Consider the following 50555-nt stretch of genomic DNA (forward strand, 5'->3'; position numbering starts at 1 on the left):
AGAGATTTATCAGCGCGTTGACAGATTAACGAATAGAAAGGTAAGCGAACACGTTCGTTTATTTAAAGCATTGCGAAGTAAAGAAACGATTAATTTTTATCGTAATCAAGGCGACGACCAAGGGATGTGAAGGAGCATACAGAGGTATGTGACAGAGCAGCACGAGGGAAGTTAACGCCGAGTACGTCAAAAAGGAACGTTTCTAGCACAAAGAATTTGCCTGGCGGCACTAGCGCGGTGGTCCCACCTGACCCCATGCCGAACTCAGAAGTGAAACGCCGTAGCGCCGATGGTAGTGTGGGGTCTCCCCATGCGAGAGTAGGGAACTGCCAGGCATCCAATAAGTCGAAAAGGCCATCCTAACGGATGGCCTTTTTGCGTTGGGCAGCATTTATCCAATGATAAAATATTGATTAAACACTCATCTAGAAAAATCATCCCTTTACTTAGTTTAGCAACCTCTTATTCTGATTAATCATGACATAATACATTGAATAATTGAGGGTTCCTGTAATGAATAGACAAAAGGTGACGTCGTCGATTTCTTCACTTAGTGACATTCAAAGAATCAAGGCTATTTTGGGCGCCTCTTCAGGAAATTTAGTCGAATGGTTCGACTTTTATGTTTATTCTTTTTTCTCCATCTATTTTGCCCATATTTTCTTCCCGCAGGGTGATGCCACAACGCAGTTACTGCAAACAGCAGGGGTGTTTGCCGCGGGCTTTTTAATGCGGCCTATCGGTGGATGGTTATTTGGATATATTGGTGATCGTTTTGGTCGTAAAAAGGCGATGCTAATATCGGTGTATATCATGTGTTTTGGATCGTTAGTGATTGCCTTTTTACCCGGATATAACCAAATTGGCTTATTCGCACCGATACTTTTATTGGTCGTAAGAATGTTGCAAGGTCTCTCAGTTGGCGGAGAATATGGTGCCAGCGCAACCTATATGAGTGAAATTGCCACTGAAGGGAAGAAGGGCTTCTATTCATCTTTTCATTATTTAACCTTAATCGGTGGGCAGCTCATGGCCGTTCTGACTGTAGTGATTTTACAACAGATCCTAGATCATGAGAGTTTACGAGTTTGGGGATGGCGTATTCCTTTTCTAATTGGTGCCGGTTTGGCCATTGTTGCACTATGGTTGAGAAAATCACTCCATGAGACCAGCGATGAAAACCAGCGTACGAATAAAAATTCTGGCAGCTTATCCTACCTTCTACGTCATTATTGGCGACCTTTCATTAAAGTCATCGGTATTAGTGCTGGAGGATCATTGACCTTTTATACTTATACGACTTATATGCAAAAATATCTCATCAATAGCGTTGGGTTAGATGCCAAAACGAGTAGTATGCTAATGACGGGGGCATTATTACTTTTTATGTTTTTACAGCCGATTGCAGGGGCATTATCAGATAAAATTGGCCGTAAAATGTCGATGTTCTTTTTTTCTTCAGGAATAATACTGTTCACCGTTCCCATTATGGTTTACCTAACTGTAGTTAATAGTCTCACCGCAATCTTCCTGTTAATCTCTTTAGCGCTAATGGTCTGTAGTTTTTATACTTCAATTAGTGGATTATTAAAAGCCGAGCTCTTCCCCCCACAACTTCGCGCACTCGGTGTGGGCCTTCCTTACGCTATAGGTAACGCCATATTCGGTGGGTCAGCTGAGTTTGTTGCGTTAGGTTTGAAGCAAAAAGGGATGGAATCGAGCTTCTTTTGGTACGTCACGGCAATGGGGATTATCGTGTTATTAATTAGTATGAGCTTACCGAATAAAAAAGCAGTTGAGAAACTGTAATGAGTTAGGGTTCTGCCAGCAGATGCTGGCAGAATGAGCTACAGTATGCGGCTGATGAGTTTATCGATTCTAATCCGACGTAAACGACGGATCAGTTTACGGATCCGATTAGGGTAATCAGCGATACTTTCTAAGTCATGAAATTGGCGCAAGATAGTGGTGTGCTCTCGGATCAGCGAGAGTTCTTTGCGCTTTTGTTCGGCCAGTTGATGATGAGGATCATGCACTAATATTGCATTCTCAAGGTCTAAGCGCCAAGCTCTAGGGTTTAAGTTATTCCCGGTGAGCAGCATCCACTCTTCATCTACCCAGATACCTTTTAAATGGTAGCTATTAGTACCGTCTTTCCATAAACGAACCGTGAGCTTTTCATTATCGAGATAATATTGCAATCGACTCGCAAAGCGGCGTAAGTTGATTTCGTAAAGGTAGGGCAGTGCGCCGATCACTTTAAAAGGTTCTTCCGGCGGAATGTAGAAATCATTCGCCGTTTTATCTCCGACAATAATCTCAACCTCTTTGCCTTGACGTAGAAGACGAATGATATGTCTAACCAAAATGGCTGGTAAGTTAAAGTAGGGCGTACAAATTACCAATTTCTTTTCGGTCGCGGGCATCAAGTGAAAAATAGTTTGATTAAGAAAACTACGTTTACCTAGACCTGCTAACGGCGTGACGGCCAGTTGTTGTTCGTCAGCTAAATCTTTCAACTCGTAATTGAAGGTTCTCAATTCTTGGCGGAAAATCTTGGTTTCGTTTTTGATCTCAAGACTGGTTGGGCGATCTTTAAGATCTAATCGGTGCACGGCATCGGATTGCTTAAGATTGATGCTAATCCAATCAAACATAATATTTGCAAGCGCTGGGTTTTTCATGATTTGGTAGCGGTCATATCGATAACGTTCTTGCTGTTGAAGGTAAACATTATTGATACTTGCCCCACTATAAATTACCGTCTCATCAAAAATAAAACCTTTCAGATGCAATACACCTAGAGCTTCCCGGGTATTAACCGGAATACCATAGACAGGAATTGCTAGCTCCCCTGCTTGTTCAGCCAGTTTGCAGTACCAATCGGCATTCGTTTCACCCCGCGCAGCGCCGATGCGTCCGCGCTGTGCTCTATGCCAATCGACACAAATACTGATATCAAGCTGCGGATTATTTTGTTTCGCTTGATAGAGAGCAGCCATAATCGATTGCCCAGCCTCATCGTTCTCTAGATAGAGAGCGACCAAGCAGATTCTGTATTGAGCTTGGGCTATTTTTTCCAAAAGCGTGTGGTGAAACTCTGCTGCAGAGTACAAAAATGAAAAATCAGAGATTGATTGCGGCAATTTTGGCAGTTCTGCAAGGTATCGCTGGTGAGAATTCATTTTATTTTTTGGCAACATCGCATTACGCTTCTTCTATTAGGAATCGAAAAACAGGATAAGACTCGGGAACCTTAACTCGACACTATAGCATCAAAAGGGCTAAGAATGGCTATTTTCTATTGGCGATTCTAACGCCAGGCGTAAGCTGACAATACCATCCTCAACACTATTTTTGCAGCGGAAGCCAAGTTGTTTAGCCAGAGCGATCATCCCTGTATTGTTAGGCATAGTAATACCGTTTAGCTGTTTCAAACCATGATCTCGCGTGTAACTGATCATCTTTTCCAGCAGCATTTTGCCAAGCCCTAATCGCTTTAAGTCGGAACGTACTAAAATTGAAAACTCGGCATCAATATTATCACTGTCTGAAATCGCGCGTGTCACACCAATAATCGTATCGATACCGTTTTCTTGGATCACTGCGACAAACGCCATTTCTCGATCGTAATCAATCTGCGTCATATTAGCTAAATCGTCATGGGTGAATTCGTTAATCTCACTGAAATAGCGGTAATAAAGGTCCTCTTTCGTTACTTGACCAATAAAAGCTAATAGCTGTGGTTCATCTTCAGGAAGAATAGGGCGAAATAAGGCTTGTTGCCCATCTTTTAAACTCACCCATTGCTCATATTTCTGTGGGTAGGGGCGAATAGCCAGCCGGTCTTCGCTATCCCCGACAAATGGTTGTAGAGAAAGTTGGCCATCGATTAAAAGTAGTGGCGTCTGTTTACCCACAAAGAGGTCTAGCTGACAGGTGCTAATTTCTGGACAATCAATAATGAGATCAGAGAGCTGAACGAGAAGTTGACTGAGTTGATAGATAGCTTCTGAACGTATTTTCCAGCGCCGAAACATTTTTTGCTGCTGAATACCTTGGGCTATGAGGTGATTAGCCAGCGCCATATTCAGCGGTAACAATGACGTAACGGCATGCCTATCTTCATGCCACATTTCGCTGGGTTCACCCACTAAAATGATCGGACCGAAGAGAGGATCAAGTTGCACCACGATGCGAATCCGTTGTCGATCTTGTTCCTGAACGCCCTCGATTGCGCGTTCTGGTTGCAGAAAACCATAGCCCGCTAAGACACGGTTTAAGTCTGTACCCCGTATCCAAGATGAACCACTGACGACTTGCTGTTGCAAATATTTGCGAACATCAGTACGACCTAAGGGTTGTACTGCTAGTCTTGCCGGAGTTTCTCTCAGCTGTTTCTGGTTGCGATGATAGGCGACGCGGTGCATAAACGCTGTGACAGTTCCTTCAGGAGTCCGCCAAGTGGGGATCCTCGCCTGAGAGAAAATGGCTCGAGCGCCTAGCGAAGAGTATTCCCCGCACCAGTTAGTTAATAAGGTTTTATATTTGGCTCGCGGATGCTGTGTATAAAGCTTCGCTAATTGTTCAGCACACGCACTCGCAGGGGAAACGGCACTCGGCGCATGGATGACCATAATCGCCTCGGCTTCCGGACTATCGAGCAGTATAGCGGTAACGTCTAGATAAAGTTGGGTAGTCGCATCATCCTTCAGATCGAGAGGATTCGTGACAGGAATATTATCGGGTAATCGTTCGCGTAAACGTAGAGCTGTCGAAGGGCTAAGCTGAAGCAAGGTACCTTGGCGTTCTTCCAGTACATCCAATGCTAAAGCCGCCGGGGCAACGCCATTACTCACAATAAATAGTGACTCACCCTTGAAGTGACGCATATGACTTAAGGATTCAACGGCCGAAAATAACTCGTGAGAGTCGTAAACCCTTAGCATTCCTGCTCGCTGAATCGCAGCATCCCAGGTTCCATCGAAGGTCTCTTCGCTGCCGACTAACAGACGTGCAGCACGGCTTCGGCCACTTTTAAACATAACGATGGGTTTATTGCGCGATGCACTACGCGCCGCAGAGACGAAACGACGAGCGTCGTTCAAATGTTCAAGAGCGATTAAGATAGCGTGAGTTTTGGTATCCCGGGCTAGGAAATCGAGTAAGTCATCACTATCGATATCCACACCGTCTCCCAAGGCAATGAACCATGAGAAACCGATTTTCCGCTGTTGTGCCCAATCAAGAATCGTATTGGCAACGGCAGTAGATTGCGCGATAAAAGCAACGTTCCCCCGGGCCACCGGTACAGGAGAAAAGCTGGCATTCAGTTCCTGATGGGGAGCGATTAACCCTAAGCTATTTGGCCCAAGTAATCGCATATTCCAACGAGATACCCGAGCAAGTAAAGCTGTAAAGTGTTCTTTGGATGCCGAGAGGATAATACAGCTTCGGCAGCCTTTTTCCCCTAAGTCGTCGAGAAGTTGTGCGAGATGTCGAGCATGAGTACAGAGGATAGCGAGGTCGGGCACTACCGGAAGCGCAGAAATGGATGGATAGGCCATTACCCCACAGACAGCGGAATAGTTGGGATTGACCGGCAGGATAGCCCCAGAGAAGCCACCGGCTAATAGGTTTTTCATCATGAGATGGCCTGCACGGCCAACTTTTTGTGATGCGCCTATTACCGCGATGGATTTGGGCTTCAATAATGCTTCTAATCCGAGTTGACTCATGGCTCCTCCGTTCGCGGTGGCTGTAAAAATCGTTATTCTTGCCGTGTATGGATAGGGTGATGCGGTTTACCGGCTAAATAGCGTTCCCTAAATAGGGAAAAATGTTGAGATAACTGCTGAGCGGCGGCGGCGTCACCTGCTTGAGCAAGCAGCACCGCGGCAATTTCAGCGGTACAGTGATGTGCTTCGCTGTGCGCTTCCCGTAAGGTATATTGACTTGGCGTCGAAACATTGACCGAGATCACCGGAAAGCTCTCTAACCATGGGCTTTTACGAAACATTTTTCGCGCTTCACTCCAGGTTCCGTCCAGCATGATAAAGAGTGGAGGCTTACCTTCAAGTGGTGGACGATGCAAAATGGTTCTATCGGTTTGCGCATAGCTGGCAGGAAATACCACCATCGGTTGATAATTGCGTGCGATATTTTCAAGAAAATCTTTATCATCAAAGGTGGTCCTCGACCATTGGTAAGCCAAGGTATCCGGTAAGATATCGGCGATCAATCTCCCTGTATTACTTGGCTTCATCGGTTCCGTATCGTACATCATTAGACAGAAGCGGCTACGGGCAGGTTGAGGTTGTATCGTTGAACACAGGCAATTACGCTGAGGTAAGAGACAACGTTGGCAACGGTTTACCCGATTACCGCGCGCAAGAAATGGACGTGTTGCGGCCGCTAAACGTTGTGCTCGGAGTTGTAATACGGCATTACATTGAGTCATAAAAAATCGATACTGGATAAAAAATACAGTTTAATGGAGTTAAGCGGGGGATGCTACGCGATAGCAGTATTTCTGGTAGAGTGATCGTTAATTCACCGACAAAGAAGATAGCTAAGCGAGCAGACATCAGGTAATCTGCGCGCTCAGTAACAGGAGAATGTGATGAACGACGAAAATAAAAGTAAAAGCAGTAAAGTGAAAGTAATGTATGTTCGCGGTGAAGAGGCGACTTCTTCGCGCAGCAGCGGTAATCCGCGGACGGGTAAAGGTGGTCGCTCGTCAGACCGCAAGGCACCGACAGATCGTCGTTCATCATCTCCTCGCCGTGATGACTCTTCTGCACGTCGTAATGAATCTTCATCTCATCGTAATGATTCACCTTGGCGTACCGTCTCTAAACGTCCTACAGAACAGAAAGAGTCTGCGCAAGCACCTAGCGCGGAAGACGGTCTGACGGCAAAAAGTTATATTGATCCGGAACAGCTTCGTCGTCAGCGCCAAGAAGAGACGCGCGTATATGGCGAAAATGCTTGTCAGGCATTATTCCAAAGCCGTCCAGAAGCCATTGTTCGGGCCTGGTTCGTGCAGAGTGTCACCCCTCGTTTTCGCGAGACCTTACGCTGGTTAGCGGCAAACCGTAAAGCCTATCACGTCGTCGATGACACCGAGTTGGCTAAAGCAGCGGGTACAGAGCATCACGGTGGGGTTTGCTTCATCATTAAGAAACAAACGGGATTAGATGTTGCAGCATGGTTATCGCAAGCTGCAGAACAAGATTGTGTGGTGGCATTAGAGAACGTGGGTAACCCCCATAATCTAGGGGCGATCATGCGTAGTTGCGCCCACTTCGGGGCTAAAGCGATTTTAGTTAATGATGCTAACTTACTCGAATCCGGGGCGGCGGTGAGAACAGCAGAAGGCGGGGCTGAGCACGTGCGTGCAGTGACTGCACCGTCATTCCTGCAAGGCCTCGATGCCTTCCGTCGTGCAGGATATAGCATTGTCACGACCTCAAGTCATGAAGGGCAACCTTTAGCCTCTACCACCTTCCCGGCAAAAACCGTCTTCGTTTTAGGGCAAGAAGGGGAAGGGTTACATGAGGATACGTTACGCCAAGGAGATATTAGTCTTTCTATCGGCGGAACCGGAAATATCGAAAGTTTAAATGTGTCAGTCGCTGCGGGTATTTTATTAGGCGAATGGTGGCGTCAACAAAAAGCCTAATAAAAAAGCGCCACGATGAAGTGACCCCCGATAGTTGGACAACCCATTATCGGGGGTTTTTTATTAGTGAGCCCCTCCGCCCCCACCTCCAGAATGAAAAGGGGGTTTGGCGAACCAAATCACCACTAATAGCATAATGAATATCCCGCCAGCCGCCCAAAAAATTTCATTGGCGGAAATAATCAATCCTTGGTCAGTAATTTGCTGAGCAATATAGCTTGAGGCTTGCTGGTGGCTCATCCCCAAGGATTCCAGCTGTTGATAGCTTTGCTGAGCATTAGGATTATAAGCAGTGACGGATTCAGTTAGCTGGCTATGATGCATCGCTTCTCTATTGGTCCACAGCGTGGTGGTAATAGACGTGCCTATCGATCCGCCTAGTGTTCGAATAAAATTTGATAGTCCAGAGGCTGCCGCAATGCGATCTGACGAAAGGCCTGACAAGGTAATGGTTGTTAAAGGCATAAAGAAACAGGCCACCGCAAAACCTTGGATGAACTGTGGCCAAGCGGCATCAGCAAAAGTCATCCCTGGTTCAAAGGTATAGGCGCGCCAATAGAAACATATTGCGTACATGATAAAGCTAAACGTCACCAAATAACGCATATCAATCCGTGGCGCAAAGCGGCCAATGCTCGGGGACAATATCACGGGGAGTATCCCGACCGGAGCAGAAGCCAATCCTGCCCAAGTAGCGGTATAACCGAAGACCTCTTGGAGCAGTTGAGGGAGTAGCACGATGGTCCCGAAATAGAGCATATAAGCTAGGCTAATCGAACCACAACCAATCGAGAAATTCCGCGATTTAAATAACGATAGATCGATAATCGGATGTTCGTCAGTAAGCTCCCAGATAATCAAAATGAGTAAGGCGATGACAGCCACTACCGTTAGGGTGATGATCTCTGTGGAACTAAACCAATCTAACTCTTTCCCTCTATCCAACATGACTTGTAAACAGCCAATCCCTAAGGTCAACATCACTAAGCCGACAATATCGATCGGTTGTTTACGGGTAGGTGTCTCACGCTTACCGAGCGTTTTCAGGGCGAGCAAGACAACGACGATACCTATCGGGACGTTGATGAAAAATATCCAGCCCCAATGATAATTATCGCTGATCCAGCCCCCGAGAATGGGACCACAAATTGGCGCCACAATCACGGTCATCGCCCACAACGACATGGCCATACTTCGCTTTGCTGGCGGGAAGTTGTTGAGTAATAAGCTTTGGGATAAAGGGATTAAGGGACCTGCCACCACGCCTTGTATAACGCGAAAGATGATCAGCATGGTTAAGGTGCTAGACATACCGCAAGCCCAAGAGGCGATAGCAAAAGCTGCCGTCGATGCAACGAATAGCTTCACCTCACCAAAACGGCGCGCCAACCACCCAGTCAGGGGGATCGAAATCGCATTCGCGACGCCAAAAGAGGTGATAACCCAAGTGCCTTGAGTGTTCGAGGCACCCAAGTCACCCGCTATCGTCGGTATCGCCACGTTCGCGATGGTTGAGTCAAGAACTTGCATAAACGTCGCGAGCGATAACGCAATAGTCATCAACACGAGTTGTGCATGTTCTAAAGGCTTTCTCTCGTTAGGAGCCATGGCGGTTACTCTGCATTAGCGTTGATGATTCGCTGAATAATGTGATCCGCTTGCTGCAACTGTAAGGTTAATGCGTCACTCTCATAAGCAGGCGACTTACGCATCACCGTGGCCAGTGCTTGACCCGAAGTATTGCGGACATCTATTGTTACTTGAGTTGAGAGTCCGATACGTAACGGATGTTGCTGAAGATCTTGCGGGTCTAAGGAGACGCGTACCGGTAAGCGTTGTACCACTTTAATCCAGTTACCGCTGGCATTTTGTGCGGGGAGTAAAGAGAAGGCACTGCCCGTTCCCATATCTAAACCGACCACTTTGCCATGATAGGTCACTGCATCACCATAGATATCTGCTGTCACGGTGACAGGCTGGCCAATGCGTACGTCAGCAAGTTGTGTCTCTTTAAAGTTAGCATCCACCCATAATTCTTGGCTGGGGACCACTACCATCAGCGCGCTACTTGGTGTGATTTGTGCGCCAACTTGAACACTGCGGCGTGAGACATAACCATCGATAGGACTGCGAATATCGGTACGCTGCAGCGCTAGCCAAGCATCTTTGAGTGCAGTAGCACTCTGTTGGATAACCGGTTGCTGGTCCAGAGGCGTATTCAAAATCATGGCCTGGTTCGCATTGAGCTGCTGAATGGCAACATCGAGAGAGGCTTTGGCACTGGCCGCGGTATCGCGGGCATGTTGTAACTCTTCTCTGCCAATCAGTTGTCGTTGTGCGAGGGGTTTACGACGAGCCAAATCGGCTTCTGCTTGGGCTAATGCAGTCCGCTTCAACTCGATATTGGCTTGATATTGGCGATTATTAATCATTAATTGTCGCACTTGTCGCACGCTACTGGCTAGGGCGGTTTCGGCTTTATCTAGCGCTTGATTCGCATCGGTTTTATCCAACGAAACCAAGATATCGCCTTTATGCACTAAGTCAGTGTTATCAAACCATACCTTACTCACGCTGCCTGAAATCTGAGGGGATATTTGCACCTGATTTCCGGCAACGTAGGCATCATCTGTATCCTGCTGGTGGCTTAAAACTAAGAACCAATATAGAGCGTAAGCAATCGCGATAATAACGCAGGCGACCAGAAGGAGTATCAGAAGGGGTTTACGTTTTTTCCTTGCTGGCGGAGACGTTGGTGAAGGTGATTTCTCAACGGAAGTCATAACTTAAATCCTGCTATAAAGACTACACATAAAAAAACACTTCAGCTTAGTGAAGTGTATCAATCGAAAGTAATAATAAGTTTTTATTCTTGATCGGAACTCGGCGGAGAGTTTTGCGAAAAAGTATCGAGATGATCGAGTAATTTGCGGTAGATAGATTCCAATTGGTTTTGCTCTTCTGAAGAGAGAATGCCCCATATCGCTTGGAAACTGTCGTACTGTGGAGGCAGTATCTCGCAAAGAAATTCATAGCCAGCATCCGTTAAGTGAAGATGCAGGCAGCGACGGTCGTTATCGCTTTCACGGCGTTCTACCCAACCGCGTTTCTGGAGTTCATCCGCAACGCGCGTTGCATTGGTACGAGAAGATCCCAATGCTGAGCTGAGTTCAGAGGGTTGAATACTCTGGTTGTCACAAGCATCTAAGGTTAATAACGCATTAAAGATGGTGTCATTAAGTCCACGATCCTTGAGCATTTTATTACGATTTTCAAGAAGCTTGGTTTGAATATGCATGTGCAATCGTGTCAACAGCACCACACGCACAGGATAATTGTCGTGGCGAAGCGACAGATTAGATAACATCTTTTCAATTGGTTCGAAAGAACTGTCCAAGTCACACCTCATTTTTACAGCTATGTACTCACTACTCGTTACCGCAACGTGCAGACGAAGGGGAATTACCTAACCGTTAAAGTTGTCATAGATTGAAACTGATTACCAGCGATAAAATAACTAAGATGACTACTACAATGCTAATTATCTAGTCGTGTTACAGCGCGCGATAGTATGAACCAGTTAGTGCGGAGGGTTTGGGCAAAAGATGCATAATAGTAAGGGCCACGACGGGCCCTTGGTAAGAAGGTGTATTAGTGTAAAGCGCTGGTTACCCAGTGATCAAACAAGGCCTGGTGGCTTTTAATCCATCCATCCACATGACGATTAATGTCTGCCTCAGAGCTTTGACCGGCACGCATTGCAGCATTCTCTGCATTGATATCCGCTAACGGGAGCTTCATTTCTGCAAAGAGTTTAGCCGCCGCAGGATTTTTTTCAGCCCACTGTTTATTAGCGATAATATTGATATTGTTGACTTGGAAACCATAATTTTTCCCATTAGGTAATGTGGTATCCGTTTTTTGCGGATCGGCAGAGAAAGGCACCTCTAACCAAACAACCTCCTTACCCGGCTTCAGCACATCGCTGACCCAGAAAGGGGTCCAGGTGTAGTAAAGGATCGGTTTACCTTGTTTGAAACGCGTGATGGTATCAGCCATCATCGCCGCATAGTTCCCTTGGTTATTAGAGACCGTTTGCTCAAGCTGATAGGCTTTCATTTGGTAGGCAATCACGGTATCACATCCCCAGCCGGGCGTGCATCCGGTCAGGTCGGCACGACCATCGCCATTGCTATCAAAGAGTTTAGCGAGTTTAGGGTCTTTTAACTGCTCAATATTAGTGATGTGATATTGCTCGGCAGTCTTCTTATCGATCAAGTAGCCTTGTGCTGCGCCAGTGACATAATGCCCTTCCCGATAAAAGGCCGAATGACCGCCTGCGGCATCGAACATATTCTCTTGTAAAGGCTGCCAGTTGACGGCCATAAACGTCGCATCCCCTTTAGCAATCGAGGTATAACCCACGTTGTAATCCACTTCTTCAGGATCAGAAACGTGGTAGCCTAATTTTTCCAATGCCCGACTAACCAATAAGGTTTGGAAAGTTTCCTCGGTAATCGTGCTTTGAATAGGTTTAACCGTCTTACCTTGTCCAGGAAGATCGCTAGCTTGAGTGCCAATACTGGTTAAGAGGGTAAGGGCAGCAGAAGTAATGAGTAATTTACGCATAATCAGTTCTCAACGGTGAGTGGTTCGACGAAAAGGAGTGGTGAGTAGACCGATGGGGCCGGTTTGATACCAACGCTGGTGGCGCTGATGGCGTTTATCGACGCCGAAGGATTGTGTTAACCGATCGAGGATAATGGCGAGAATAACGATACCGACCCCGCCGATAGAGGCCTGTCCCATATCGAGACGACCAATACCCCGTAGAACCATTTGTCCTAATCCTCCGACCGCGATCATTGAGGCGATGACGACCATGGAAAGTGCCAGCATAAGCGTTTGGTTTATACCCGCCATAATGGATGGCATCGCGATAGGAAGCTGAACCTTACATAACATTTGTCGCGGACTTGCGCCAAAAGATTGGCTCGCCTCGATCAGATCCTCTGGCACTTGCTTAATTCCGAGGATCGTCAGGCGGATAATCGGCGGCACAGCAAAAATAATGGTGACCACCACACCGGGTACATTCCCGATCCCGAATAGCATCACAATGGGGACTAAATAGACAAACGCAGGCGTTGTCTGCATCGCATCCAATAGAGGGCGTACCACTTTTGCGGCACGATCACTCCGTGCTAAAGCGATACCGAGAGGAAGTCCAATTAGGACACAGAAAAATAGCGAGGTGAGGACTAATGCTAGGGTAATCATTGCATCATTCCAGACGCCAATGCAGCCAATAAAAATCAGCGCGACGAACGTGCCTATCCCCATTCGTGCGTTCGTCAGCTGCCATGCGATGCAAGCAAAGAGGATAATCGCCGCGGGAGCGGGAATATGAGTGAGTAACTGTTGAAAACTACTTAAAATATAGTCGACAGGTACCCGTATCCCTTGAAACAGTGGGCGGCAATGCTCAACGAGGCCATTGATACCTACCGTCACCCAGTGGTCGAGCGGAATCAATGTTGAGTGAAACGGATCACTCAACGAGAAAGTGTGATGCTCGACTGGTGCACTATTTAACCAATCGCTCTGATCGGGGGAAGACGAAGAGGGGGTGCTGTTATTTGCCCCGCCCCAAGGGTCGGAACTGGTCGTCGTATCGGAACGAGTGCTCCAAGGGTCGTTAGTCGTAGTGGTCATAGGTTACCGGCCTCCCGATTTAAAGCTTTTAATAGCGTACTTTTTGAAATGATCCCTAAGAATTGCTGTGTCTCATCGACCACAGGCAGGGCGCAGGGCGCATCAGCTACCGGTGTAAACAGATCGCTTAGGGAGGTCGAGGCCTCTACAGGTAAGAGATGAGAAAGATAGGCCTGCTCTAATGGCAGATTCTCCTTGGCCGCACGCTGTAGGCTTTCAGCGGTCACTATGCCGGCATAGTGCTGCTTATTGAGGACATAACCATAATCGCGGTCCTGATCGGTCAGCAATTTCAAAGCCGATTTCGGCCCTAAGCCCGTGACACGGTGAATGATCGAGCCGGTGGCCGGCTTCGCAATATCTTTTGCACTGAAGACCTGACTGATATCGACCCCGCGGAAGAAGGTTTCTACGTAGGCATTAGCGGGTTGGTTGAGGATCTCATCAGGCGTTCCAACCTGTACGACCTGACCGTTTTGCATAATAGCAATACGATCACCAATGCGCATTGCCTCATCTAAGTCGTGGGAGATAAACACTATTGTGCGTTGCTGTTTTGATTGCAGTTTGACCAGTTCATCTTGCATCTCTGTACGAATGAGCGGGTCGAGGGCTGAAAAGGCTTCATCCATCAGGAGAATATAGGGATCGTTGGCGAGCGCTCTGGCCAGACCGACACGCTGCCTCATTCCACCTGAAAGCTGGTCAGGCCAGGATGAGGCATATTTTTCTAATCCAACTTGGCGAAGGGCTTCTAATGCTTTACTCAGTCGCTGTGATTTTTCAATGCCAGCTAAGGTCATGCCAAAAGCGGTATTATCTAGCACTGTCATATGAGGCATCAGAGCAAAGGATTGGAAGACCATACTGATTTTTGTCCGGCGTATTTCACGCAGCGTTTTGTCAGAAACTTGCGCGATATCTTGACCGTCGATAAGCACCTGCCCACGGCTAGGGGTAATCAAACGGTTGAGTAATCTGACCAGTGTCGATTTACCCGAACCGGATAACCCCATAATCACAAATATCTCGCCTTCGTGAATCGTGAGGTCCACATTGTTAACACCAACTGATAAGCCAGTTTTATCGAGTATGCTTTCTTTATCGTAACCTTGTTCGAGCAACTTATAGGCGCGCTCAGGGTTACCCCCAAAAATTTTATGCAAATTTTTGACTTGGAGTTTTATTGTCATGTTTACTGTTATTTCCTGATATTGTTTATTTAATCATTGAGTTATAAATATTTCCATTCTTATTAGATAAGTAAACCTATCACACTGAAACGCTTTAACAACCTTTTTATGCAGCATTGAATGCATATATATGCATTGATTTGGGATTTTTCCTAGGCATGACAAGTGGTTAGGGAAAATTGTTTCAATAAATAAATTTAATCAAAATATGCATAGCTAATAATTATCATGCTAAGCAAATAACGGGCCAGGAGGGGGGGAGTGGTGAAAAAAATGCAAAAAAAAACCAGCGGTTGAGCGCTGGTTGATAGCGGTTTATTTTGCGCGTTAACGCATTATTTACGCGACAGTAATAGACCGAATACGAAGCCTACCGCTGCGGTAACGCCTAAAGCTGAAGCGGGGTTATCTTGAACCCACTGCGTCGCTTGGCAGCCAGAGTCACATAAGTTTTCTCGAAGTGATTTCTTACCTTTGTTGAAGGTGGCACGTGTTTTCTTCAAGAGGCGCTCTGCATTACTGCGCGCTTCGTCGAACCCTTCTTTGGCATCGTCACCATAAGAGTTCAGTAGAGCCTCTAGGGAATCAGCTAATTCTTGTACGTCGGCATTATCTTCTGGTAAATCATATTGTTGTAATTTCTTAGCCATCATATTCTCCAAGATTTGAATTCGTGTTAATAATTATAGTCAGCTTTTTATATTTGTATAATCTTAGAGAAAATTCCGAATGATCTGAACTACAAGCTTGTTGGGCTAGGATAAAGTTCGCTGATAAAAAATTAAGGGGTTTTTATATGTATTTACGACCGGATGAAGTGGCTAAGGTATTAGAAAAAGCGGGATTTGAAGTCGACGTGGTAACGCCAAAAACTTATGGTTATCGCCGCGCCGACCATTATGTTTATGTAAATCGTGAAGCTCGCTTGGGAAGAACGGCATTAGTCATCCATCCTACCCTTAAAGAGCGTAGCCAGAATTTCGCAGAACCGACATCCGATTTAAAAACTTGCGATCACTACAAAGAATTTCCGCTCTATCTTGCCAGTGACAATCAAGAGCATTATGGAATACCTCATGGGTTTAGTTCGCGTATTGCCTTAGAACGTTACTTATGCAGCATGTTTGGCTAAATAAAGGTTCATTATCTTAGCGGTATCTAGCTATATCGCTATTGTGCGGTAGGCGGTAATAACGACTGATTGTCATTACCGCTGTGAAATTTCGCCAAATATTGAGGCTGAAAAATACACATTCTTAAGGTGTCACGGTAGGTGCCATTGATAAAGAACTCCTGTTTTAAAATCCCCTCTGTTTCAAAGCCTAATTTCGAATAAATATGGATCGCTTTTTCGTTTTCTTTATCAACAATCAAATAAAGCTTATAGAGATTCAGTACAGAAAATCCGTAATCCATTGCGGCACGCGTTGCCTTATTGGCTAATCCTTTACCTTGATGATCAGGGTCGATGATAATTTGAAATTCTGCCCGCCGATGGATATGGTTAATTTCTACTAGCTCCACCAGTCCGGTCTTTTCACCTTCATGCTCGACCACAAAACGACGTTCGCTCTGATCATGAATATGTTTATCGTAGAGATCGGAGAGCTCGACAAAGGCTTCATAGGGCTCTTCAAACCAATAGCGCATCACGGTAGCATTATTATCCAGTTGATGAACAAAGCGAAGATCTTCACGTTCTAAAGGACGAAGTTTAATAGTCATATTGAGGCCTTATATAAGGAAATCTGAAAGAGTATCGTAACGTCTGTTTCACTATTTCTAAGTTGGCACAGGCTTTGCAACAATTGTTTCAAGATATCGTTTTTTGATTCATGGAGTATTGTAGATGAAGGGTAGTGAGATTATCAAAGATCTTCTTGCAAAGAAGTATTCGCGAGATTTGATAGGTTATGCAGGACAACCACCCAAAGTTGAGTGGCCCAATAAAGCGCGAGTCGCCGTACAGTTTGTCCTTAATTATGAAGAGGGCGCAGAGAATCACGTTGAGCATGGTGATGCAGGCTCTGAACAATTCTTGTCCGATATTATCGGTGCCACCAGTTATCCTGACCGGCATATGTCGATGGACTCCCTGTATGAATACGGTTCGCGCGCCGGATTTTGGCGGATACATCAAGAATTTCAACGTCGTGGTCTGCCACTAACGGTATTTGGCGTTGCGATGGCTCTCGCCCGTCACCCTGAGATTGTTCAAGCGATTCGAGAGGCGGACTATGATGTGGTCAGTCATGGTTGGCGCTGGATCCATTATCAGGCCATGTCGCCAGAGCAAGAAGCTGAGCATATGGACAACGCGACAGCCGTCCTAACTGAACTGTTCGGTAAACCGCCAGTGGGCTGGTATACCGGTAGAGATAGCCCAAATACACGCCGTTTATTAGTGGAGCGAGGCGACTATCTGTATGACAGCGATTATTATGGAGATGATCTCCCGTTCTGGATGCCTGTGACCACTCATGATGGCCAGCAACATTCCCATTTAGTGATCCCGTATACGCTTGAATGCAACGATATGCGTTTTGCGACCCCGCAGGGCTTTAATACCGCAGAGCAATTCTATACTTATTTGCGAGACAGTTTCGACGTCCTTTACGAAGAAGGCACGACATCGCCGAAAATGCTATCGATAGGGATGCACTGCCGATTATTAGGCCGGCCAGGCAAGTTCCGGGCATTACAGCGATTCCTTGACCATATCCAACAATTTCCAGATGTATGGATCTGTACGCGTCAGCAGATAGCCGAGCACTGGGTCACTCACCACCCAGCACCCTAATAGTTTATAGGAATAAGGGAAGGCCTTATTCCTTAGCTCATCAGACTGACGTGGGCGGCAACGATACGCCAGCCTTGTGGAAACTTTATCCAAGTCTGTTGCTGGCGGCCTATCTTGGTGGTGTTGTCGCGCGTAAATTCCGTGCTACACACCGCCATCTCTTCACCGTAGGTCGTGATAACAGTATTTCTTAGGTTACGGTCCAAATTAGCGGCAGGGCGACTTGCACGAAAAGCCTGAATTTCTTCAATACCATAGAGGTTTTCGCCGGCACCCAGCCTTACCGTGTGGGGGCTATGCCAAAAAAGCTCATCTAATACGACAGTATCGTTAGTGGTGAGGGCGATTTCGTAGCGAGTAAATTGGTGTTTCACTTCTGCAAGAACATGGGGTTGGTTAATTGTCATATCGACCATCGGGGCTTCCTAAAAGGTTTGTTTCAACGTAACGTTGTTTTGCTCTAATCGCCAGGCGGCTTCCAAGGTTGTCGCTTCTTGATAAGGCGCAGCGATAAGCTGAACACCAATCGACAAACCGTTATCCGTGCGCACTGGGGCGGTACATACCGGTAGCCCGACAAAAGAGAGAGGTTGTGCGAGCATTCCCATACTGGCCTTTGTGGGCAGCGAGTTACCTTGGATTTCAATCGATTGCTGTCCAATCACTGTCGCCGCACACGGGGTGGCTGGGGCGATCAATAGATCGAACTTCTCAAAGTGTGCCAATATCTGACGCGTAAAATGTTCACGAAAGCGTTGTGCTTGCATAGGCCAACTGGCGGGGAGCATACATCCGGCCAGTAAACGTTCCCGGGAATTGGCTTCAAAACGCTCTGGCATGTCACGTAATGCATTCAGATAATGGCTACCTCCCTCGCTCGCGGTCAGTAAAAAGGCCGCGGAACGTGCCAACTCAGCATCGACGAGTTCGACTTCATGATCTGCGCCTAGCGCGCGGGCTACTTTCTCAGTGACGGCTCGGGCGTGATCGTCTGCCCATTGTGTAAAATACCCGCCTAACACTGCGACTCGCAACGTCTTTTTTTGTTGTCCGAGCTGGGCCGAAACGGGGTTTACTGGATGATCGGATTGAAAGCGATCGCCGGGATCATGACCTTGTAATTGATCATAAACTACTGCCAGATCCTCGACATGGCGAGCTAACGGGCCAATATGGTCAAGACTTGCCACGAACGGATGGCTGCCTCGACGTGAGAGGCGACCAAAGGTCGGCTTTAGTCCGAAGACCCCACAGAGTGAGGCGGGAACGCGAATCGACCCGTTAGTGTCTGTGCCGAGTGAGAAATGTGTCAAGCCCGCAGCAACTGCAGCGGCGGAACCGCCCGATGATCCCCCCGCGATACGCGTCATATCGAGCGGATTACGACATGCGCCATAATGACTATTCTCGGTGGTAAAACCGTAGGCATAAGCGTCCATATTGAGCATACCGGTAAGGATAGCCCCCGACCGATTGAGCTGTTGAATCGCCCAGGCATCTTCCAAAGCCGCCTGACGCTGGCTGAAAAGTTCAGCCCCTGCGAGGGTCACCTCATCTTTAACGTCGAACAGGTTTTTTACGGCGTAAGGAATGGCTGCTAGCGGTCCACACAGGTTGCCAGCATCACGCTGTTTATCCAGTTTTTCCGCATTTTGCCTTGCCCGTGAGGCGGTAATCGTCGTCCAAGCATTCAACTCAGGGTTAGCGGCACCGATTGCCGAAAGGTAATACTCGGTGATATCAACCGCACTAAGCTGATTGGATACCCAATGTTGATGTAGCGCTTTGATAGTCAAAGAGGCGAGATTCATAGTTTCCAGACGCCTCCCACTTCTTGACGCTCATCTAAAGGATAAGCCATTAACGGGGCGGCAATATCCGCAATACGAGCGAGCTGTCGAGCCAGCTCGACTTGGCGCGACGCATCGAGTTGTACATTGAGCAGCAGGCTCATCTGAGTTATATAACTCGGCCAATGAATCGTTTTATTCATCATTATTCCTTAATAACCGGCAGCACTACCGTTGCTTCGAGGATCGCTAGCGCCTTCCACCAGCCCATTAGGATGGCGGACAATTGCTCCAGCATGGCCAGTGGCTTCGCTCCAAGCCTCGAGCCTTTCAGTACGGTGACCTAACGCGTTGAGTCCTCGATAGGTCTCCTCGCTAAAGCGCGATTCGAGTTTCAACGAGTCGGAGGCATTGCCCCATGTTCTCCCCAGTAACCAGCGTGGGGCACTAATGGCTTCTTGCAACGGGAGTTGTTGTTGAACGTAACGAGTGAAGAGTGTTGCTTGCGTTTGGGGTTGTCCATCACCGCCCATCGAGCCATACACTAAGGTTCGGCCATCATTCAATTTAGCGGCTGCAGGATTTAGCGTGTGGAAAGGGTACTTTCTTGGCGCGAGGCACCGAGGGTGACCGGTCTCTAAGCTGAAGGCTGCGCCGCGATTTTGCCATAGGATCCCGGTCTCCGGAATGACAACGCCGCTACCAAATTCATGGTAGATACTTTGAATAAAGGATACCGAATACCCCATTTTATCGGTGACACCCATCCATACGGTATCACCCGGTAGCAGCGGTTCTCCCCAAGGCGCAGCGTGGTCGGTCTTCAATTGCTGACTTAACGCATCCAAGGGGGTGGTGTTAAGCAGTTGTTGCAGATCAAGGGTGATCTCTCTCGGATCCGTGATATGCTCGTCGCGAAGCGTAAAGGCCAATTTAGTCGCTTCAACAATGCGATGGATAGTCTGAATCTCATCACATTGTTCAAGATTGAAGCGGTCAAGAATACCGAGAATCGCCAGTGAAACGAGACCTTGAGTGGGGGGAGCAAGATTATAAAGCGTCCCGCAGGAGTGTTTCACGCTGAGCGGCGTTTTGTAGTGTGCCTGATGATCGATAAGATCGTGTTCGGTAATCGGCATACCAATTTGTGCCATGCCCGCGGCAATTTTCTTGCCGAGTGTTCCGCGATAAAAGCTATCAAGCCCCTCGCTGGCGAGCGCTTTTAGGCTACGGGCCAAATCAGGCTGACATAAACACTCTCCCGCCAATGGCGCACGATCTTTAGGAAGATAAATATCGCTAAACCCGGGTAAGTGTGCCAGTTCTCCCGCTTTGATCTTCGTGGCGTCAGCCTGTGAGGCCGTGACAGGGATACCGGATTCAGCATAATGAATCGCATCAGCAAGCAATGTGGACAGCGGTAGAGCGTCTGCAAAGTGCTGTGTGGCGTAGTCTAGCGCAAGTTGCCAGCCACTGACCGTTCCGGCTACAGTTAACGCAGCCTGTGGACCTCGGAAAGGAATGGTTGTCTGAGGATGATAACTCTGGACGGTGGCTAATGATCCCGCTGCACCACTCGCATCAATTGCAATAGGTTCGCCCTCGGGGGGCACGATTAACCAAAAACCATCGCCACCTAATCCATTCATATGAGGGTAAACGACGGCAATCGTTGCAGCAGCAGCGACCATGGCTTCAATCGCATTGCCTCCTTGGCGTAAAATCGCTAGGGCACTGCTGCTTGCTAAGTGATGGGGGGTGACCGCCATACCATTTGGCGCTAAATTGCTTTGAATCATTGTTGTCTATCCACGTAGGGCAAAGAGATTGACCAAGCAAATTTTGTACCGAGATGAAAAAAAAATTTCAGAGTGGTCTAAATCCTGCTTAATACAGTGAAATGTTTGTTACAGGAGTGAAGATGACGCCTTTAAATCAGCGATTGGCAAGCCATTATGAGAGCCTGACCCCACAAGAGAAGCGCGTGGCGGATTTTGTTGTCGATCATTTTGATGATTTGATCAGTTATAACAGTGCGGAGCTCGCACGGGTCAGTGGCGTGTCTAAAGCGACGGTGAGTCGGTTATTTAAACGGCTCGGTTACGAAAAATATAAAGACATGTACGAGGAGCTGCGTCTCTTACGCCAAAGCGGTATGCCATTAACGGAACCGAGAGATATCGTTCATGGCGATACCTTGCTCGCCAGACACTATAAACAAGAAACGGCAAACCTGCTCCATTGGACAACACTGCTCGATACACAACAATTTTCGGCGGCAATACAATCTCTTAATCAGGCACGGCAAGTCGGGATCATCGGTTATCGCAACGCCTATCCGGTTGCGTTACATCTGCGTGCGCAGTTGATCCAAGCCCGAGCGCAAGTCAGCCTATTTCCGACACCGGGACAGACGCTTTCTGAAGAGTTGGTAGACTATGGCCCACAGGATGTGGTTGTGGTGATTGCATTTAGACGCCGACCAGCGGTGATAAAAAAATTGTTACAACAACTCCAACGCCAACAGGTCCCGGTGATCACACTTTCCGAACCGCAGGCGTTAAGCATCCAAGGATTAGCCACTTGGCAATTTGCGACGCCACTGGAAAGTGTTTCCGCCTTTGACTGTTACAGTGCGGCGATGAGTTTTGTGACGTTAATGGCAAATTCTCTGCTGCATTCCACGTTAGAGTCCGGGCGGCAACGTATCCATAAAATTGCCGAGAGCTATCTGCATCTCGAAGAGCTTGAACAACGATAATGGGGCACCATAAAAGTGCGTTGCATTATCTTAGTGCGCGGCAATTACGTGAGGAAAATCGCAGGACTCGGCTAAATCTGGCTTTTTCTGTCTACATTGCCTGGCACAATTGTTGCAATACTTATTTATAAGAATTTTTTGTTTCAATCACCAAGGACTCGCACATGGATATTTCTTCTCTTTCTCAAATTAATCCACCTCCACGTTTACTGATGGGGCCTGGCCCAATCAATGCCGACCCTCGTGTACTGCGTGCAATGTCGAGTCAACTTATCGGTCAGTATGACCCAGCGATGACGGATTATATGAATCAAGTCATGGCACTCTATCGGGGCGTATTTGCTACCCAAAACCAGTGGACGTTATTGGTGGATGGGACATCACGTGCGGGGATTGAGGCGATCCTCGTTTCAACTATCCGCCCAGGCGATAAGGTGTTGGTGCCAGTATTCGGTCGTTTTGGCCATTTGTTATGTGAAATTGCCCGTCGCTGCAGAGCTGAGGTGCACACCATTGAAGTGCCTTGGGGAGAAGTGTTCCGTCCTGAACAAATCGAAGAGGCGATTAAAAAAGTTAAACCTCGTTTATTGCTGACGGTACAAGGCGATACCTCGACAACCATGTTGCAGCCACTGGAGCAGCTGGGGGAGATTTGCCGTCGTCATGGTGTATTACTGTATACCGATGCTACTGCCTCGTTAGCCGGAAACCCTTTGGAAACCGATGCGTGGGGAATCGATGCCGTTTCAGCAGGAATGCAAAAATGCTTATGCGGTCCCTCTGGCACCTCCCCTATTACGTTAAGCGACCGCATCGTTGATCAGATCCGTAAGCGCAAGTGTGTCGAGGAAGGGATCCGTACGGCTCAGCATCAGCAAGGCGATGAAGAGATGATCTACTCGAATTATTTCGATCTCGGTATGGTACTTGATTATTGGGGACCAGAGCGTCTGAATCACCATACCGAAGCGACCAGTGCCTTATTTGGTGCTTATGAGGCCGCACGTCTTATCTTAGAGGAAGGGCTGGAAGCGGGGATCGCGCGACATAAGCTCCACGGCGATGCCGTGCTAAAAGGTGTACACGCGATGGGATTACAGGTATTTGGCGACATTCAACACAAGATGAATAATGTTTTAGGGGTCTATATTCCCTCTGGCGTGGTCGGTGACGAGGTTCGGCATTTGATGCTTAATGATTTCGGAATCGAAATTGGGACTTCTTTCGGCCCGCTACACGGTAAAGTCTGGCGTATTGGCACGATGGGCTATAACGCGCGGAAAAGCTGTGTGATGCAAACTCTCACCGCGTTAGAAGCCGTATTAAATCACGTAGGCTTCAAGACCGTTCAAGGGGCGGCACTTCAAGCCGCTTGGGATCATTATCAGGCGAGTGGTGCCCATGCTTAACCTTATTCCAAAAGCGATGGCAGACGGCGCTGCCCAGCGCGTTATGCAGCGATGTGATCTGTTAGCAAATATCAGTGAAACGCAAGGGGAGCTGACACGCGTTTATCTGTCTGACGAACATTTTCAGGCTAACCGGCAAGTTCAGCAATGGATGGAAGAGGCTGGGATGTCAGTCTGGCAAGATGAGGTGGGTAATATCTGTGGTCGGTATGAAGCCGTAGCAGAAGGAGCTCCCGCTATCTTATTAGGTTCACATCTCGATTCCGTACGTAATGCAGGGCGTTACGATGGTCCGCTGGGTGTCTTAACGGCAATTGAAGTGGTGAGCGCGTTACGAAACCAAAATATCCGTCTCGCCAACGCCATTGAAATTGTTGGCTTTGCGGATGAAGAAGGTACCCGTTTTGGTATTACGCTCTTAGGCAGTAAAGGGCTAACAGGACAGTGGCCGAATGATTGGCTGGATAAGACAGATAGTCAGTCGATTAGCGTACGAGAAGCGATGCTTGCGCAACAGCTCGACCCACGCAAGGTGTTGCAGGCTGCTCGTCATCCTGAGTCTATTGCTGCTTATTTAGAGCTTCATATCGAGCAAGGTCCTTGCCTAGAAACGGCTGACTTACCGCTAGGCGTAGTGACGGCGATTAATGGTGCTCACCGTTTACACTGCCATTTTACCGGGCTTGCGGGTCATGCAGGGACAGTGCCAATGACGCAGCGCCAAGACGCGCTCGTGGCGGCGGCTGAGTGGATAATGGCGATCGAAAAAGAGACCACTGCGGCAGGGGGCGGATTAGTGGCTACCGTCGGGCAGATGAGTTGCTCGCCTGGGGCCGTAAATGTGATCCCAGGTGAGGTGGCATTGAGTCTGGATATTCGAGGACCGGAAGATGCCCCATTGAGTCAGCTCTTAGAACAGTTGCTGTCACGTGCGCAGAGCATTGCGTCCGCACGTGGCATCAGGTTTCACGCTGAGGAGTTTTATCATATCGCGGCAACAGCCTGTGATAAGCGATTACGCGCCGCCTGTACGCAAGCAGTGACTGCAGTACAAGGCAGTGCTCCGCTACTTTCAAGTGGCGCGGGTCATGATGCGATAGCGATTGCCGCGCAGTGGCCGGTTGCCATGATCTTTGTGCGCTGCGAGAAAGGGATTAGTCATCATCCTGCTGAAGCCGTCACGGTACAAGATGTGGCAGCGGGGATCCAAGCGTTTACCCACGCGGTGCAATTAACGGCCACTCCTTTGCGAGAATATGAAACTGATGATCTCTCTCAAGCAGTTTAATGAAAGCGACGCACAGAGTGCGCAGCAAGCTATCGCCCATTGCGTGGCGATTGAAACATGGCAAACAGAGCTCGTTGCTCGTCGACCTTATCGCGATATCTTAGCCCTACAAGCGGTAGCCGCCGAGCTAACCGAGGGATGGGGGAAAGAAGCACTGACCTTGGCATTAAAGGCGCATCCTCGTATCGGCGAACGGCCAACAGGAGAAAGCTCTGAAGCTCAGGCTTCGCGTAGCGAACAAGCAGCGGTACAAGAGTCCGACCAACAGAGTAAAGAAGCGATTCGATTGGGAAACTTGCGCTATGAACAGCGTTTCCAGCGAGTATTTTTAATTCGCGCCAAAGGCCTCTCACCGCAAGATATCCTGCTAGCGCTTGAGCAACGTTTACAGCTTAGTGCAGCAGAGGATATCGAGGCTAGCGTACAACAGCTCCGTGAAATCACGGCATTACGTCTGCAGGAGGCTATTCAATGAGTACGATTACGACGCATATTTTAGATACTGCCTTGGGAAGACCGGCGAGTAACGTCACCATTACCTTAGATCAGTTAACGAATGAGGGGTGGCAACAGATTGCCAAGGGTACAACGGATAGCGATGGGCGCTTAAAAACCTTAACGCCTGACCCCATCGTGCCAGGACACTATCGATTAACCGCAGAGATTGGCGACTATTTTGCGCAGAGTAATCGCCCCTCGTTATATCTTACCGCACAGATTGATTTTGTGATTACGCAGACCGGTGAACACTTCCATCTTCCTTATCTTATCACCCCCAATTCGTGGTCAACCTACCGGGGGAGTTAAGGTAAAACTATCCGCATCCTGCCAAGCGGGAAACGCTTGGCGATAAGCGATTGCCCGTTGACGGTCAATAGTCGCTGAGATCACCGTCGCCTCCCCGGGTAAGGCTGTTACGATAATTTCTCCTTCAGGAGCGATGATTTGACTGTCCCCTTGGTACGATAACCCATTCCCATCCTCCCCTACGCGATTGCAGCCTATCACCCAACTTTGGTTTTCGATTGCCCTCGCTAATAATAAGGCTTGCCAGTGTTTTGCGCGGGCAGCAGGCCAACTCGCCACATAGATCACTAAGTCGTAGTCGTTATTGTGATTACGAGAAAAGGCTGGGAAGCGTAGGTCATAGCAAATTTGCGGCAATATTCGCCATCCACGGTATTCAACAATTTCCCGGCTGACTCCGGGCTTATAATGATGATGCTCGTTGGCCATTCGAAACAGATGACGTTTATCGTAGTAAGCGATATCGCCCTGAGGGGTAACGAAATAAAAACGATTTACGGCACCGTCAGTCAGCTGGATCGCCGCACTGCCGCATATTGCAGTATTGTGTTTATGCGCGAGTGCTCGCAACCAATCAAGCACCCGTGTTTCGTTCAGCGAGTTAGTTGCGGCTTGCATCGAAAAGCCAGTGGTGAACATTTCGGGTAATACCCACAGATCGCAGGGGGCGGATTGTGCGATGAGCTGAGAAAAATGTTCGAGATTAGCTTCACCATCCATCCAGATAATAGGTTGCTGTAACAGACTAACGGTTAAAGTTGACATAGTTTCTCCGCCGCGGCCTGCAAGGTTGCTTCTTCTTTCGCAAAACAGACCCTAATTAAGCGATGGGGGAAGGCCTCTTTACAGAATACGGAAAGAGGAATGGCGGCAACGCCAACCTCTTTGGTGAGGTAAAGGCAGAAGTCGACATCATTCATCGTAGAAATTGCCGAGTAATCCAACAGTAAAAAGTAGGTTCCTTGGCATGGTAATAGGGTGAAACGACTTGGTTGCAAGGCATTGATAAAGAAATCTCGGCGTTGCTGATAGAAGCCCGGGAGATTTTCGTCATGCTCTGGAGCATGATTAAGCATATCCGCTAACGCGAGCTGAGTGGGGGTATGAACCGAAAACGTAAGGTACTGATGTATTTTTCTGATTTCGAGGCTCAGATGAGGCGGTGCGACACAGTAACCGACCTTCCAGCCCGTCATATGATAGGTTTTCCCAAAGGAAGAGACCACAATTCCTCTTTCTCGCAATGACGGGTGCTGCAACAAGCTGTAATGCCCTTGCTGACTAAAACAGATATGCTCATAAACTTCATCGCTCAACACAAATAGTGGTCGTTCGGCAATCGCCGCCCATAACGCGTCGAAATCCTCCTTTTGCCAAACGCTCGCGGTAGGGTTGTGTGGGGTATTAATAATCACTAGGCGGGTTTTCTCACTGATGGCCGCAGAGAAACTGGACCAATCAGGCGCAAAATCGGGAGGCGTGAGAGGAATATGTGTCATTATTCCACCCGCGAGTTGCACGGCAGGGGCATAACTATCGTAACTGGGCTCGAAACAGATCACTTCGTCACCCGGTCGGATTAACGCAGTAATGCTGGCAAATAACGCCTCCGTAGCGCCCGCTGTAACGGTAATGTCGGTCTCTTTATCCACCTGACATCCGTAACAACGGGCGATTTTTTTACTGATTGCCTCACGCAGTACCGGGATTCCGGACATCGGTGCATACTGGTTCGCGCCGTGTTCAACATGGTGGGCTAAGCGTTGTTGTAAGTAATCTGGGCCGCTGAAATCAGGGAAACCTTGAGAGAGGTTAATCGCCCCCACCTGCTGAGCCAGTGCGCTCATGGTGGTGAAAATAGTGGTGCCTAAGGCGGGAAGTTTACTCTCTGGAACCGGTGCTGAACGAGTCATGAGGGGCCTCTGCGTCATGGTAAGAGCTAGTGAATACCACTATAACAGGGCAAAAATATTTGGCAATATGGACGTTTGGATGTCTATATATCGATTATTAATAGGTTTTTTTATCGGTTTGAGATCAACCGCGCAAAGAAACCTGAGTTAATCGCCTTGGTCATATTGCACTGAAATACTAATGGGCTAAACTTGGCACCTGAATTTTTCCGTATTCCACAAGGAATTTATATGTACCATGATCTTATCCGTGATGAGTTAAATGAGGCAGCTAAAACGCTTGAGCAGTTCCTCAGTCAGGACGCTAACCTTAACGCCATTCAGCAGGCTGCAGAGCTGTTAGCGGCAAGCTTCAAACAGGGTGGGAAGGTATTGTCTTGTGGAAATGGTGGTTCACACTGCGATGCGATGCATTTTGCTGAGGAACTTACGGGGCGTTATCGTGAAGACCGCCCGGGCTACCCCGCAATTGCGATTTCTGATGTGAGCCATTTATCCTGTGTCAGTAACGATTTTGGCTATGAGTTTGTCTTCTCTCGGTTTATCGAGGCGGTGGGACAACCTGGCGACGTGTTGCTCGGGATTTCTACCTCAGGGAATTCTGGCAATATTATTCGTGCGATAAGTGCCGCACGCAGTAAAGGTATGAAAGTGATTACCCTTACAGGCAAGGATGGCGGGAAGATGGCAGGTACCGCGGATATTGAAATTAGAGTCCCGCATTTTGGTTACGCTGATCGTATTCAAGAGATTCATATCAAAATTATCCATATTTTAATTATGCTGATCGAAAAAGAGATGGAACGTATTTCGGCATAAGTATTTCTTTTTTGTTATGGATTAAGCGCGCGTTATCCCGTTGCAGCGTAACGCAGAGCATGTTATTGATTATCAGGTATCGGCGTTAAGTGACTGATACGCTGCTATTGAGGTCAAATGCATGTGTGAGCTGCTTGGGATGAGCGCAAATGTCCCTACTGATATCTGTTTTAGTTTTTCCGGCTTGGTTCAGCGGGGTGGAGGAACTGGCCCGCATAAAGATGGGTGGGGCATTACATTTTATGAAGGGAAGGGCTGCCGAACCTTCAAAGATCCATTGCCAAGTTTTGAATCTCCCATTGCACGGTTAGTGCAAGAGTATCCGATTAAATCTCATTCTGTCATCGCTCATATTCGCCAAGCGAACCGCGGTAAAGTGGCCCTAGAAAATACCCATCCTTTTACCCGCGAGCTTTGGGGGCGTCATTGGACCTATGCACACAATGGACAGCTTAAAGGCTACCGCCGTCTTGAAACCGGGCAGTTTCGCCCCGTAGGTGGAACGGACAGTGAACGGGCTTTTTGCTGGTTGTTACATAAACTCTCGCAACGCTTTCCTCAGACACCTAAAAACTGGACCTCTGTGTTTCGCTACATAGCTGAACTCGCCAACGAATTGAGCGCACTGGGCGTATTCAATATGCTACTTTCAGATGGTCGCTACTTGATGGCGTATTGCTCTACACATCTTCATTGGATTACGCGGCGTTCGCCGTTTGGTAAAGCCATGCTGATTGATCAAGATATCGAAGTCGATTTTATGCAGCAGACAACGGCTCACGATGTGGTGACAGTCGTCGCGACACAGCCTCTCACCGGTAACGAAACCTGGCACAAGATCATGCCAGGTGAATGGAAGTTATTTTGCTTGGGTGAAGGCCAGAAAGGTCTTTGAAGCACTCGGGGTAGTCGTTTGGAATGGATTACCTCGTGGGGTAATCGTCCCATTACTTTGGCCATTGATGATATATTGATTATTCATCACAGCAATCATCGGTGGTTGCTTATATTTCTGGAAATAATCATAGCCTGGCTTCAATTGCTTCCAGAAGTTAATGTATTGCGAACCTGCATAGCGGCGCATATTGTCATCGGTCATGCGGAACGGATAGATATTCACTTCAATCTGCGTTTGACCGTTATTAAATGCAGCCGTTACGTACTTAAATATTTGATCGATACCACTATTGGTCATGGCATAACAGCCAATAGAGACACAATCACCGTGGATCATTAAGTAGTTACCGTTATAGCCGTTAGCCCTATCGTACTGATTAGGGAAACCTAGATTGATCGCTCGGTAGTAATGGCTATCGGGATGTAACTGTGACGCGGCAATGGTATAAAACCCTTCCGGGCTCTTAAAATCACCTTGAGTCCGTTTGGGACCTAAGCCGCCCGAGAACTTACAAATATTGAAGCGATTAAGCAGGCGAAACTGATTGCCTACTTTGGCATAAAGTTCAAGCGTACGCTCAGACTTAAAAATTTGGATAAATACCGGTGAACCGATCAGTTCCGTTTTCAGTTGATCGCTCACGGGGGCTTGTAATGCATTGGAGAGTGGAACGACTTCTGTTGAGAACGCGTTACAGGAAAACAATATCGCAAAAATGAGTGCGAAAATACGCATGCTAGGTGTACCTTGATGACAATCGTGAGGACGGTCTGCAATCGGATAACAGGCTATTGCAGTAGAACGGTTTATATTTGCGCAACATTATCACTGTTATGGCTTTAATCAAGCTTTCATCAAGCTTTTTTTGTCAAAAAAATGAGCCTAGGTTTTATTAGCGACACGGCTCTCATTTCCCCTCCACTCCATTGCTACCCTTAAACTAATTCTGACCTTGCGCCTCCTTTATTGGCTGATAACTTGCATTACTGTCTGGTTATTTATACAGTATGTTGAGAGTGGGTTGGAGGGGTGAGATGCGTAAAATTATTCATGTCGATATGGATTGTTTTTATGCAGCGGTTGAAATGCGAGATAATCCTGCCTTGCGGGATATCCCCATTGCGATCGGTGGAAGTCCAGAGCGGCGGGGAGTCATTAGTACCGCTAATTATCCGGCACGCCGTTATGGCGTAAAAAGTGCCATGCCAACGGCGACCGCACTAAAGTTATGCCCGCAGCTAACTTTGCTTCCTGGCCGATTCGATGCTTATAAACAGGCCTCGGCCCAAATACAGCAAATCTTCAAACGTTATACCTCGAAAGTTGAACCGCTTTCTCTCGACGAAGCTTATCTCGATGTGACTGAGTGCCTTGCTTGCCAAGGTTCCGCGACGTTAATTGCAGAAGAAATCCGCCGCTCAATTTTCCTTGAGACCGGACTAACGGCATCAGCGGGGGTGGCACCGATCAAATTTTTGGCCAAGATCGCTTCCGAAGTCAATAAACCCGATGGTCTTTATGTTATTCCGCCACAGCAGGTCGACCATTTTTTACAGACGCTCCCCCTAGCTAAGATCCCAGGGGTAGGGGAGGTCTCTTCACGAAAATTAGCTGATTTAGGGCTTTATACTTGTGCCGATATTCAGAAAGTTGAGCTGAGTTTTCTGTTAAAAAAATTCGGAAAGTTTGGCCGGAGTCTGTGGGAAAAAAGCCAAGGGATTGATACGCGAGATGTCGACAGTCATCGACTGCGTAAGTCTGTCGGTGTCGAGACCACGCTCTCTGCAGACATCGAGCAGTGGGGGCAGTGTCTGGAGGTGATCGACAAGCTGTATACAGAACTCGAACGTCGATTACGGCAAGTCCGGCCGGATTTACGGGTCGCGCGTCAGGGGGTTAAATTTAAGTTTTCCGACTTCCAACAGACGACCCTTGAGCATATCTGGACTGAACTCACGAAGCAGGACTTTATCGACCTCGCCTTAAAACTCTGGGAGCAACGGAGACAGGGGCGCTCGGTAAGATTAATTGGTCTTCATGTCAGTCTGCTTGATCCGCAAGTTGAGCGTCAATTACCCCTGCAGTTATGAGCTGGCAGTTGATTAAGCCAGGAGAGGTAATGTTCTGGCCAAGCGGAGTTCGCCAGACCTTTTCGCCCTAAGCCAAAACCATGACCGCCCGTTGCGTAGCGTATCCATGTCATGGGGACATGGTGTTGTGTCGCGGCACGATGGAGTAACAGGCCATTTTGCGGCGGGGCAATGGGGTCATCCTCGCTTTCGACCACGAATAGTGGAGGAGAATGGTCATGGATAGCGTGTTGTACCGACCATTTCGCTTCCTCTTGCCGCGACGCGTGACGTCCAGCAAGGACCCGATGGGTGGCACTATGGTTGAAGGGCGGTTCAACGGAGACAATCGGGTAGATCAACGCCATGCCTTCCACCGCAAGCGGCGCTTTATCATCCTTTGGTGTCATCTCTGCACGATTTATGGCTAAGGCGAGTAAATGGGCGCCCGCGGAAAAGCCGAGTACGCTTAGGTACGGATTATCTTGGTGAATCAGCGTTAACGCTTGTCGAACATCTTTCATGGCGACATCTTTGCCTTCCGGCCAGTGCGAGTTGGGTAATCGATAGGTGAGGATATAAGCACGGAAACCATGCTGAGTCAGAAATTGTGCGGCAGGCAAAGCTTCTTTGGCTTGCTCAATCCTCCTGTAACCTCCACCCGCAGCGATTAGCACAGTTTTGCCGTTAAAGGTCTTTGGAGAGTAGAGGGTTAAAAAAGGCGCATTAACTTGGGTGACTTTGCCTTGGGTCGTCATCACCACACTAGGGCCTTGACGGGTTTGACCACTACCAGTGGGCCAAAGCATGATTTTTTCGCTAGAGGTTTGAGCGAGAAGGGGCAGAAAAATTAGCGTGGCTAACCCTCGAATCCAGTGAGCAACCATGGGCGACCTCTCAAATAAAAATATGCTAGGCGATCGCTCGCCTAGCAGGGCACTTATTTGGTTGGAACTGCTTTGAGTAGGGCGGTTAGCAGCTGCCAGTAAAGGCCAACACTTTCAATATGTACCTGTTCATCCGGGGAATGAGGTCCAGTAATTGTTGGTCCGATAGAGACCATATCTAAATGTGGGTATGGCTCGCGGAATAAACCACACTCTAGCCCAGCGTGAATGACTTGGATATTGGGTTTCTTACCAAAAAGATCCAAATAAATTTCGCGAGTTAAAGCCATGATGGCGGAGTTAGCATCAGGCTGCCAGCCTGGATAACTGCCCGACGCTTCTGTTTTCGCACCGGCTAATGCGCCCAACGAATGTAACATTGAGACGACATACTCTTTCCCACTATCAATAAGCGAGCGAATCAAGCAATAGATTTTTGCCTGATTTTCTTCAAGGGTCACGATACCGATATTTAACGATGTCTCGACCACACCCGGCGCAACATCAGAGTTACGGACCACGCCATTAGGGGTCACATTCAGTAAATTGATAAAGCGATCTTGGCTCTCCGCTACTAACGCCTGACCAGAGTGCGAGATTGCCTGCGCGCTTAGGGTGACATTTTTATCTTTTGGCGCGACTTCATTTTGTAGGATTGAGAGATAATCGTGAAGTGCCTGCTGGAGAGCCGTTTCCTGTTCAGGTGCGACGGCGACGACCGCACTCGCTTCTCGAGGAATAGCGTTACGTAGGTTACCGCCTTTAAAATCGATCAACTGTAGATCGAGCTTACCGCGAGATTCTGCAAAGAAACGTGCCAATAGTTTTGTCGCGTTGCCTAATCCTAGATGGATATCGGCGCCAGAGTGGCCACCGCGTAGCCCTTTGAGGCTAATCTCTACAGTCAGATGTTGCGCAGGAATATCGCCACGGCTAATTGGTAGTTCAGATAAGAAATCAATTCCCCCTGCACAACCCATATAGACTTCACCTTCCTCTTCCGAGTCGGTATTGATGAGAATATCTGCTTGCAGCCAGTTAGGTTGTAAGCCAAAAGCGCCTTCCATCCCGGCTTCTTCGGTCATCGTGAGCAGAACTTCAAGAGGACCGTGTTCAACCGTTTTATCGGCTAAAACGGCGAGTGCAGAAGCCATACCAATACCGTTATCAGCACCGAGCGTTGTACCGCGAGCCTTCAGCCATTCACCATCCACCCAAGGTTGAATCGGATCACGCGCGAAGTCATGTTCGGTAGCATTATTTTTTTGCGGCACCATATCGAGGTGAGCTTGTAGGGCGACAGGCTTACGGTTTTCCATACCCGCGGTAGCGGGTTTGCGGATTAGAATATTACCCGCAGCATCCCGCTCACACCAGAATTGCTGCGCTTCAGCCCATTCTATAATGTACGATGCTAACGCTTCTTCATGATAAGAAGGGTGTGGGATAGAGCAGATTTTGGCAAAGAAGTCCCATAAGGGCTGAGGTGACAGTTGAGACAGTTCAGACACAATGCGTCTCCTATAACAGATTAGGATTAAGCCCCATCATCAGGGCATATAGCGGTTATTATTAGTAAAGAAAGCATATCATTGTTCGCGAGTAAGCAGCGATTTATACCGAAAAAAAGTCAAACTCGGCAGCAGCACTGGTTTTTATCTGACGTTATCCCTATAATCACGCGCAAACTTTTTTTCGTTTGTCCATTCACCAGACCAACTCTGTTGGTCGGAGCCTGATTATTATGAGTCAAAAATACGTAGTTACTTGGGATATGTTGCAAATTCACGCCCGTCAGTTGGCTGAGAAATTACTGCCAGTTGAACAGTGGAAAGGCATCATCGCGGTGAGCCGGGGTGGATTGGTTCCTGCGGCCTTACTAGCACGTGAACTGGGTATTCGCCATGTCGATACAGTATGCATCTCAAGCTACGACCATGACCATCAACGTGAAATGAAAATTTTGAAACGCGCGGAAGGCGATGGTGAAGGGTTTATCGTGATTGATGACCTGGTGGACACCGGCGGGACTGCGAAAGTTGTCCGCGAGATGTATCACAAAGCGCGCTTTGTAACGATCTTTGCTAAGCCAGCAGGTCGCCCATTAGTTGATGATTACGTTGTTGATATTCCTCAGGATACTTGGATCGAACAGCCATGGGATATGGGCATCACCTTTATTCCACCGCTAGTTAAGAATTGATGGAAAAAACAGCACCCGAGGGTGCTGTTTTTTTTTATCATTTTCATTTAATAGTAAGTCTGCTAAAAGTAACACTGATAACAATGAACGCTGATAGGAGTGTAGTCAGATGGTATTACCCGGAGGCCACTTCAGAGGCCGTTATATCGTAAAATTTAATGAGCTAGGTCCTTATCTGCGCGAGGACCAATGCCAAGATCACCGTTTTTTCTTCGACTGTTTAGCTGTCTGCACCAATATTAAACCCGCCCCCGAGAAGAGAGAGTTTTGGGGATGGTGGCTAGTATTAGAAGCACAAGAGACTCACTTCGACTATCGTTTCGATTTTGGTTTGTATGATAAAGCAGGCCAATGGGTACCCGTTGAAATTAAACGCGATGTTGATCGACAAGAGGCGGAAGCTAGTCTGCAAAAATTCTTCCCACGCCTCGAAGCACTGATGAACGAATTAAATGCGCCACTTATTCCTGCGAGTAATTTCGAACCTTCGTTGTCGTTTTAATCATCTTAGCTGCCCCTTTTTGGATTAAGTTACGTTAAGCATAAGGATAGCTATTGGCAAGCTCTAGCTGTCCTGATACAACTGTGAACTTATTTAAACATTTAGGTGGCAGGAAATATGAGTGGCAGTCAGACCTTAGTGGTCAAATTAGGGACCAGTGTACTCACTGGCGGATCTCGTCAATTGAATCGCGCAAGAATGGTTGAAATTGTGCGGCAATGCGCACAAGCCATGAATGACGGTCATCGTATCGTGGTCGTGACCTCTGGTGCTATCGCGGCAGGTAGAGAGCATCTGAATTATCCCGAACTGCCCCCCACCATCGCGTCTAAACAACTGCTTGCAGCGGTGGGTCAGTGTCGTCTGATCCAGTTATGGGAACAGCTATTTGCCATCTATGGTATCCATATTGGTCAAATGCTCATCACCCGAGCGGACATGGAAGACAGAGAACGTTTTCTTAACGCCCGCGACATGCTGCATGCACTATTAGATCAGCGTATCCTTCCGGTCATCAATGAGAATGATGCCGTTGCCACGGCAGAAATCAAAGTCGGGGATAATGACAATCTGTCCGCTCTTGCGGCAATACTCTCTGATGCCGACAAGCTCCTCCTTTTGACCGATCAACAAGGTCTTTTTACCGCCGACCCTCGTTATGATCCTGATGCAACACTAATTGAGGATGTTTATCAGATCGATGACTCGTTAAAAATGATGGCGGGAGGCAGTGTTTCTGGACTGGGAACCGGAGGCATGGCAACCAAGTTACAGGCGGCAGAAGTAGCCTGTCGAGCGGGTATTGATGTCATTATCGCTCCCGGCGACCAACCCATTGTAATCCATCGATTATTACATGGCCAGAAAGCCGGAACCTTGTTCCATGCGCAAGAACATCGCCTTGAAAGCCGCAAGCACTGGATTTTTGGTGCGTCACCCGCAGGTTCGGCAGTCATTGATGCCGGTGCATTGACCGCATTACTTGAGCGGGGGAGTTCATTACTGCCGAAAGGAATCACTGAAATTACGGGTAATTTCTCTCGCGGGGAAGTTATCGCAATTCGCGATCCTCAAGGTAATGATATTGCGCATGGCGTTTCACGCTACAACAGTGATGCTTTACGTATGATTGCCGGAAAACATAGCCAATCTATCAGTGAAATTTTGGGCTATGAGTACGGTGCAGTTGCCGTGCATCGTGATGATATGATTGTAGGATAAGTCGAGATGAATATAGAACTTATGGGGCAGCGTGCCAAGGCGGCTGCTTATCAACTTGCCACGCTAACTGCGCAAGAAAAAAATCAGCTATTGATGACTATTGCTGATCAACTCACGAGTAATGCGCCTGATATTTTAGCCGCTAATCAATTAGATGTGGCAGATGCCGTTGAACAAGGCCTCTCGCCAGCGTTAATTGATCGTTTGACGCTGACCGTCGAAAGGTTATCGGATATTGCTAATGATGTGCGTAAAGTTTGCCAGCTTAGTGACCCTATTGGCCAAGTGATCGACGGTGGGGAGTTAGACAGCGGTTTGAAAATCGAGCGACGCCGAGTACCGCTAGGGGTGGTCGCGATTATCTATGAGGCTCGTCCGAATGTGACGATCGACGTGGCAACGCTGTGTTTGAAAACAGGTAATGCGGCGATTCTTCGTGGCGGAAAAGAAACCTATCGTACTAACTCGCAAACCGTTAACGTTATTCGTAAAGCGCTAGCACAGCATGGTTTGCCCATTGATGCCGTTCAAGCGATTGACGATCCCGATCGCCAATGGGTAAGCCAATTGTTGAAGCTAGATAAATATGTCGATATGTTGATTCCGCGGGGCGGAGCAAGCTTACATAAGCTGTGCCGCGAGCACTCGACAATCCCCGTGATTACGGGCGGAATAGGTGTCTGTCATCTTTATATCGATGAAACGATGGATACTGAACAAGCCCTTGATGTGATCGTCAATGCTAAGAAACAGCGCCCGAGTGCTTGTAATTCTCTAGAAACACTCTTGATTCATCGTTCGCAGCTCGAACTCTTCCTACCCAAATTTGTGGCCCGTATGGCCCAGGAAGGGATTAGCCTGCATGTTGATCAGCAACTGTTATCACATCCAGCCCTGAAAGATAAAGGATTTGCGCAAGCCACTGAAGCCTCTTACCGCGATGAATGGCTATCCCTTGACCTGAATATCAAAGCGGTAACAGACCTACGCTCGGCGGTTGAACATATCCGTGAGTACGGTACGCAACATTCAGATGGTATCTTGACAGAACGTTACCAGAATGCCCAAGAGTTTGTTAACCAAGTCGACTCGGCGGTGGTGTACGTCAATGCTAGCACTCGCTTTACCGATGGTGGGCAATTTGGCTTAGGCGCCGAAGTGGCGGTCAGCACCCAGAAATTGCATGCGAGGGGACCAATGGGGTTAGAAGCGTTGACGACCTATAAGTGGATCTGTTGGGGACAAAATACGTTACGTAGCTAATGCTAAGGTTTCGTTAAGAAAATACGCTTTTTGATAACTTTGGACATACTCTCCTGATACGAATCAAGAGTAATCTTGATGGTTAGCGGTAAGGTATTACGCATAATTCTACTAATATTTTGGCTCGAGCGAGAAGTTATGCGTAAAAGACCTCTAGTGTTAGCGATGATATGGTTAACCTTAAACCCGATGGTTATGGCCTATGCCCATGATCATCATCATGATCACTGGGACCGTCATGGCCATCCAGGGCCACGGTGGCATGACCGTCACGACTGGCGTGATGATCACCGTGATCATGACAGGTACTCTTATCATCGACCGCGTTATGATAGAAGAGACTTTTTCTATGGCGGCCATCACTTTAGACCGGGCGGACGATACCCCCATCAATACTATCAAAATCGATATTGGGTTAACGACTGGCACCGGCACGGATTAGGCTCACCACCTCCCGGGCATCGGTGGGCGAATATTAATGGTAACTACGTACTGATCGCCGTCGCCACTGGCGTAATCACCTCTCTTATCCTCAATAATTAATTTGTTAGGCCCGAGATGACTCGGGCCTTTTTTTATCTCCGATGATGGGTGTATAGAATACATTACAACCCCTAGTAACAGGGTGATTTATACTTGATATATGTAAACATATCATTACATGTAAATAATAATTGGATTGAAAGGTTTACTTTTTGTGGTATGGTAAGGGTATTGGTCGCCGAGACCCCCCTATTTTAGTCAGGTAACGTTATGCAGAAAGATGCCTTAAATAATGTTCATATCGCGGATGAGTCAGTAATGATGACCCCGGCAGAACTAAAAGAGTTGTTCCCACTGACTGCCGATCAGCAGCAGCAAATCCAAGATTCCCGCCAAACAATTGCTGATATTATTGCCGGTCGAGATCCTCGTCTTCTAGTCGTGTGTGGCCCATGTTCAATTCATGATCCGCAAGCGGCTTTAGAGTATGCGGCGCTTTACAAGAAATTAGCTGAAGAGGTCAGTGATTCCCTTTACTTAGTAATGCGTGTTTATTTTGAAAAGCCGCGTACCACCGTGGGGTGGAAAGGGTTAATTAACGACCCGCATATGGATGGCTCATTTGATATCGAGCAGGGATTGAAGTTGGCACGTCAATTATTAGTTGAGCTGGTGTCTATGGGACTCCCTCTGGCAACCGAGGCCTTAGATCCTAATTCGCCACAGTTCCTGGGTGACTTATTCAGTTGGTCAGCGATTGGGGCTCGGACCACTGAATCGCAAACCCACCGCGAAATGGCATCGGGGTTATCTATGCCAGTTGGGTTTAAAAACGGTACAGATGGTAGCTTAGGGACGGCGATTAACGCTATGCGTGCCGCCGCGATGCCGCACCGTTTTGTCGGGATCAATCAACAAGGTCAGGTGTGTCTATTACAAACTCAAGGCAATGGGGATGGGCATGTGATTCTGCGTGGTGGTAAGACGCCAAATTACCATCCTGAAGATATTGCCCAGTGCGAGGCTGAAATGGCTAAGGCGGGTCTGCGTCCTTCTTTAATGATCGATTGCAGTCATGGTAATTCCAATAAGGATTATCGTCGGCAAACGGTGGTGGCCAATAGCGTATTACAGCTATTACAAGCCGGAAACCGTTCTATCACTGGCATTATGTTAGAGAGTCACTTATTCGAGGGGAGCCAATCTTCAGAGTTGCCGCGCGCTGAGATGCAATATGGCGTATCCGTTACCGACGCCTGTATTAACTGGCAGTCAACTGAGCAGTTATTAAAGAAACTGGCGAGCGCAATGAATGCTATGATCACCTCAAGTACAGTGGAAGGGTAGATAGGGTAATGGTTGCAGAACTGAACGCACTACGCGATAAAATCGATGAAACAGATAAAGCATTACTGGCCTTGCTTGCACAACGTATGCAACTGGTGGCGGAAGTTGGAGAAGTCAAAAGCCAGCATGGGCTGCCGATCTATGTACCAGAGCGTGAGGCATCGATGTTAGCTTCACGACGTGCGGAAGCAGAAGCTGCCGGGATCCCTGCCGATTTAATCGAAGATGTTTTACGTAGAGTGATGCGGGAGTCTTACGCCAGTGAAAATGATAAAGGGTTTAAGACGCTCAATCCAGCAATGCGACCTATCGTTATCGTTGGGGGTAAAGGGAAAATGGGTCGCTTGTTCGAGCGTATGTTAACGCTTTCAGGTTACCAAGTCCGTTTACTCGATAAGGAAGAGTGGGACCAAGCGGCTTCGCTGGTCAGCGATGCGGGGATGGTGATTGTTAGCGTACCTATTCATTTAACTGAACAGGTCATCCAACAGCTACCAACCCTACCGGATGATTGTATATTAGTGGACTTGTGCTCAGTTAAGAAAGCGCCATTAGATGCAATGATGGCGGCACATAATGGTCCGGTACTAGGTTTGCACCCGATGTTTGGGCCAGATAGTGGTAGCTTGGCTAAACAAGTGGTGGTGTGGTGTGATGGCCGATCTCCTGAAGCTTACCAGTGGTTTCTGCAGCAAATAGAGGTATGGGGGGCAAGGCTACATTCTGCCACGGCGGAAGAGCATGACCAAAACATGGCGTTTATCCAAGCACTCCGACACTTTGCGACCTTCGCCTATGGATTGCATTTGTCAGAAGAGAATGTCGATCTTAAACAATTACTGGCACTTTCCTCACCTATCTACCGACTAGAATTAGCAATGGTAGGTCGCCTATTTGCTCAAGATGCACAATTATACGCTGATATTATTATGTCGTCGCCAAACAACATTGCCTTAATTAAGCGTTATTATACTCGCTTTGGTGAGGCGCTAGCTCAACTCGAACGTGGCGATAAAGCCTCTTTCATAAAAAGTTTTGCTGGGGTTCAAACTTGGTTTGGTGATTATGCCAAGACGTTTATGACAGAAAGTCGCTCTCTACTCCGGTCGGCGAACGATAATCGCAAGTAATTCGCCAACCTACTAATGTTAAGCACCACGTTTACCGTGGTGCTTTTTTTTAAGGTATTACGGCGGTCACTGTTTCGCTCGGATAACAACCAAGCACCTTTAAGTAGCGGGTAAGTTCAGTAAGCTGTTGCAGGGCAGATTGCATAGCCGGATCACTGCTATTAGCTTGAACATCGATGTAAAACATCTCTTCCCAAGGGTTACCGTTAATGGGGCGAGATTCTAATTTAGTCATCACAATATCATGTTGTCTTAAGACCCATAATGCGTCGACTAATGCACCGGCTTGTTGCCCGGTTGCCATTAATAAGGTGGTTTTCGCGGGAACTTGTTCTGACACTTTCACCGGTTTACGGGCTAGGACGATAAAACGGGTAATATTTTGCGATTGGTTGGCGAGTTGACGCTCTATCGCTTGTAGCTGATAGAGTTGTCCCCCGGCCTCACTACCGAGTGCCGCGACAGAAGGGTCGTTTAAGCTCGCAACGGTTTCCATTGCAGCGGCAGTGCTTTCGGTATAGTTAATTTTCCAATGCGGATAATGATTCAAATACTGGCTACATTGTTGGAAAGGTTGAGGATGGCTATAGACGGTAGTGATGGCCTCAAGAGAGGTTTCTGCAGAAACCAACAGGCAGTGATTAATCGGTAATGTCATTTCTCCTACAATATGTAGCCCAGTATTCTGAAGCAAATCGTAGACGTCGTTAATCGAACCAGAACTCGTATTCTCTAAGGGAAGCACGGCATAGTCAGCTAATCCCTTCTCCACTTGATTAACAATATCTTGAAATTTACTGCAGCCGACTTCGATCATTTGGTCAAAATGATGTGAAGCGTAGCTTCGTGCGGCGAGGTGCGAATAAGAGCCCTTAGGGCCTAAGAACGCGACGCGAACCGCTTGTTGCTGAGAGTCATTGAGCGCTTTTTGGAGTAAAGCTTGTTGAATCAGTACCGAGTCTTCAATAACCAGCTGAAAAAGGCGCGTAATATAGTGACTGTCAAGAGAGAGCGTTTTGCCTTGTTCGATCAGTTCTTCCAGAAGCTGTTTTTCGCGGGTCACATCACGTACAGGACGCTGGGTTTGTAACTTATAGTTGCCCACCGCAACAGCAAGCTCACGACGTTTAGCGAGTAGAGTGAGTAAACGGCTATCCAGTTCACTAATGTCATGCCGCAATTCGTCAAGCGAAGCGTAAGGGGTCATAGTCTGTCCTTTTGTTTTTTATTTTTTCAAAAAAAAAGCCTCCCGGAGGGGAGGCCTTTTGTTCGTCTTTTCATTCATTCTAGTCGAAGCGGCTTCCCTGGTAGGGGGAGCTAAAAAAAAATGAAAAGAAGAACAGGTTATAGTGCATGTCATTTTTTCTCAGTAGGGTTGAACTCAGAGAGTAGCGTTTGCGATCCCGCGCGTCAACCTAAAACCGCGCACCCGATGGGTGCGCGGTGACATTAGGATTCGGCAGGAATAATATCTTTAACGCTACCGTTTGCACGCCGTGCTTCAGCCTTGTGCTGAACCTTATTGAGTTGGCGTTCGAGTTTAGAAATGAGTTCGTTTACTGCGACATACATATCGTCGTTTTTCGCGGTAGCAACGAGGGTACCGTTGGGCGTATTGAGTGTTGCATCGGCAACAAACTCTTTAGGTTCTTTAGAGAGGACTACGTGAGGATTTATCAGCTGGGTTTGCCACTTCTCTAGCTTTGCAAACCGCTCTTCAATATGACTACGGATTGCCGGGGTAATATCCATTTGCTTGCTGGTGATGTTGATCATCATTTTACCTCTCTTCGTCATTGCCAGGGTACGAGCATCCAGAATACCGACTATGCATAGCAATAACGTGATCTAGATCACATTATTGCGAGAGAAAAAATAATTAGTCAAACAGCCCATTTTCAGCTACCTGTTGGTTGAGAGGGGGAAAATTATTGTCAGTCAGTGCGGGCCAAAAGATCAGTGTTAGGCACTGCGCTGTCCGTTTCAAGCATGAGGTTGTCACTTATGCATGAGTCACAGGGAAAGAGGTATCGCTAGGATAGTCTTTTTATCCTCAGTAAGGAAATATCATGCTGTTAGCCCCCTCAACCAAATATAAGCCCTTTCCCGTTATCGCCTTAGCGGATAGAACCTGGCCTAATAAACAATTAACGCAACCTCCACGCTGGATCTCTACAGATTTACGAGACGGTAACCAAGCGTTAGCTGAGCCTATGAGTGTCGAGCGTAAACTAAAGTTTTGGGACTTGCTCTTAGCCTGTGGCTTTAAAGAAATCGACGTCGCCTTTCCTGAGGCATCCAATACCGACTTTCAATTCCTGCGGCAATTGATTGAAGAGCAACGGACCCCACAAGATGTCACCATTCAAGTGATTACTCAAGCTAGGGCCGATCTCATTGAGCGGACATTTGCAGCGTTAAGAGGAGCTAGACGGGCCACGATTCATCTCTACAATGCCACGGCACCTCTATTCCGACGCCTAGTCTTCCAGCAGAGTAAACAAGAAATTATTGCGTTGGCGGTCGCGGGAAGTGAGCAAATCCGTCGTTATTGTGAGGCTAATCCCGATACGCATTGGACCTATCAATACTCACCTGAAACATTCTGCTTTACCGAGCCAGATTTTGCGCTGGAGATCTGTCAAGCCGTGGCAAAGGTTTGGCAGCCATCACTCGAGCGGCCAATGATTATTAATTTACCCAGTACCGTTGAGGTCAATATCCCTAATGTCTAGGCCGATCAAATCGAATATTTTTGTCGTCATTTTATCTACCGTGAGTCGTTATGTATCCGTGTCCACCCTCATAATGACCAAGGGTGCGGCGTGGCGAGCGCAGAACTGGCTTTACTTGCAGGAGCTGAAAGGGTTGAAGGCTGTCTTTTTGGTAATGGGGAGCGAACGGGGAATCTCTGTTTAGTGACCTTAGCGATGAATCTTTATAGCCAAGGGATCTCGCCTCAGCTTGATTTTAGTGATATGACCAATATCGTCGAGCAAGTAGAGGAATACAATCAACTTCCAGTTCATCCACGGCATCCTTATGCGGGAAAACTGGCGTTTACGGCTTTTTCTGGATCGCATCAAGATGCGATCCAGAAAAGGTTTCACCGCGCGTGAGCATGCGACGAATCTCTTATGGGAAACTGAATCGACCCTAATGACATAGGATGTCATTATGAGGCTGTCATCCGTGTGAATAGCCAATCGGGTAAAAGTGGTACGGCATGGATGTTAGAACAGAATCATGGGTTAAAGCTCCCCCGAGCTTTACAGCAAGTCTTCAGTCGACATGTACAAACGATTACCGACCAGAGCGGCCGTGAAATAACCTTAGCGCAGGTATGGCAACTCTTTCGTCAACTTTACGGTCCCCACGAGCAGGCCACACATCAGTTATTGGATTATCGAACAGAAAGCTTAAATGATAACCGAATTCTGTTCCATGCTCAGGTTAAAACGCCCAAGCGAACCCTAATGTTAAAGGGGGAGGGGAATGGACTTTTGTCTGCAGCGGCTAATGCAATAACGTCTTATGTGGGGGAACCGCTAACGATTCAAGACATACATTGGGAAGGAAAAATGAAAGCCGTTCTGCAGCCTACATTCTTTGCGCGAGCCAAGGTAAGGAGAGCCATTGGGGAGTGAGTGTCGATAGCGATATCGCTAGAGCGTCTATACAGGTGCTACTTAATACACTCCCCAGCGTCACGATAGATGGAAATAATGGCTAGGAGGCATCCCTAACCGTCGGCGAAACACTGTGCTAAAAGCGCTTTGACTTTCATGGCCTAAAGCGAGGGCCACTCTTAATACAGATTGGCCCTGTGCAAGACGTTTCATCGCCTCCATTAACTTCGCCCGCCTTACCCATTCACTAAAAGAAAAGCCTATTTCCTGTCGAAAATGCCTTAATAGCGTGTGCTCACTGAGGTTAATCAAAGTCGCTGCCTCAGAGGTTGTCCAGGGTTTCGCTAAATCGTCACGCACAAGCATGCATAGGTTCTTGAGCACAGAGGAGACGGGTTCAGGGAGATTGAAGGGGAGCACTGACATGCCGCGTATTTCATCTAGGATAAGTTCATACACTCTCTCTGCTCGGCTGTTTGGTGCGTAGCGATCGGGGAGGTCGAGTGCTGCGATAATGAGCTCCCTTAACAGTGGTGAGACTTGCACCACTTGGCACACCGTGGGTAAATCAGCTCGGGCGAAAGGATCCACAAATAATGTTCTGGCAGCAACTTGCGCGGTAATCGTTAACTGGTGAACAACCCCAGCAGGCAACCACACCTCGCGACTAGGAGGGATGATCCAACACCCTTGCGCGGTATGGACGCTGACTACGCCGCTTAAGCTATAAAGTAATTGAGCGCAGCGATGTTGATGCCAAGGTTCACTTTCGCCATGAGAGTAATCATGAGCGAGGGGGATTATTGGACGCGTTTCAAAATTAATGGGCAGTGTCGTCGACATGCGATTCTATTTTTTATGGGATGGCAATGAGAGTATTACGTGGAAATTGCCTTTTCAATTGTTTTAATCGGGTAAGTGATAGGGGGGATAAAGCGATAAAAAAAACCAGCCACTGAGCGTGACTGGTCGGTAAGCAGAATAGGGGCTACTATTTTGCGTTATTTGATGCGATTAATTTTGCTACCTTATCTGCTTCAACGTTTAGCTGAAGTTTACGGTAGGCATTTTCCATGTAAGGAAGCGCTTGGCGTGTTGAAGCCGTATCGGGATAATCGCTCAACATCTCTTTGGCACGATTAACAACCGCGACATAAGCCCCACGTTTAGTGTAGAATTTCACAACAGATAATTGATACGTCGATAAACGATCCTTTAGCGCGACTAAACGTTTTTGTGCGTCAGGTGCATATTGGCTGTTCGGATAGCTCTGTACCAGTTGTGAAAAGTCTTTGAAAGCTTGACGGGCATTTGACGGATCGCGATCCGAACGGTCGATACCGAAGAAGTGTTGTAGAGCAGATTGATCAAGCGCCATATCCGTTAGCCCTTGCATATACATAACATAGTCGATGTTAGGGTGGGTCGGATTTAAACGAATGAAGCGTGAAATAGTCGCTTGCGCCATTGACATATCGTCATTCTTGTAATAGGCATAGATCAGATCGAGCTGTACCTGTTGCGAATACGGACCAAAAGGGTAACGGTTGTCCAGCGCTTCTAACTGGCTGATGGCGCCTCTGAAGTTCCCATCTTGCATTTTTTGCTGAGCCGTAGCATAAATCTGCGAAGGAGGATTGTCAGGAACGACATCTTTAGATCCGGAACATCCGACCAGAGCTAAGCTAAGCGTGGCGAGCGCCACAAGATATTTCATACGCATCATGACGAATTGATTATCCTCAAAAGTTTATTGGAAGCATTTATATGCGGCTTCCATTGTTTATCAGCTAAGATAGCACATTATCTTAAACGGCTTTGCCGGAAAAACCCAACGTTAACGAAGAACCTTATATGGCACAACAAGTAGAACTCGCTGCAACCATCTCCCTAGAACAATTGGGACAACGCTTAGATCAGTCTTTGGCTGAATTGTTCCCTGATTATTCACGTTCTCGTATAAAAGAATGGATTTTACAGGGCAGAGTCACCATCAATGGAACGGTTGCCGATAAACCCAAAGAAAAAGTATTGGGTGGCGAGAAAATAGTCATCAGCGCAGAAATTGAAGAAGAAGCGCGTTGGGAACCCCAAAATATTCCCCTCAACATCGTCTACGAAGATGATGATATTCTTGTCATCAATAAACCACGCGATTTAGTTGTGCACCCAGGCGCTGGTAATCCGGATAAAACCATTCTGAATGCGCTGCTTTACCACTATCCGGCCATCGCTGATGTCCCGAGAGCGGGTATTGTACATCGCCTCGATAAGGATACCACAGGATTAATGGTGGTTGCCAAGACCGTGCCAGCACAAACTCACTTGGTTGACTGCCTTCAACGGCGAGAAATTACCCGTGAATATGAAGCGGTAGCGATCGGTACCATGACAGCAGGAGGTACTGTGGATGAGGCAATATCTCGTCACTCCACTAAGCGTACGCATATGGCGGTTCATCCGATGGGCAAACCGGCAGTGACGCATTACCGAATTATGGAGCATTTCCGGGCGCATACGCGTCTTCGTTTGCGTTTGGAAACGGGCAGAACGCACCAAATCCGCGTGCACATGGCGCATATCGGCCATTCGTTAGTGGGTGATCCGCTTTATGGCGGTCGTCCTCGCCCACCTAAAGGATCGAGTGAAGCTTTTATTAATGCGTTGCGCGGCTTCGATCGCCAAGCTTTGCATGCCACTATGCTCCGCCTCTATCATCCGATAACAGGTATCCAGATGGAATGGCATGCACCGCTTCCTCAAGATATGGTGGAGTTAATTGACGCACTGAAAGCTGATACTGCAGAGCATCGCGATCAAATGGACTGGCTATGAGTGAATCGCTGATTATTCCTAACTGGAGTGTGCCTTCAACGGTACGTGCCGTCTCAACGACCCGTTTAGGGGGCGTCAGCGATACCCCCTGGCACGCGCTTAACCTTGGGAGCCATGTTGGGGATGATCGTGAAGCAGTAAATAGAAATCGTGGCCTACTCACCGAGATTGCTCAGCTACCCAGTGAGCCGTTTTGGCTGAATCAGATCCATAGTGCTCGCGTTGTCGAGACTGCGGCGGCGGCTTCTAACGGTGTTCCAGATGCCGACGCCAGCTTCACGCGTGAAGCGGGTAAAGTCTGTGTAGTGATGACGGCTGATTGTTTACCGGTCTTATTCACTAACCGGCAAGGTACCCAGGTTGCTGCTGCCCATGCTGGATGGCGAGGGTTATGTGACGGCGTACTGGAAAACACACTTAATACCTTCGATTGTCCGCCGGAAGAGATTATTGCCTGGATAGGGCCTGCTATTGGTCCTCGGGCTTTTGAAGTAGGCGCGGAAGTCAGAGAGGCCTTTGTCAAGGCCCAACACGCTGCCGAGCAGTGCTTCGTGGCTCATGGCGACAAGTATTTAGCCGATTTACCAGAGCTAGCTAAATTGCGTTTACAGCGGGCAGGGGTAGAAGCTATTCATCAATCTCAACGCTGTACTTTTTCAGAGGCTGAGCATTTCTTCTCTTATCGCCGAGATGGGCAAACAGGTCGTATGGCTTCGCTTATTTGGATTGCGGAGTAATCAGTCTATTTCAGTTGTTGAGGGTAAAATTTCAGCAATTTTTTACGGTTTTTCCTCTTGAATTTTTCATAATCACCTCCATTTTATAGTCAATAGCATGTTGACCTTTGTGGAGGAATTATGCGTCTGGATCGTCTTACTAATAAATTTCAACAAGCCCTAGCTGATGCCCAATCATTGGCACTAGGCAGCGATAATCAATTCATTGAACCCATCCATCTCTTTTCTGCATTATTAGCGCAAGAAGGTGGTTCGATTCGTCCGTTACTCGTTTCTTGTGGGGTAGAGGTTTCTCAGCTTCAAGCTCAGTTATCTCAGGCCTTGGCGCGTCTTGCGAAAGTCGAGGGGAGTGATGGCGATGTTCAGCCCTCGGCGGAACTCATCCGAGTATTAAATCTTTGCGATAAACTGGCTCAGAAACGCGGAGATAGTTATATCTCATCAGAGCTTTTTCTCCTCGCGGCATTTGACTCCCGTGGGGGCGTCAGTGATTTATTGAAATTAGCAGGGTTAACCAGTGAAAAACTGGCAAACGCTATCGATCAACTTCGAGGAGGAGAGGGTGTGAACGACCAAGGGGCAGAAGACCAACGCCAAGCACTTAAAAAATATACCATTGATCTGACCGAACGTGCTGAGTCAGGCAAACTCGATCCCGTTATTGGTCGTGATGAAGAGATTAGACGTACTATCCAAGTGCTTCAACGCCGTACTAAAAATAACCCAGTGTTAATTGGTGAGCCGGGGGTAGGTAAAACTGCAATCGTTGAAGGCTTAGCGCAACGTATTATTAATGGCGAAGTTCCAGAGGGCCTTAAAGGTCGACGTGTCTTAGCCTTAGACATGGGAGCGCTGGTGGCCGGTGCCAAGTTTCGGGGGGAGTTTGAAGAGCGGCTTAAAGCTGTGCTGAATGATCTGTCGAAACAGGACGGTAATGTCATTCTTTTTATCGACGAAATCCACACCATGGTTGGAGCAGGTAAAGCCGATGGTGCAATGGATGCTGGCAATATGCTCAAGCCGGCCTTAGCGCGTGGCGAGTTGCACTGTGTGGGCGCGTCTACCTTAGATGAATACCGTCAATATATAGAAAAAGATGCAGCGCTTGAACGTCGCTTCCAAAAAGTACTGGTCGCCGAGCCAAGCGTAGAAGATACCATCGCGATTCTTCGTGGGCTGAAGGAACGTTATGAGTTGCATCACCATGTGCAAATTACTGACCCAGCAATCGTCGCAGCCGCGCAATTGTCACACCGCTATATTGCGGATCGCCAGTTACCCGATAAAGCCATCGACCTTATCGATGAGGCGGCGTCGAGTATCCGTATGCAAATTGATTCTAAACCAGAACCCTTGGACCGCCTCGAACGCAGAATTATCCAACTTAAGTTAGAGCAACAAGCCCTAAAGAAAGAGACGGACGATGCTAGCGTCAAACGGTTAGCGATGCTTGAAACTGAACTTGAACAGAAAGAGCAAAGCTATGCGGAGCTAGAAGAAGAGTGGAAAGCTGAGAAAGCATCCCTCACTGGTACGCAACATATTAAATCTGAGTTAGAGCTGGCTCGTATCAGCATGGAGCAAGCGCGACGCAATGGCGATCTTGGCCAAATGTCTGAGCTGCAATACGGGAAAATTCCTGAGTTAGAGAAACAACTGGCCCAAGCTACACAGTCTGAAACGCAGCAAATGAAGATGCTACGTAACAGAGTTACGGATGTTGAGATTGCAGACGTGCTGGCGCGTTGGACGGGGATCCCTGTCGCACGCATGATGGAAGGGGAGCGAGAGAAACTCTTGCGGATGGAAGAGACGCTACATGACCGAGTGATCGGACAAGATGAAGCCGTCGATGCAGTGGCTAATGCAATACGCCGTAGCCGAGCAGGGCTTGCTGATCCAAACCGTCCGGTGGGGTCCTTTTTATTCTTAGGACCAACAGGGGTCGGTAAAACAGAACTCTGTAAATCTCTTGCCGATTTTCTCTTTGACAGCGATGAGGCAATGGTACGAATCGATATGTCCGAGTTTATGGAGAAACATTCGGTGTCTAGGTTGGTCGGTGCTCCTCCGGGATATGTCGGCTATGAAGAAGGGGGCTACTTAACCGAAGCGGTACGTAGACGCCCTTATTCTGTCATCTTGTTAGATGAAGTAGAGAAAGCACACCCTGACGTCTTCAATATACTGCTGCAAGTGTTGGATGATGGACGATTAACGGATGGGCAGGGCCGGACGGTGGACTTCCGTAATACCGTCATCATTATGACGTCCAACTTGGGATCCGATTTAATCCAAGATAAGTTTGGCGAGCTGGACTACGGTCAAATGAAAGGCGTGGTAATGGACGTAGTAGGGCATCACTTCCGTCCAGAGTTCATCAACCGTATAGATGAAGTGGTCGTGTTCCATCCACTGAGTCATGAGCACATTGCGCAAATTGCTGAAATTCAGTTGCAACGTCTTTATAAGCGGTTAGAAGAACGTGGTTATTCGGTTGAGATTTCTGATGAGGCGTTAAAACTGTTAGGTGAAGTTGGTTTCGATCCTATCTATGGTGCGCGTCCATTGAAGCGTGCGATACAGCAAGAGATTGAAAACCCGCTAGCCCAACAGATCCTTTCTGGGAAACTTTTACCCGGTACGACTATAAAATTAGGTGTCGTAGACGGGGTGATTACCGCCCAGCAATAGTAGATATTGTCTAATAAAGGCCTGGAAATGTGAATTTCCAGGCCTTTTTGTTCTGTTTTTAGTCGGAATGATTCAATAATCACCACTCAGCAAAAAAGTTTAAATAATCCCTTGCGCTCTGAGCGGAACTCCCTATAATGCGCATCCACTGACACGGCAAAGCGAGTTACGCAGCGCGGTGACAGGGACTGAAGCGATTCGGTCCAGGAGAAAAAATCATAAATAATGATTGACTCCTGAGGTGAAGCGAGTAATATACGCCACCTCGCGACAACGAGTTAAAACGTTGATTCGCAATGCTCTTTAACAATTTATCAGACAATCTGTGTGGGCACTCGCAGGATTGATATCACAAAAAACTTTGTAGTATCAAGTCTTGAAGAGTGACACTGAAAATTCATTTACGAATAACAGAATAATTTCTTTGAGCATCAAACTTTAAATTGAAGAGTTTGATCATGGCTCAGATTGAACGCTG

At 47.7% G+C, this 50555-nt stretch carries 46 protein-coding genes, 1 rRNA gene, 1 pseudogene and 1 other annotated feature; of the genes and pseudogenes, 24 read left to right on the forward strand and 24 right to left on the reverse strand.

Annotated elements, in window-relative coordinates; genetic code table 11:
* Positions 1-219: 219 nt before the first annotated feature.
* Together rrf and BMX14_RS15070 are read left to right on the forward strand one after the other, a co-directional pair.
* Positions 220-335, forward strand: a 5S ribosomal RNA gene (gene rrf / locus BMX14_RS15065).
* Positions 336-513: 178 nt separating this feature from the next.
* On the forward strand, positions 514-1809 hold the full coding sequence (locus BMX14_RS15070; protein WP_092678187.1) for an MFS family transporter: 1296 nt from the start codon (positions 514-516) through the stop codon (positions 1807-1809).
* 38 nt (positions 1810-1847) lie between these two features.
* Here the strand turns inward: BMX14_RS15070 and pssA are convergent, their stop codons facing one another.
* From pssA to BMX14_RS15085, 3 genes are all read right to left on the reverse strand, one after another.
* Positions 1848-3203, reverse strand: coding sequence for a CDP-diacylglycerol--serine O-phosphatidyltransferase (gene pssA / locus BMX14_RS15075; RefSeq protein WP_092678189.1), 1356 nt, complete (start codon positions 3201-3203; stop codon positions 1848-1850).
* An 81-nt stretch (positions 3204-3284) separates the two neighbouring features.
* Positions 3285-5738: a bifunctional acetate--CoA ligase family protein/GNAT family N-acetyltransferase gene (locus tag BMX14_RS15080; protein ID WP_092678191.1), complete on the reverse strand. Its 2454-nt coding sequence runs from the start codon at positions 5736-5738 to the stop codon at positions 3285-3287.
* 32 nt (positions 5739-5770) lie between these two features.
* Positions 5771-6460 (reverse strand): tRNA-uridine aminocarboxypropyltransferase, encoded by a 690-nt coding sequence (locus BMX14_RS15085; RefSeq protein ID WP_092678193.1) that lies wholly within the window; start codon positions 6458-6460, stop codon positions 5771-5773.
* Between the two features lie 162 nt (positions 6461-6622).
* On the opposite strand from BMX14_RS15085, the gene BMX14_RS15090 reads away from it, so the two are divergent.
* Complete coding sequence (locus BMX14_RS15090; RefSeq protein ID WP_092678195.1) at positions 6623-7684, forward strand: tRNA/rRNA methyltransferase; 1062 nt, start codon at positions 6623-6625, stop codon at positions 7682-7684.
* 63 nt (positions 7685-7747) lie between these two features.
* On the opposite strand, the gene emrB is transcribed toward BMX14_RS15090, so the two are convergent.
* The 7 genes from emrB to BMX14_RS15125 all read right to left on the reverse strand — a co-directional run bounded on the left by emrB (position 7748) and on the right by BMX14_RS15125 (position 15242).
* Positions 7748-9292, reverse strand: a complete 1545-nt coding sequence (gene emrB / locus BMX14_RS15095; RefSeq protein WP_092678197.1) for a multidrug efflux MFS transporter permease subunit EmrB — start codon at positions 9290-9292, stop codon at positions 7748-7750.
* Between the two features lie 5 nt (positions 9293-9297).
* The gene (gene emrA / locus BMX14_RS15100) at positions 9298-10467 is read right to left on the reverse strand and encodes a multidrug efflux MFS transporter periplasmic adaptor subunit EmrA (protein ID WP_092678199.1); all 1170 of its coding nucleotides are present in this window, start codon (positions 10465-10467) and stop codon (positions 9298-9300) included.
* 83 nt (positions 10468-10550) lie between these two features.
* Positions 10551-11081: a transcriptional repressor MprA gene (gene mprA / locus BMX14_RS15105; RefSeq protein WP_092678202.1), complete on the reverse strand. Its 531-nt coding sequence runs from the start codon at positions 11079-11081 to the stop codon at positions 10551-10553.
* A gap of 254 nt (positions 11082-11335) precedes the next feature.
* The gene (proX, locus tag BMX14_RS15110) at positions 11336-12313 is read right to left on the reverse strand and encodes a glycine betaine/L-proline ABC transporter substrate-binding protein ProX (RefSeq protein WP_092678204.1); all 978 of its coding nucleotides are present in this window, start codon (positions 12311-12313) and stop codon (positions 11336-11338) included.
* Between the two features lie 9 nt (positions 12314-12322).
* Positions 12323-13399 carry a glycine betaine/L-proline ABC transporter permease ProW gene (gene proW, locus BMX14_RS15115; RefSeq protein ID WP_092678206.1) on the reverse strand — a complete coding sequence of 359 codons (1077 nt, stop codon included), beginning with the start codon at positions 13397-13399 and terminating at the stop codon, positions 12323-12325.
* Positions 13396-14592 (reverse strand): glycine betaine/L-proline ABC transporter ATP-binding protein ProV, encoded by a 1197-nt coding sequence (proV, locus tag BMX14_RS15120; RefSeq protein ID WP_092678208.1) that lies wholly within the window; start codon positions 14590-14592, stop codon positions 13396-13398. Before proV ends, proW begins: the two co-directional genes overlap by 4 nt.
* A gap of 335 nt (positions 14593-14927) precedes the next feature.
* Positions 14928-15242, reverse strand: a complete 315-nt coding sequence (locus BMX14_RS15125; protein WP_092678210.1) for a DUF883 family protein — start codon at positions 15240-15242, stop codon at positions 14928-14930.
* 146 nt (positions 15243-15388) lie between these two features.
* On the opposite strand from BMX14_RS15125, the gene BMX14_RS15130 reads away from it, so the two are divergent.
* Positions 15389-15724, forward strand: a complete 336-nt coding sequence (locus BMX14_RS15130) for a DUF2002 family protein (RefSeq protein WP_048914136.1) — start codon at positions 15389-15391, stop codon at positions 15722-15724.
* Positions 15725-15762: 38 nt separating this feature from the next.
* Here the strand turns inward: BMX14_RS15130 and speG are convergent, their stop codons facing one another.
* Positions 15763-16317 (reverse strand): spermidine N1-acetyltransferase, encoded by a 555-nt coding sequence (gene speG / locus BMX14_RS15135; protein ID WP_092678212.1) that lies wholly within the window; start codon positions 16315-16317, stop codon positions 15763-15765.
* Between the two features lie 124 nt (positions 16318-16441).
* Between speG and puuE the strand changes: the two genes are divergently transcribed.
* Positions 16442-17392, forward strand: coding sequence for an allantoinase PuuE (puuE, locus tag BMX14_RS15140; RefSeq protein ID WP_092678214.1), 951 nt, complete (start codon positions 16442-16444; stop codon positions 17390-17392).
* A 32-nt stretch (positions 17393-17424) separates the two neighbouring features.
* Here the strand turns inward: puuE and hpxZ are convergent, their stop codons facing one another.
* Genes hpxZ through BMX14_RS15160 form a run of 4 tightly spaced genes read right to left on the reverse strand, consistent with a single transcriptional unit; the run spans position 17425 to position 20981 of the window.
* Complete coding sequence (hpxZ, locus tag BMX14_RS15145) at positions 17425-17808, reverse strand: oxalurate catabolism protein HpxZ (RefSeq protein WP_092678216.1); 384 nt, start codon at positions 17806-17808, stop codon at positions 17425-17427.
* A 9-nt stretch (positions 17809-17817) separates the two neighbouring features.
* A complete protein-coding gene (locus tag BMX14_RS15150) occupies positions 17818-19203 on the reverse strand; it encodes an AtzE family amidohydrolase (RefSeq protein WP_092678218.1) in 1386 nt (461 codons plus the stop codon).
* On the reverse strand, positions 19200-19385 hold the full coding sequence (gene hpxX, locus BMX14_RS15155; RefSeq protein WP_092678219.1) for an oxalurate catabolism protein HpxX: 186 nt from the start codon (positions 19383-19385) through the stop codon (positions 19200-19202). Before hpxX ends, BMX14_RS15150 begins: the two co-directional genes overlap by 4 nt.
* A gap of 9 nt (positions 19386-19394) precedes the next feature.
* The gene (locus BMX14_RS15160; RefSeq protein WP_092678220.1) at positions 19395-20981 is read right to left on the reverse strand and encodes a gamma-glutamyltransferase family protein; all 1587 of its coding nucleotides are present in this window, start codon (positions 20979-20981) and stop codon (positions 19395-19397) included.
* Positions 20982-21103: 122 nt separating this feature from the next.
* Between BMX14_RS15160 and BMX14_RS15165 the strand changes: the two genes are divergently transcribed.
* The 5 genes from BMX14_RS15165 (at position 21104) to uraH (ending at position 25447) form a co-directional block, all read left to right on the forward strand.
* A complete protein-coding gene (locus BMX14_RS15165) occupies positions 21104-21943 on the forward strand; it encodes a MurR/RpiR family transcriptional regulator (protein ID WP_092678222.1) in 840 nt (279 codons plus the stop codon).
* 164 nt (positions 21944-22107) lie between these two features.
* A complete protein-coding gene (locus tag BMX14_RS15170; RefSeq protein ID WP_092678224.1) occupies positions 22108-23352 on the forward strand; it encodes a pyridoxal-phosphate-dependent aminotransferase family protein in 1245 nt (414 codons plus the stop codon).
* The gene (gene hpxK, locus BMX14_RS15175) at positions 23345-24640 is read left to right on the forward strand and encodes an allantoate amidohydrolase (protein ID WP_092678226.1); all 1296 of its coding nucleotides are present in this window, start codon (positions 23345-23347) and stop codon (positions 24638-24640) included. Before BMX14_RS15170 ends, hpxK begins: the two co-directional genes overlap by 8 nt.
* Entirely contained in the window at positions 24618-25115 is a 498-nt protein-coding gene (uraD, locus tag BMX14_RS15180; RefSeq protein ID WP_230527529.1) for a 2-oxo-4-hydroxy-4-carboxy-5-ureidoimidazoline decarboxylase, read from the forward strand. The genes hpxK and uraD overlap by 23 nt, the downstream gene beginning before the upstream one ends.
* Positions 25112-25447, forward strand: coding sequence for a hydroxyisourate hydrolase (gene uraH, locus BMX14_RS15185; protein WP_092678228.1), 336 nt, complete (start codon positions 25112-25114; stop codon positions 25445-25447). The genes uraD and uraH overlap by 4 nt, the downstream gene beginning before the upstream one ends.
* Here the strand turns inward: uraH and BMX14_RS15190 are convergent.
* Positions 25427-26212: an amidohydrolase gene (locus BMX14_RS15190; RefSeq protein ID WP_092678229.1), complete on the reverse strand. Its 786-nt coding sequence runs from the start codon at positions 26210-26212 to the stop codon at positions 25427-25429. The genes uraH and BMX14_RS15190 overlap by 21 nt on opposite strands.
* Entirely contained in the window at positions 26200-27360 is a 1161-nt protein-coding gene (locus BMX14_RS15195; protein WP_092678231.1) for a pyridoxal phosphate-dependent aminotransferase, read from the reverse strand. The genes BMX14_RS15190 and BMX14_RS15195 overlap by 13 nt, the downstream gene beginning before the upstream one ends.
* Before the next feature lie 231 nt (positions 27361-27591).
* On the opposite strand from BMX14_RS15195, the gene lpcA reads away from it, so the two are divergent.
* A complete protein-coding gene (lpcA, locus tag BMX14_RS15200) occupies positions 27592-28179 on the forward strand; it encodes a D-sedoheptulose 7-phosphate isomerase (protein WP_092678233.1) in 588 nt (195 codons plus the stop codon).
* A gap of 121 nt (positions 28180-28300) precedes the next feature.
* Positions 28301-29074 carry a class II glutamine amidotransferase gene (locus BMX14_RS15205; protein WP_092678235.1) on the forward strand — a complete coding sequence of 258 codons (774 nt, stop codon included), beginning with the start codon at positions 28301-28303 and terminating at the stop codon, positions 29072-29074.
* Here BMX14_RS15205 and dpaA read toward each other — a convergent pair.
* On the reverse strand, positions 29039-29812 hold the full coding sequence (gene dpaA / locus BMX14_RS15210; protein WP_092678237.1) for a peptidoglycan meso-diaminopimelic acid protein amidase: 774 nt from the start codon (positions 29810-29812) through the stop codon (positions 29039-29041). The genes BMX14_RS15205 and dpaA overlap by 36 nt on opposite strands.
* Before the next feature lie 299 nt (positions 29813-30111).
* On the opposite strand from dpaA, the gene dinB reads away from it, so the two are divergent.
* Positions 30112-31167 (forward strand): DNA polymerase IV, encoded by a 1056-nt coding sequence (gene dinB / locus BMX14_RS15215; RefSeq protein WP_092678239.1) that lies wholly within the window; start codon positions 30112-30114, stop codon positions 31165-31167.
* Here the strand turns inward: dinB and BMX14_RS15220 are convergent.
* Together BMX14_RS15220 and pepD are read right to left on the reverse strand one after the other, a co-directional pair.
* Positions 31146-32033, reverse strand: coding sequence for an alpha/beta hydrolase (locus BMX14_RS15220; protein ID WP_092678241.1), 888 nt, complete (start codon positions 32031-32033; stop codon positions 31146-31148). The two genes, dinB and BMX14_RS15220, sit on opposite strands and share 22 nt — an antisense overlap.
* A gap of 53 nt (positions 32034-32086) precedes the next feature.
* On the reverse strand, positions 32087-33544 hold the full coding sequence (gene pepD / locus BMX14_RS15225; protein ID WP_092678243.1) for a beta-Ala-His dipeptidase: 1458 nt from the start codon (positions 33542-33544) through the stop codon (positions 32087-32089).
* A gap of 233 nt (positions 33545-33777) precedes the next feature.
* Between pepD and gpt the strand changes: the two genes are divergently transcribed.
* The 7 genes from gpt to tyrA all read left to right on the forward strand — a co-directional run bounded on the left by gpt (position 33778) and on the right by tyrA (position 40182).
* Entirely contained in the window at positions 33778-34236 is a 459-nt protein-coding gene (gpt, locus tag BMX14_RS15230) for a xanthine phosphoribosyltransferase (RefSeq protein ID WP_071431418.1), read from the forward strand.
* A 109-nt stretch (positions 34237-34345) separates the two neighbouring features.
* On the forward strand, positions 34346-34738 hold the full coding sequence (gene crl, locus BMX14_RS15235; protein ID WP_092678245.1) for a sigma factor-binding protein Crl: 393 nt from the start codon (positions 34346-34348) through the stop codon (positions 34736-34738).
* Positions 34739-34855: 117 nt separating this feature from the next.
* Positions 34856-35959, forward strand: a complete 1104-nt coding sequence (gene proB, locus BMX14_RS15240; RefSeq protein WP_092678246.1) for a glutamate 5-kinase — start codon at positions 34856-34858, stop codon at positions 35957-35959.
* Positions 35960-35965: 6 nt separating this feature from the next.
* Complete coding sequence (proA, locus tag BMX14_RS15245) at positions 35966-37222, forward strand: glutamate-5-semialdehyde dehydrogenase (protein ID WP_092678248.1); 1257 nt, start codon at positions 35966-35968, stop codon at positions 37220-37222.
* Between the two features lie 195 nt (positions 37223-37417).
* Positions 37418-37765 (forward strand): RcnB family protein, encoded by a 348-nt coding sequence (locus tag BMX14_RS15250; protein WP_230527532.1) that lies wholly within the window; start codon positions 37418-37420, stop codon positions 37763-37765.
* A gap of 210 nt (positions 37766-37975) precedes the next feature.
* The gene (locus BMX14_RS15255) at positions 37976-39052 is read left to right on the forward strand and encodes a 3-deoxy-7-phosphoheptulonate synthase (RefSeq protein WP_092678252.1); all 1077 of its coding nucleotides are present in this window, start codon (positions 37976-37978) and stop codon (positions 39050-39052) included.
* An 8-nt stretch (positions 39053-39060) separates the two neighbouring features.
* Positions 39061-40182, forward strand: a complete 1122-nt coding sequence (gene tyrA / locus BMX14_RS15260; RefSeq protein ID WP_092678254.1) for a bifunctional chorismate mutase/prephenate dehydrogenase — start codon at positions 39061-39063, stop codon at positions 40180-40182.
* Positions 40183-40231: 49 nt separating this feature from the next.
* Here the strand turns inward: tyrA and pheA are convergent, their stop codons facing one another.
* Complete coding sequence (pheA, locus tag BMX14_RS15265) at positions 40232-41389, reverse strand: bifunctional chorismate mutase/prephenate dehydratase (protein ID WP_092678256.1); 1158 nt, start codon at positions 41387-41389, stop codon at positions 40232-40234.
* Positions 41390-41417: 28 nt separating this feature from the next.
* Positions 41418-41538 (reverse strand) — a sequence feature (Phe leader region).
* Between the two features lie 93 nt (positions 41539-41631).
* Complete coding sequence (gene raiA / locus BMX14_RS15270; protein ID WP_092678257.1) at positions 41632-41961, reverse strand: ribosome-associated translation inhibitor RaiA; 330 nt, start codon at positions 41959-41961, stop codon at positions 41632-41634.
* A 290-nt stretch (positions 41962-42251) separates the two neighbouring features.
* Here raiA and BMX14_RS15275 point away from each other — a divergent pair.
* Positions 42252-43915: pseudogene (locus BMX14_RS15275) on the forward strand (2-isopropylmalate synthase).
* Here BMX14_RS15275 and BMX14_RS15280 read toward each other — a convergent pair.
* On the reverse strand, positions 43890-44654 hold the full coding sequence (locus tag BMX14_RS15280) for an AraC family transcriptional regulator (protein WP_092678259.1): 765 nt from the start codon (positions 44652-44654) through the stop codon (positions 43890-43892). The pseudogene BMX14_RS15275 and the gene BMX14_RS15280 overlap by 26 nt on opposite strands.
* A gap of 148 nt (positions 44655-44802) precedes the next feature.
* Positions 44803-45537 carry an outer membrane protein assembly factor BamD gene (gene bamD / locus BMX14_RS15285; protein WP_092678261.1) on the reverse strand — a complete coding sequence of 245 codons (735 nt, stop codon included), beginning with the start codon at positions 45535-45537 and terminating at the stop codon, positions 44803-44805.
* Between the two features lie 128 nt (positions 45538-45665).
* On the opposite strand from bamD, the gene rluD reads away from it, so the two are divergent.
* The 3 genes from rluD (at position 45666) to clpB (ending at position 50077) form a co-directional block, all read left to right on the forward strand.
* Entirely contained in the window at positions 45666-46646 is a 981-nt protein-coding gene (gene rluD, locus BMX14_RS15290; RefSeq protein WP_092678263.1) for a 23S rRNA pseudouridine(1911/1915/1917) synthase RluD, read from the forward strand.
* On the forward strand, positions 46643-47383 hold the full coding sequence (pgeF, locus tag BMX14_RS15295) for a peptidoglycan editing factor PgeF (RefSeq protein ID WP_092678265.1): 741 nt from the start codon (positions 46643-46645) through the stop codon (positions 47381-47383). The genes rluD and pgeF overlap by 4 nt, the downstream gene beginning before the upstream one ends.
* A 120-nt stretch (positions 47384-47503) precedes the next feature.
* Complete coding sequence (gene clpB, locus BMX14_RS15300) at positions 47504-50077, forward strand: ATP-dependent chaperone ClpB (RefSeq protein WP_092678266.1); 2574 nt, start codon at positions 47504-47506, stop codon at positions 50075-50077.
* Positions 50078-50555 lie beyond the last annotated feature (478 nt).

It is taken from the genome of Rosenbergiella nectarea, assembly GCF_900111105.1.
Classification (GTDB): domain Bacteria; phylum Pseudomonadota; class Gammaproteobacteria; order Enterobacterales; family Enterobacteriaceae; genus Rosenbergiella; species Rosenbergiella nectarea.

Excerpts from the sequence above, each read along its gene's own strand:
- BMX14_RS15070 (WP_092678187.1), top strand. The coding sequence starts at position 514 with ATGAATAGACAAAAGGTGACGTCGTCGATTTCTTCACTTAGTGACATT.
- pssA (WP_092678189.1), bottom strand. The coding sequence starts at position 3,203 with ATGTTGCCAAAAAATAAAATGAATTCTCACCAGCGATACCTTGCAGAA.
- BMX14_RS15080 (WP_092678191.1), bottom strand. The coding sequence starts at position 5,738 with ATGAGTCAACTCGGATTAGAAGCATTATTGAAGCCCAAATCCATCGCG.
- BMX14_RS15085 (WP_092678193.1), bottom strand. The coding sequence starts at position 6,460 with ATGACTCAATGTAATGCCGTATTACAACTCCGAGCACAACGTTTAGCG.
- BMX14_RS15090 (WP_092678195.1), top strand. The coding sequence starts at position 6,623 with ATGAACGACGAAAATAAAAGTAAAAGCAGTAAAGTGAAAGTAATGTAT.
- emrB (WP_092678197.1), bottom strand. The coding sequence starts at position 9,292 with ATGGCTCCTAACGAGAGAAAGCCTTTAGAACATGCACAACTCGTGTTG.
- emrA (WP_092678199.1), bottom strand. The coding sequence starts at position 10,467 with ATGACTTCCGTTGAGAAATCACCTTCACCAACGTCTCCGCCAGCAAGG.
- proX (WP_092678204.1), bottom strand. The coding sequence starts at position 12,313 with ATGCGTAAATTACTCATTACTTCTGCTGCCCTTACCCTCTTAACCAGT.
- proW (WP_092678206.1), bottom strand. The coding sequence starts at position 13,399 with ATGACCACTACGACTAACGACCCTTGGAGCACTCGTTCCGATACGACG.
- proV (WP_092678208.1), bottom strand. The coding sequence starts at position 14,592 with ATGACAATAAAACTCCAAGTCAAAAATTTGCATAAAATTTTTGGGGGT.
- BMX14_RS15125 (WP_092678210.1), bottom strand. The coding sequence starts at position 15,242 with ATGGCTAAGAAATTACAACAATATGATTTACCAGAAGATAATGCCGAC.
- BMX14_RS15130 (WP_048914136.1), top strand. The coding sequence starts at position 15,389 with ATGTATTTACGACCGGATGAAGTGGCTAAGGTATTAGAAAAAGCGGGA.
- speG (WP_092678212.1), bottom strand. The coding sequence starts at position 16,317 with ATGACTATTAAACTTCGTCCTTTAGAACGTGAAGATCTTCGCTTTGTT.
- puuE (WP_092678214.1), top strand. The coding sequence starts at position 16,442 with ATGAAGGGTAGTGAGATTATCAAAGATCTTCTTGCAAAGAAGTATTCG.
- hpxZ (WP_092678216.1), bottom strand. The coding sequence starts at position 17,808 with ATGGTCGATATGACAATTAACCAACCCCATGTTCTTGCAGAAGTGAAA.
- BMX14_RS15150 (WP_092678218.1), bottom strand. The coding sequence starts at position 19,203 with ATGAATCTCGCCTCTTTGACTATCAAAGCGCTACATCAACATTGGGTA.
- hpxX (WP_092678219.1), bottom strand. The coding sequence starts at position 19,385 with ATGAATAAAACGATTCATTGGCCGAGTTATATAACTCAGATGAGCCTG.
- BMX14_RS15160 (WP_092678220.1), bottom strand. The coding sequence starts at position 20,981 with ATGATTCAAAGCAATTTAGCGCCAAATGGTATGGCGGTCACCCCCCAT.
- BMX14_RS15165 (WP_092678222.1), top strand. The coding sequence starts at position 21,104 with ATGACGCCTTTAAATCAGCGATTGGCAAGCCATTATGAGAGCCTGACC.
- BMX14_RS15170 (WP_092678224.1), top strand. The coding sequence starts at position 22,108 with ATGGATATTTCTTCTCTTTCTCAAATTAATCCACCTCCACGTTTACTG.
- hpxK (WP_092678226.1), top strand. The coding sequence starts at position 23,345 with ATGCTTAACCTTATTCCAAAAGCGATGGCAGACGGCGCTGCCCAGCGC.
- uraD (WP_230527529.1), top strand. The coding sequence starts at position 24,618 with ATGATCTCTCTCAAGCAGTTTAATGAAAGCGACGCACAGAGTGCGCAG.
- uraH (WP_092678228.1), top strand. The coding sequence starts at position 25,112 with ATGAGTACGATTACGACGCATATTTTAGATACTGCCTTGGGAAGACCG.
- BMX14_RS15190 (WP_092678229.1), bottom strand. The coding sequence starts at position 26,212 with ATGTCAACTTTAACCGTTAGTCTGTTACAGCAACCTATTATCTGGATG.
- BMX14_RS15195 (WP_092678231.1), bottom strand. The coding sequence starts at position 27,360 with ATGACTCGTTCAGCACCGGTTCCAGAGAGTAAACTTCCCGCCTTAGGC.
- lpcA (WP_092678233.1), top strand. The coding sequence starts at position 27,592 with ATGTACCATGATCTTATCCGTGATGAGTTAAATGAGGCAGCTAAAACG.
- BMX14_RS15205 (WP_092678235.1), top strand. The coding sequence starts at position 28,301 with ATGTGTGAGCTGCTTGGGATGAGCGCAAATGTCCCTACTGATATCTGT.
- dpaA (WP_092678237.1), bottom strand. The coding sequence starts at position 29,812 with ATGCGTATTTTCGCACTCATTTTTGCGATATTGTTTTCCTGTAACGCG.
- dinB (WP_092678239.1), top strand. The coding sequence starts at position 30,112 with ATGCGTAAAATTATTCATGTCGATATGGATTGTTTTTATGCAGCGGTT.
- BMX14_RS15220 (WP_092678241.1), bottom strand. The coding sequence starts at position 32,033 with ATGGTTGCTCACTGGATTCGAGGGTTAGCCACGCTAATTTTTCTGCCC.
- gpt (WP_071431418.1), top strand. The coding sequence starts at position 33,778 with ATGAGTCAAAAATACGTAGTTACTTGGGATATGTTGCAAATTCACGCC.
- crl (WP_092678245.1), top strand. The coding sequence starts at position 34,346 with ATGGTATTACCCGGAGGCCACTTCAGAGGCCGTTATATCGTAAAATTT.
- proB (WP_092678246.1), top strand. The coding sequence starts at position 34,856 with ATGAGTGGCAGTCAGACCTTAGTGGTCAAATTAGGGACCAGTGTACTC.
- proA (WP_092678248.1), top strand. The coding sequence starts at position 35,966 with ATGAATATAGAACTTATGGGGCAGCGTGCCAAGGCGGCTGCTTATCAA.
- BMX14_RS15250 (WP_230527532.1), top strand. The coding sequence starts at position 37,418 with ATGGCCTATGCCCATGATCATCATCATGATCACTGGGACCGTCATGGC.
- BMX14_RS15255 (WP_092678252.1), top strand. The coding sequence starts at position 37,976 with ATGCAGAAAGATGCCTTAAATAATGTTCATATCGCGGATGAGTCAGTA.
- tyrA (WP_092678254.1), top strand. The coding sequence starts at position 39,061 with ATGGTTGCAGAACTGAACGCACTACGCGATAAAATCGATGAAACAGAT.
- pheA (WP_092678256.1), bottom strand. The coding sequence starts at position 41,389 with ATGACCCCTTACGCTTCGCTTGACGAATTGCGGCATGACATTAGTGAA.
- raiA (WP_092678257.1), bottom strand. The coding sequence starts at position 41,961 with ATGATGATCAACATCACCAGCAAGCAAATGGATATTACCCCGGCAATC.
- BMX14_RS15280 (WP_092678259.1), bottom strand. The coding sequence starts at position 44,654 with ATGTCGACGACACTGCCCATTAATTTTGAAACGCGTCCAATAATCCCC.
- bamD (WP_092678261.1), bottom strand. The coding sequence starts at position 45,537 with ATGATGCGTATGAAATATCTTGTGGCGCTCGCCACGCTTAGCTTAGCT.
- rluD (WP_092678263.1), top strand. The coding sequence starts at position 45,666 with ATGGCACAACAAGTAGAACTCGCTGCAACCATCTCCCTAGAACAATTG.
- pgeF (WP_092678265.1), top strand. The coding sequence starts at position 46,643 with ATGAGTGAATCGCTGATTATTCCTAACTGGAGTGTGCCTTCAACGGTA.
- clpB (WP_092678266.1), top strand. The coding sequence starts at position 47,504 with ATGCGTCTGGATCGTCTTACTAATAAATTTCAACAAGCCCTAGCTGAT.